Below are 55826 nucleotides of genomic sequence, written 5' to 3'. Positions count from 1 at the left end.
GCGCCAGCCGCCCATCGGGCTCACCACGACCCCGCGGGACACGGTGTCCTGCAGGGACGCGACGACGGTGAACTCGCCCCGGTCGTTGAACACGCGCACCGGCGCACCCTCGGCGATGCCGCGGGCGGCGGCGTCGTCCGGGTGGATGATCAGCGTGTGCTCGTTCGCGACGCGGCGGTGGAACTCGTGGCTGCCGAAGCTCGAGTTCAGGAACGCGTGCGACTTGGGCGTGAGCAGGTTGAGCGGGTAGCGGGCGGCGAGCTCCGGGTCGGCCGCGGCGGACTCGCGCGGCGGGATGTAGTGCGGCAGCGGGTCGACCGGCTGGCCGGGCTGGTGGTCGTTGGAACCCTGCCGGAACAGCGGGACGACGAAGTTGCCGCCCGCCGCCGCGGCGGAGACGAACTCGGCCTTGCCCGACGGCGTCGGGAAGTTCCCCTCGGCGTGCGGGGCGTAGGCCTCCGGCGGGGCCACGTTGAGCCGCTGCCAGCCCTGCTCCTTCAGCGACTCGACGGTGATCCCCTCCATGTGCGGGTGGGACCAGTCGAACGCCTCGGCGATCATCTCGGAGTCGGTGCGCCGGAAGACCGGGTCGTCGAAGCCCATCGCGGCAGCGAGCCTGCGGAACATCTCGGTGTTCGGGACGGCCTCGCCCAGCGGCTCGATGGACCGGTGGTTGTAGGTCACGAAGAGGTGACCCCAGGAGAACATGATGTCGTCCTGCTCGAGCTGCGTCGTGGCCGGCAGGACGATGTCGGCGTACTCCGCGGTGTCGGTCATGAACTGCTCCGACACGACGGTGAACAGGTCCTCGCGCTCCAGGCCCGTGATCAGCCGGTCCTGGTCGGGCGTGGTGACGACCGGGTTCGAGTTGTAGACCATCAGGCCCTTGATCGGCGGGCCGGCCGGCAGGTCACCGGCCAGGGCGGCGCCGAGCCGGTACTGGTTGACGACCCGGGTGCCGGGGGTGAGCATCTCCGGGTGCATGAAGGCGCCCCAGTTGACGGGGAACGCCCACAGCGGCAGCTGCAGGATGCCGCCGCCGGGCCTGCGCCAGGCACCGACGAGGCCGGGCAGGCAGGACAGGGCGCGCACGGTCTGGCCGCCGCCGGCGTGCCGCTCGACGGCGACGCCGATCCGGATGACCGACGGCTGCGCACCGGCGTACTCGCGGGCGAGCACCCGGATGGTCTCGGCGGGCACGCCGGTCTCGGTCTCGGCCCACTCGGGGGTGTAGCGGGAGACGCGCTCGGCGAACTCGTCGTAGCCGACGGTGTGGTTGGCGATGTAGTCGTCGTCGGTGAGGCCCTCGGCGATGATCACGTGTGCCATGGCCAGCGCGAGTGCGCCGTCGGTACCGGGGCGGATCGGGATGTGCTGGTCGGCCGCGGCCGCGGTGCGGGTGCGGACCGGGTCGACGACCACGACCTTCGCGCCGTTCTTCTTCGCCTTCGCGATGTAGGGCCAGAGGTGCAGGTTGGTGCTCATGATGTTGCAGGCCCACACCAGGATGAACGTGGAGTGCACGAGGCTCTCCGGGTCCACCCCGGCGGTGTCGCCGATGGTCATGGCGTAGGCGGTGCAGGAGCCGGAGTCGCAGTAGGTGCGCTCGGCGACGGTGGCGCCCAGCTTCGCGAAGAAGGGGTCGCCGACGTTGAGGCCGTTCAGGATGCCCTGGGTGCCCAGGTAGCTGACCGGCATGATCGCCTCGGGACCGTGCTCGGCGGCGATGGCCGTGAAGCGGGTGGCGATCTCGGTGACGGCGTCGTCCCAGGTGATCCGCTCGAAGCGGCCGCTGCCCTTGGGCCCGGTCCGGCGCATCGGGAACAGCACACGGCCCGGGTCGTACACGCGGTCGAGGTAGTTGTTGACCTTCACGCAGAGGCCGCCGTTGGTGTACGGGTGGTCCGGGTCGCCGACGACCGAGGTCGCCGTCCCCGAGCCGTCGACCGTCACCAGCATCGCGCAGGTGTCCGGGCAGTCCTGGGGACAGGCGGCCTTGACCACCTTCTCGGTCAGCGGCGTGGCCGGGGCCTCGTGCGTCGCGGTCATGGGTGCTCCTCGCCTCGTGGTGGGATGGCGTCACCCACGAGACTGGTCGCCCGCCGCGCGCCGGTCTTGGCACCGGGAGCACTGACGTTGTCCCGGGGAGCACAATCGCGCCCCCCGGGACGCCCGGTCAGGCGTAGGTGTGGAAGCCCCGCCCGGTCTTCTTGCCGAGCAGGCCGGCGTCGACCATGCGGGCCAGCAGCGGCGGCGGCGCGTACAGCGGCTCCTTGAACTCCGCGTACATCGACTCCGCGACGGCCTGCACGGTGTCCAGGCCGATCAGGTCGGACAGCGCGAGCGGGCCCTGCGGGTGCGCACAGCCGCGGACCAGTCCCTCGTCGATGTCCTCGGCGGTGGCGAAGCCGGACTCCATCATCCGGATCGCCGACAGCAGGAACGGCACCAGCAGCGCGTTGACGACGAAGCCGGCGCGGTCCTGGCAGTCGATCGCCTTCTTGCCCAGACCGTCGGAGACGAAGCTCCGCGCCCGGACCAGGGTGTCCTCGGAGGTCATCAGGCTCGGGACGAGCTCGACCAGCGACAGCACCGGCACCGGGTTGAAGAAGTGGATGCCGACGACCTGCTCGGGACGCTTCGTCGCCACCGCGAGCTTCATGATCGGGATGGACGACGTGTTCGACGCCAGCACCGCGCCGGTGTCGGTGACGAGCCGGTCCAGCTCCCGGAAGACGCCGGTCTTGAGCGCCTCGTCCTCGGCGATCGCCTCGACGACGAGCTCCCGGTCCGCCAGCGCGTCCAGCCCCTCGACGACCTCGAGGCGGGCCAGGACCTCCTCGGCGGAGTCGATCCGCCCGCGCTTCTCCGCCCGGGCCAGCGACGACTCCAGGCGGGCCCGGCCCGCCTCCACCGCGGCGGCGGAGGTCTCGACGACCCGCACCCCGTACCCGGCCCGTGCCGCGACCTCCGCGATCCCGGATCCCATCTGACCGCAGCCGACGACGCCTACGCGCTCCATGAGCACCTCAGTTCCCTCTGCGCGTCCCGGGATCTCCGGGACGCGGTCGAACCGTCGAGACTTCCGTCGGCGGGGGGCGGGGCACAACCCGGCGCGACGACGGGTGCCCGGCCTCACTCCGCCGGCGCGGCGGCCGCGCACGCGTGCGGCGGACCCGGACGCCGCCCCGCTCCGGGGCAGGCCGTCGGCTCAGCGACGGTCGGCCGGGTGCCCCACGGCGCGGGGCGCGTCCCCGCGACCGACGGCGGGCAGCTGCACGGTGGCGTCGTCGGGGAGGCGGCGGTGGCCCCCGGTCGCCGCCGGGGCGGCCGCGTCGGCCGGGCGGTCCGGCCTCGGCCCGCGCGGCGCGCCGCCCCCGCGCAGGCTCCGCACCACCGACAGCTCGGCGGCGAAACGGCCGCGCAGCACGACCAGCGTGCCGACCGACGCGACCCCGCCGGCCAGGGCCGCGGCGGCCAGGGTCACCAGGTCGATCCCGAGCGGGCGGACCAGCACCGCCACGCCCCAGGTCGCGGCCACGGTCAGCACCAGCGCCGGGACGTGCTTGACGTACATCCGCAGCACCGCCCCCATCAGGCCGGGCGAGACGCGTGCGGAGAACTGCAGCATCACCAGGAAGTGGACGACGATCGCCAGCGACGCCCCGGCCGCGACGCCGACCAGGCCCCACAGCAGCCCGCCGGTCACGGTGAGCACGACGACGTAGCCGGCGTAGAGCCACTGCCGCCAGGCCGCCCGGTAGACGGCGCCGGTGGCCCGGGTCAGCGAGGTGCTGATCTTGTACGAGGTGCGCGGCAGCAGGACCAGCGCGAACAGCTGCACCAGCGGCACGACGGCGTCCCACTGCGCCCCGAGCAGCACCCGGACGACCTCGGGGGCGAGCACGCAGAGCAGCACCGCGGCCGGCGCGGTGACCAGCGCGACCAGGCTCGCGCTGCGCACGTAGGCGGCGCGCAGGCGGGGGCCGTCGTCGCGGACCCGGGCCATCGCCGGGAACAGTGCCTTGTCGGCGGCGCCGCCGATGATGTTCGCGGGTTCGGAGAGCAGGTTGTAGGCACGGCCGTAGACACCGAGCGGACCGGTGCCCAGGGCGTTGGCGACGACGAGCTTGTCGGCGTTGAGCGCGAACCAGTTGCCGAGCTGGGCGATGGAGAACCCGGCGCCGTAGCCGAGCAGCGGCCGCAGCCGGCCCCAGCTCGCGGTGGGCCCCTCGGGGCGGAACCGCGGCCGGGTCAGCGTGAGGTAGCCCGCGCACTTGGCGACGGCGGCGGCGATCTCGCCGAACGCGAGCGCGGAGGCGCCGAACCCGGCTGCGGCCAGGACGACGCTGACCCCGATCAGCGCGGGGCCCGCCGCGAGCAGGTCGACCGTCGCCATCGAACGGAACCGCAGGTCGCGCTGGAGCAGGCCGAGTGGGGTCGCCGAGGCCCCCGCGAACAGCAGCGCGATCGACAGCAGCGGCAGCAGCGCGGAGTCGGCCGGGAGCCCGACGAGCGGGCTGATCACCGGCGAGCCGAGGGCCAGCACCGCGGCGAACACCGCCGCGACCAGCACCGAGAACCAGAACGCCGCCGTCACGTCGCGGTCGTCGAGGTCCTCGCGGTGCACCAGGGAGGCGGCGACGCCGAGCTGGGTGACCAGCTGGGTCAGCCCGACGATCAGCAGCGCGGCCGCGGCCGCACCGAACTCCTCCGGGGTGAGCAACCGGGCCAGCGCGACGGTGGCGCCGATCTGCAGCACCGCCTGTCCGACGGTGCCGGTGAACGCCCACGCGAACCCGCGCGCGGTCCGCGCGGTCAGCGACGACCCGGACGATGCCGACGGACCCGCCGCACCCGGCGGGCCGGGGGCCGGTGCGGGCTCCGGGGGCACGGGCCGCAGCGGCCGGGTCGGGTCGTCGGGCAGGTCGCCACCGGGTCCGGTCACGCGGGTCCTCCGGTCGTCGGGGCGGGGCGGCGCGTCGGGGGGCGCGCCGTCAGTGCCGCTTCCCGCGGAGTGCGGGATGCAACCGCCCGACGGTACCGAGGGCGCTGAACCAGGCGAGCTGGGTGGCCCCGCTGTGCGCGGCCTCGCCCCGGCGCGGCTCGGCGAGCAGCCGGGCGCGGCGCATCCCGGAGATCGCCGGGTGGAACACCGAGTTGCCGACACCACGGGTCAGGACCAGGTCGGGCAGCCCCTCCACCGACGCCCGGTAGGCAGGCGGCACGCCACGCAGGCTCCAGCAGTCCGACCACGCCGGCGGCTCGCCCGGGTACTCGAGGACGAACTCCAGGTCGAGGACCTTGAGCCCGGCCCGCTCGTCCCACACGAGGTTGTGCGGGGACAGGTCGAGCACGAAGCGGCCGCGCTCGTGCAGGTCGCGGCAGAACCGCAGCAGCGTCCGCACGACCTCAGGGCGCAGCTGGGCGAGCTCGCCGGGCAGCCGGCGCACGACGTGCCGGCCGGTGTCGCCGTAGAACGGGGTGAGCAGCCAGTTCGGGCCGTGCTCGAGCAGCTCCGGGACCTCGGGAAGGTCGCCGAGGTCGAGGCGGGCCCGAAGCTCGCGGTCGTAGGCCTCGTGCGCCCCGGGCCGGAACACCTTGCACACCGACGGCCCGTGCACCGGGTGGTGGACCAGCGCGACGCGGGCACGGAACCCGGGCGAGGTGCCGCCGAGCATCCGCACGACCGGGAAGGGCATCGCGCACCGGCGGCCGAGGTCCCCGACCGGTCCGGCGATGCGGTGCAGGATCCCCGGGTCGCCGAGCGCGTCGAGCAGGGCGAGGGCGTGCTCCGGCGACGACGACGCCTGCACCGGCAGGTAGTGCTCGCGCGGCGGGACGCGGCGCAGGACCCGCTTGTCGGTGTAGTCCAGGACGGCGGCGACCCGGTCGGCGACCGCCCGCACGCCCGACGTCCCGACCGGGGCGACGACGTCGCAGGCCACGATCAGGGCGTACGGCGCACCGGACGGGACCGGGCGCGACGCCGGCGCGGGCAGTGTGCCGCGGACCCGGGCGACCTGCGCGTCGTCCAGGACGACGACGTCGAGGATCTCCAGCCCGCGGGCGACACCGGCGACGGCCTCGTCGAGCAGGGGCGCGGCCGCCGATCGCACGACGAACACGGCCAGACCGCGCCAGCGGTCGGCCGCGGCAGGTACGCCGCGCCGTGTCTCCTCGAGGGTCACCGGCTCGTCCCGAAAGGTTGCGCCATGAGCGAACGATAGGGCCCCCTTGAACAAGGGGTTAACTCGACCGGTCCCGTGGTTGTCCCCGGGATGGCGGATTCACCGGTCCGTGTGACGGCATCGGAGGGACCTCGTCCGGCCCAGCCACCTCCGGCACCTGCCGCCTAGGTGTACCCGGTCATGACGTTGGTGCCAGTCGGCTGGTCGGTGGGAGCCCGCCGAGCGCGCTGTGGCGTCGTCGAGTGTTGTAGTGCTCGATCCAGGGGGCAAGCGCTGCGGTGCGTTCGGCGTTGCTGGTGAAGACCTGCCGGTAGGCCCACTCGGTGGCCAGGGTCCGATTGAGACGTTCGACCTTGCCGTTCTGCCAGGGGCAGTGCGGCTTGATGAACACCTGCCGGGCCCCGAGGTCGGCGACCACTGACCGTAGGGACCACTTGTAGGCCCAGGCGTTGTCGGTCATGACCCGTTCGATCCTGGTGATGCCGTGTCTGGCGAAGTAGCCCGCGGCCCGGGCGAGGAACCCGGCGCAGGTGGTGCCCTTCTCGTCGGTCAGGACCTCGGAGTAGGCCAGCCGGGAGTGGTCATCGACCAGCGAGTGGATGTAGTCGAACCCGACTCTGGTCGAACGGTCGCGAGTGGCGTCGCGGCTGGCGCGGCCGTGCGCGCGCCAGCCGCCGCCGTCGGGGATGCGTCCGATCTTCTTGACGTCCATGTGTACCAGCTCGCCGGGGCGGGCGCGTTCGTAGCGCACCGCGGTGGTCTTGCTGGCGCGGATGCGCTCACCGGTGAGCGGGTCGAGTTCACGCAGGTAGGGGACGTGGTGGCGGCGCAGGATCCGCGACACCGTGCGTGGGGTGAGGCCGAGTTCGGGGCCGATCTCATCGGGCCCACGACGGTCGCGGGCGCGCACGGCCAGCACGCGAGCCTCGGTGTCGGCCGTGGTGCGAGTTGGGCAGCGATGCGGGCGCGAGGACCGGTCGTGCAGGCCGTTCTCGCCTTCGGCGCGGTAGCGGGCGACCCAGCGGCCGGCGCACTGGCGCGAGACCCCCATCTCCGCCGCGACGTGGGCACGAGGACGTCCCTGACGCACGATCCGGTCGACCAGCAGGACCCGGCCGTGGAACGTCAGGCGGGCATTACGGTGGGCCACGAGAGCCTCCAGGTGGTGTGGGTCCTAGACAAGCCACACCCCACCTGGGGGCTCTCCTCACGATCAACGACTCGCGACTGCGTGTCGCGACATCCGCACCGTCACCAACCTCCTGGCCGGGTACACCTAGGTTCACTCGGGTGAGCAGCGCCGAACTCGCCGACCTGTACCGCGACCTGCACCGTCACCCGGAGCTGTCCTTCGCCGAGACCCGCACCGCGGGCATCGCCGCGGCCCGGTTGCGCGACGCCGGCTACGACGTCGCCGAGGGGGTCGGACGCACCGGTGTCGTCGGGGTCCTCCGCAACGGCGACGGCCCGACCGCGCTGCTGCGGGCCGACATGGACGCGCTGCCGGTCGCCGAGGACACCGGCCTGGACTACGCCAGCACCGCCCGCGCCGTCGGCCGCGACGGGGAGGAGACCGCCGTCGCCCACGCCTGCGGGCACGACATGCACGTCACCTGTCTGGTGGGCGCCGCCGCCGAGCTGGCCGCCGCCCGCGACAGCTGGCGGGGCACGCTGCTGGTGGTGTTCCAGCCCGCCGAGGAGTTCGGCGCCGGCGCCGACGCGATGCTCGACGACGGTCTGTTCGCCCGCTTCGGCACCCCCGACGTCGTGCTGGGCCAGCACGTCGCGCCGCTGCCCGCGGGGCTGCTGGCCCTCGCCGCCGGCCCGGCGTTCGCGGGCAGCGACACCGTGCGGGTGACCCTGCACGGCTCGGGCGGGCACGGCTCGCGCCCGGAGACGACGGTCGACCCGGTGCTGCTCGCCGCCGCGACGGTGCTGCGCCTGCACACCGTCGTGCCGCGGGAGGTGGCCGCGACCGAGACCGCCGTGCTCAGCGTCGGCATGCTGCGGGCGGGCACGAAGGAGAACGTCATCCCCGACTCCGCCGAGCTGGGCCTGACCGTGCGGTCCTACACCCCGGGCGTCCGGGACCGGGTGCTTGCCGGGATCGAGCGCACCGTGCGCGGCGAGGCCGCGGCCTCCGGGGCGCCGACCGACCCTGAGATCCGGCTGCTGGAGTCCTTCCCGCCGGTCGTCAACGACGCCGACGCCGCCGAGCGCACCCGGGCCGCACTGGCCGCGGTCACCCCGCTCCCGGTCGTCGACCCGGGGCCGGTCACCGGCAGCGAGGACGTGGGCCGGTTCGCCGTCGCCGCCGGGGTGCCGTGCGTGTACTGGCTGCTCGGCGGGGCCGACCCGGCCGCGTTCGAGGGCGCGGGCACCGTCGCGGAGATCCGGGAGCGGACCGCGTCGCTGCCGTCGAACCACTCCCCCCGCTACGCGCCGGTGGTCGAGCCGACGCTGTCGGTCGGCGTCGCGGCGCTGGTCGCGGCGGCGCGGGAGTGGCTGCCGGTCGGCTGACCGGGGTCAGAGGGCGGGGGCGCGCAGCGCGTGCACCGCGACCCGCGCGGCGGCCCCGATCGCCGCGTCAGCCCGCGGGACGGCGGCATCGCTGCGCGCGGCGTGGGTGTAGACGGCGACGGCGACCGGGTGCTCCCCGGGGTAGGTCACCACGCCGACGTCGTTGCGCACGGCGCCGACGGTGCCGGTCTTGCCCGCCACCCGCGCGGCCGCGGGGAACCCGGCACGCAGCCGGTGCGGCCAGATCTGGGCGCCGAGCACGCGGCGGGCGAAGGCGGTGGACCCGTCCGAGGCGAGCTCGCCGCGCCAGAGCATCCCGAGCAGCGCGGTGGTGTCCGCCGCCGTGGTGGAGGAGCCGTAGACCGGGCTGAGCGCGCGGGTCTCGACGGGGACGTCGTTGTCGGCGAGCACCCCGAAGGCCGCGGCGACGTCGTCGGTGCCGGTGTCGGCGAGCAGGTCGGCGAACACGTCGTCGGTGCCGCCCCGGATCCGCGTGCCGCCCAGGCCCAGCTCGGCGGGCAGCGCGGCCACCCGATCGCGCCCCACCCGGGTGTGGACGACGTCGGCCGCGGCGTTGTCCGAGGCCGTCACCATCGAGGTGACCAGGTCCCGCCAGCTCATCGTCACCGGGTCGGCCAGCGCGGAGATCCCGGTGATCCCGGGTGTGCGCCGCACCGGGACGACGACGGGCTCGCGCGGGTCGATCGTGCCGGCGTCGACCGCCCGGCAGTACGCGACCAGCACGAACACCTTGTAGACCGAGGCCATCACGACCGGCACGTGCGCGCCGACGCCGACCTCGCGCGCCGTCGGGCGGGTCCCGTCGCCGGTGACCGGGCGGGCGTGCAGCCAGCCGCGCACCCCGGCGTCGCGGAACACCGCGCGGACCTCCGCGGCCGGGGTCACGCGCCCTCCCGCAGCGCGTCGGCGAGCGCCCCGACCAGGCCGTCCGGGACGCCGTCGCGGTGCACCACCCGGACCCGGTAGGGCACCGGTTCCCCCGCCACCGGCCTGCGGACCACACCGTCGCCGGCGAGGCCGGGGTCGGCGGTGAGGAGGAACGCGGCGCCGGTCGCGACCAGCGCCAGCGCCTCCGCCGGGGACGCCGCGTCGGCCGGGCCGGCCGGGCACCCGCGGGCGTCGAGGGTGTCGAGCAGCAGGTCGTGGGCGGCCGGGGCGTGCGCCCGCGGCGCCGTGGCCGGCGCCGTCCCGCGCAGGGTGCGCAGCACCACCGGCCCCGGCCCGGCCGCAGCGGGGTGGCCTGCGGACAGCAGGACCTCGGTCGGCAGCGCGACGACCGGCCCGGCCCGCGCCGACTCCAGCACCGTCGGGTGCGCGACGACGGCGACGTCCACCGTCCCGTCCGACACCGCGTCGACCAGCGCGACGGTGGTCGCCACGGTCGGCGCGACCCGCAGGCCGGTCGCGGCGGCGGCGCGGACCGCCAGCCGGGCGGTGGCGGCCGGGCCGAGGTCGGCGACGACGCCGAGCCGCAGCACCCGGGCCGCCTCCGCGTGCCGGGCGGCGGCGCGGCCGAGCGCCGCGGCGTCCTCGATCAGGGCACGGGCGCGGGGCAGCAGGTCGCGACCGGCCGCCGTCGGGGAGACGCCGCCGGGTCCGCGGTCGAACAGCGGGGTGCCGAGCCGGGCTTCCAGCCGTCGCAGGCCCTGGGACAGCGGCGGCTGCGTCATCCCGAGCCGGGCGGCGGCCCGCCCGAAGTGCCGCTCCTCGGCGACGGCGACGAAGAACGTCAGGTGCCGCAGCAGGTCCACCGGCCTCGCCCCATATCGAACGGCTATCACACGCGAAGCACGATTGTATTCGCGCTATCGGTGCGGATGCGACACGGTGCGACCATGACGATCACCCGCCGCTCCCTGCTCCTGGCCGGTGCCGCACTGGGCGGCGCCGCGCTGACCGGCTGCGCGCCGGCGGCACCGGCCGCACCCGCGGCGCCCGCCCCGGCCGGCCCGGGCGCCGGGAGCGCGCCGATCCCCGCGCTGGCCGACGTCGAACGCGAGTACGCCCGCACGATCGGGGTGCACGTGCTCGACACCGGTACCGGCGCGGCGGCCGGGCACCGCGACGGCGACCGCTTCCTGATGTGCTCGGTGGTCAAGGCGCTGATGGCCGGTTTCGTGCTGCACCGCTCGCTGTCCGAGCCCGGCCTGCTCGACCGCCCGGTCCGCTACGGGCGCGCCGACCTGCTGGAGTACGCGCCCGTCACCACCCGGAACCTGGCGACGGGGATGACGGTGGGCCGGCTGTGCGAGGCCGCCGTCACCGTCTCGGACAACACCGCGCACAACCTGCTGCTGCGCGAGGTCGGATCCCCCGCCGAGCTGACCGCGTGGCTGCGCACGACCGGGGACGGCGTCACCCGCGCCGACCGGTCCGAGACCGCGCTGAACGACCGCGACGGCGAGCGCGACACCTCGACCCCGGCCGCACTGGCCGCCACGCTGCGCACCCTGGTCCTCGGCGACGCCCTGCCGCCCGCGCAGCGCGACCGGCTGACCGGCTGGCTGCGGGCGAGCACCACCGGCGACCGGCAGATCCGCGCGGCGGTCCCGGCCGGCTGGACCGTCGGCGACAAGACCGGCTCCGGGCCGCTCGGGGAGCGCAACGACTCCGGGGTGCTCCACCCGCCGGACGGCGCACCGCTGGTCCTGACGGTTTTCACCGTCCCGGCCGACCCGGCCGACCCGGCCGACACGGCGCGCGGGGAGGCCGCGGTCGCCGCCGCGGCCCGGGCGGCGATCGCCGCGCTGCGCGGCTGAGCGTGCCGGGTCAGATCCGGGCCAGGACCGCCCGCAGGATCGCGACCTGCCCGATCGGGCTGGGGTGCAGGCCGTCGTCCTCCCAGAAGTCGGGCCGGATCGGCATCCGGGACAGGTCGACCGCGTCCGGGTCGACCTCCCGGACCGTCGCGACGAGCCCGGGGACGTCGGCCGGGTCCCACCACTCGCCGGTGAGCTCGCGGGTGGCGGCCACCCGTCCGGGGTCGACCGGCGGCGGGACGACGAACCGCACCCGGGCGCCGCTCTCGGTCTCCAGCAGCAGGCGCAGCGCCCGCAGGTTCCGGGCCGTCTCGCTGATCGACACCATCCGGATCCCGGTGGTCGCGCCCTCCCGGCGGATGTCGTTGGTGCCCAGCATGACCAGCACCCGGGTCGGCACCCGGGAGACCAGGACCGGGCCCAGTGCGAGTGCCTCGGAGCTGGTCCGCCCGGACAGCGCGAGCACCTCGACCGAGGCCTCCGGTTCGACCATCGGGACCAGCTCGGCGAACAGCCGCGCCCAGCTCAGCCGGTCGGCGGACAGGGAGTCGCCGACGACCACGATCCGCTCGCCCGGACGCAGCGCCATCCGGTGCAGGCCGTCCGCGACCGGCGGCTCGTTCCGCAGCGCCCGCGCCGCGGCGCGGACCCGTCCGGCGAGCCCGGCCCGCACCCCGGCGACGGCCGACGGGTCCAGGCCCGCGGTCGTCGCGAGCAGCCGGTCGATCGACTCCTCCTGCACCCCGAACGCCGCGAACGCCGGCCAGGCGGTCAGGTCGGCGAACCGGATGAGCCGGCCCATCAGGTCCTCGTCCACGTCGCCCCCCTCTCCGGCCCGGTCCAGCGGGTCCGGCGGGGGGATCATCGCCCACCGCGGGTCGGCGGCCACGCACGGCTCCGGCACCGTCGTCGCACCGGGCGGGACCGTGCGACGGACGGCCGCCGCCACCGGGCGACCGCACGGTCGGGTGTCGTCGCCGGCCGGTCACCTCCGTGACCGAAACGGATCACCCGTCCGGCGGGCGTGCAATGTGATTCACGCCACACAGGTGCCGCGCTTGCCGCACCGATCGCCCAGGTGGAGGGCGCAAATGAGGCGCCCCGCACCGCCGGTCAGGCGAGCCTCTGTTGCCTGGCGCGCACCGCACGACCCCGACAACCTGAGCGTCATGACCACGGCCCAGGACATGCCCCAGGTTCAGCAGTGCTCCGCCACCAGCTGCTCCTACAACTCCGACTCCAGCTGCGGCGCGGGGGCGATCACGATCTCCGGTGAGCACGCCCACTGCGGCACCTTCGTCGAGATCTCGTTCCGCGGCGGCAGCGGCAACGGCCTCGTCGGTGCCTGCCACCGTTCGGACTGCCGGTTCAACGAGAAGCTCGAGTGCACGGCGTCGTCGGTGAACATCGGCGCGGGCGCCGACGCCGCCGACTGCCTCACCTACGAGGCCAAGTAGGCCAGCTCCTCCGCCCGGACCTCGCCACGCTCGTCGACGCGCAACGCGCCGTCGGCGACGGCGAGGGCCGCGACGGGGTCGATGTCGTCGACGAGGACGGCGACCCCGTCCGCAGCAACGGCCCGCAGCGCGGACAGCACCGTGCTGCGGTCGTGTGCGTCGAGACCGTCGGTCAGGCGGTCGGCGAGGACCATCGCGGTGGGGCCCCGGCGGGCCGCGTCGACGGTGGCCAGCCGGTCCGCCGCCGACTCGGTCGCGCGGGCCCCCAGCCTGCGGACCACGGCGTCGTGCCCGTCGGCACACCGGCCGCTCGCGTCGTCCAGCCGGTTCATCATGCGGCGACGCTGCACCGACGGCCCGAGCAGCACCGTGATGCCGCCGGTCGGCAGACGCAGAGACATGGAAGCCCTCCCTCACCGGTACTGAGGCGAGGCTAACCGACGATTGCGGTCAGGTGAAGGCCCTGCGGTAGGTCTCACGCAGCTCGCGCTTGAGGATCTTGCCGCTCGGGTTGCGCGGGAGCGCCTCCACGACGACGAGGCCCCCGCGGGTGCGCTGTTCCCGCGCGAGGCGTCGATGGCCAAGCTCAAGGCCACCGAACTCGCCAAGCACCTGTCCCTGGAGGGGATGCAGATGCTCGGCGGCTACGGCTACGCCACCGAGTACGGCATGGAGCGGCTGCTCCGCCAGAGCGTCGTCTCGACGGTGTACGGCGGGACCAGCGAGATCCAGCGCGACATCATCGGGAAGTCCTACGGGCTGTAGCGGCTCAGGCCGCGGAGTTCCGGGCGAGCTCGGCGGCCCCGCGGTCGTCGCCGGCCTCGGCCTCGGCCTGCCGGTCGGGACGCGGAGCCGGGACGGCCGTCGGGCCGACGTGGGCGCCGGCCCCGGTCCGGACCCGCGCGGCCTCGGCGGCGCGCCGGATGTGCGCCGGGACGAGCGCCGAGCGCGCGGGCAGCAGCATCGGCGGGACCGCGCCACCGTTGCGCCGCACCTCGCGGGACCGCTGCAGGTAGGCCCAGCCGCCGCGGGCGATCCGGCCGCCGCGCTCCAGCAGTCCGCTGTCGGGCATCGCGTCGCCGGCGCCTGCCTCGCGGTCGGAGATGTGGCGCAGCCGGGCGACCGCCGCCGGGAGCCGGCGCAGCGCGACCGACCGGCCCTGCGGCGACAGCGCCACCTTCGCCAGGAAACTGCCCAACCCGATCGCGTAGCCCTCGAGCTGGGTGTTCAGCGCGGCCTGGTCGGGGCGGTGGTGGTGCCACAGGTAGGCGCCCGGGGCGTAGCCGAGGACGTTGCCGGCCAGGATCATGCGGACCAGGAACTCGCAGTCCTCGCCGCCGTGGGTGGGGGTGCCCGGGCCCATGGCCTCGTCGAAGCCGCCGACGGCGCGGGCGGCCCCGGCCCGCACGGCGAGGTTGGCGCCGATGCCGAACAGGCCGGGTGCGAACGGGAAGATCGGGGAGTCCGCGGGGGGCTCGGCGAGGGTGAACCGGCGCGGGGTGAAGCCCTTGTTCCAGGCCAGGGCGACGTCGGCGGCGCGCTCCTCGGGGCTGCCCAGGCGGGCGGCCAGTACCGGGCCGGAGACGCAGGCGAGCTCGGGGTCCGCGGCGAAGGCGCCGGCGATGCGCGAGGCCCAGGCGGGGTCGACCTCGGTGTCGTCGTCGGTGAAGGCGACGATCTCGGTGCGGGCCTCGGCCAGGCCCCGGTTGCGCCCGATGGACGCACCGCGCCGCGGCTCGCGGACGTAGCGGACGCGGTCGGAACCCGCGGCCCGCACGGCCACCTCGGTCCGCTCGTCGTCCGGGTCGTTGTCCACGACGACGACCGACAGCGCCGGGTGGTCGGAGGCGAGGACCGCGCGCAGGCAGCGGGCCAGCGACTCGGGCCGGTTGCGGGTCGCGACGACCACGGTGACCGGGTCGGCCGCGGACGGCGCGACGGCGACGGTGCCGGCCGCGGGCAGCGCGGCGACGGCGAGCGAGAGCTCCGCGGCGGTCGCGCGCCCGGCGCGCAGCGGCACGGTGACCTGACCCTGCGGGGTGCCACCGACGGTGACCAGCAGCCGGGCGGCGGCGAACCGCCGGTCGACCTCGAGGTCGCGGGCCGGGGCGAGCCGGTCGAGCTCACCCACCCAGGTCGGTACGTCGGGAGTCATGGCCATGGACCCCATCGTGCTCACCGTCGCTGTGACGACGCTGAGATCGGCCTGTGGGACAACGGAGTGTGGGGCGCGCCACCCCGGACGGGATCCGGGCACCGCACCGCAGACCCTCCCCCCGCGTGAGAGTACGGTCGGGCCGTTCGCGCGCTCCCGCCGCCGTGGCCCGCGGCCCCGCCCCTCCCCCGACGTGAAAGCGACCGTCGTATCGTGCCCCGCTCCGCCCTGCCCGACCTCGCCACGCTGCGTGCGCGCTGGACGCCCCGCCTGGTGCGCACCGAGGTGCTCGCCGGACTCGTCGTCGCGCTCGCCCTGATCCCCGAGGCCATCGCGTTCTCGATCATCGCCGGGGTGGACCCCCGGGTCGGCCTGTACGCCTCGTTCACCATGGCCGTGGTCATCGCGGTCTGCGGCGGGCGACCGGCGATGATCTCGGCCGCCACCGGCGCGATCGCGCTGGTCGTGGCCCCGCTGTCGCGGGAGTACGGCGTCGAGTACCTGTTCGCCGCGGTCGTGCTCGGCGGGGTGCTGCAGATCGCGCTGGCCGCCGCGGGCGTCGCGCGGCTGATGCGCTTCCTGCCACGCAGCGTGATGGTCGGCTTCGTCAACGCACTCGCGATCCTGATCTTCACCTCGCAGGTGCCCCAGCTGGTCGGCGTGCCCTGGGCGGTCTACCCGCTGGTCGCCGTCGGCCTGGTGGTCATCGTCGGGCTGCCGCGGCTGACCCGCGTCGTCCCGGCACCGCTGGTCGCCATCGTCGGGCTGACCGTGGTCACGGTGACGGCCGCGGTCGCCGTGCCGACCGTCGGCGACCAGGGCGCGCTGCCGGACACGGTGCCGCTCCCGCACCTTCCCGCGGTGCCGCTGACGTGGGAGACGCTGCGGATCGTCGCGCCCTACGCGCTCGGCGTCGCGCTGGTCGGGCTGATCGAGTCGCTGATGACCGCACGCCTGGTCGACGACATCACGCAGACCGGCTCGGACAAGACCCGCGAGTCGTGGGGCCAGGGCGTCGCGAACATCGTCACCGGCTTCACCGGCGGCATGGGCGGCTGCGCGATGATCGGCCAGACGATGATCAACGTGAAGGCGTCCGGGGCCAGGACGCGGCTGTCCACGTTCCTGGCGGGGGTGTTCCTGCTGGTCCTCGTGGTCGCACTCGGCGACGTCGTCGCACTGATCCCGATGGCCGCCCTGGTCGCGGTGATGGTCATGGTGTCGGTCGGGACGTTCGACTGGCACAGCATCCGTCCGGCGACGCTGCGCCGGATGCCGCGCAGCGAGACGGCGGTGATGCTGACGACCGTCGTGGTCACCGTCGGCACCCACAACCTCGCCTTCGGCGTGGGCGCCGGCGTGCTCGTCGCTCGGTGCTGTTCGCGAACCGGGTGTCACGGCTGGTCGGGGTGGACCGCACCGTCGACGACGGCGGGGCGGTCGTCTACCGCGTCACCGGCCAGCTGTTCTTCGCCTCCAGCAGCGAGCTGAGCACGGCGTTCGCCCCCGACGGGGACCCCGACGAGGTGACCGTCGACCTGTCCGGCGCGCACGTGTGGGACGCCTCGACCGTCGCCGTCCTCGACGACCTGCGGCGCCGCTACGCGCGGTCCGGCCGCACGCTCGTCGTCACCGGGATGAACGACGACAGCCGCGACCGCCACGAGCGGCTCGCCGGGCACCTGGGCGGCGGGCACTGACCACCGGGACCTAGGCCCGCTCGCGTGCCGCCAGCACCTCGGGGATCCGGTCCTCGATCCAGCCGACGAGGCCGGCGAGGTGGCCGGTCACGCCGTGGCCGAGCTCGGTCAGGCCGTAGCTGACCTGCGGCGGGGTGGTCGCGGCGACCTCGCGGTGCACGAAGCCGTCGCCCTCCAGGGTGCGCAGGGTCTGGGCCAGCATCTTCTCGCTGATCCCGCCGACGGCGCGCCGCAGCGCGGAGAAGCGGTGGTCCTCGCGGGACAGGACGACGAGCACGAGGACCGCCCACTTCGACGTCACGTGGTCGAGGACCGACCGCGAGGGGCAGCTGCTGTCGAACGCGTCACCCGAGAACAGGCCCGTGGGCCGTTCCACCTGCGTGCTCACCGTCCACCCACCTACTTACCAGAAGGTACGTACTTACCGAACGTAAGTCTATCCGGCAGTGTCGGCACCGTCCACGACGAGATGGGGAGACAGCGATGATCATCGTGACCGGGGCGAGCGGGAAGCTGGGCGGCGCGGCCGTGCGGGCGCTGCTGGAGACCGTGCCGGCGGAGCAGGTGGGCGTCCTCGCCCGGTCCGCGGAGAAGGTGGCCGACCTGGCCGCGGCCGGGGTCCGGGTGCACGTCGGCGACTACGAGGACCCGGCCTCGCTGAAGGCGGCGTTCACCGGCGCCGACGGGCTGCTGTTCGTGTCCGGCTCCGACGTGACCCCCGGGGTGCGCGAGCGCCAGCACGGCAACGTGGTCCGCGCCGCCGCCGACGCGGGCGTCGGCCACGTCGTCTACACCAGCGCCATCGGCGCGGACCGGCCCGGCGCGCCCGCGTTCCTCGCCGACCACACCTTCACCGAGGAACTGCTGCGCGACTCCGGACTGCCGGCGACGCCGCTGCGCAACACCTTCTACTCGGACATGTTCGTCAACCCGGGCGTGGTCGCCACCGCGCTGGAGGCCGGGGAGACGGTCGCCGCGGACGGCGGCCGGGCGCTCAACACCGCCACGATCGCGGACCTCGCGCGGGCCGCCGCCGTCGTCGTGGCCGGGGGGCCGCAGGAGCACGCCGGGCGCGCCTACGAGCTGCGCGGACCGCTGTGGACCTACGACGAGCTGGCAGCGACGATCGCCGCGGAGTCCGGCCGGCCGGTGTCGCACCGCCGGGTACCGCTCGACCAGGGCCCGGCGCCGGCCTTCATCGGCGAGTTCGTCTCGTCGGGGATGTTCGCCGAGCCGTCGGAGGACCTCGCGACGCTGCTCGGCCGCCCGGCGACCGGGATGCCCGAACTGGTCCGCGCCGCCCTGGCCTGAGCCGGGAACAGAACACCCGGCGCCGCGGTTGTGGTTGACGTATCAACCGAACGGGCCGGAAGGAGGCCGCACCGATGAGGATCGACGCGCTGTCCTGGATGACCGGGACGGAGGCAGGGCCTGCCGACCGGTGGGAGCACGCCGGGTTCCTGTTCGACTCCGGCGACCCCGCGGGGGCCGCGACGGTGCTCGCCGAGCTCGTCGCCGAGCAGCCCGAGGCCGCCGCGGTCCGGCTGCTGCTGGCCCGCGCGTACTACCACTCCGCGCAGCTGGGCCGGGCCGAGACCGAGCTCCGCGAGCTGGTGCGCCGCGAGCCGGCCGACGGGTACGCCCACCTGCTCCTCGGGCGCACCCTGCAGCGCCGTTCGCGCCACGACGAGGCCGCGCCGCACCTGCGGCTGGCCGAGGCGATGGGCGTCAGCGCCGGGTGACTGTGCTCGGCAGCGCCGGTTCCGACCGGCGCTGCCGGGGCACCACCACCGCGCCGGGGACCGGGACGCGGTCCGCGAACAGCAGGTAGCCACCGCAGGTGAGGGTGGCGAACAGCCCGAGCTCGACCGCGGCGTGCAGCCCGTCGGAGAGCATCGCGATCATGCCGAGGTGCAGCCCGGTCCCGGCGACGACGGCGACCGGCCGCAGCCGCGAGGACCACAGCCCGAACGCGACGAACAGCTCGGTGAGCACCGCGCCGAACGCCATCGGCACCAGGAACACCGGCGTCAGCATCCCCGCCGGGACCAGCACCGAGTCCCACGTCCAGGACGCCAGCCCGTTGCCGGACAGGAAGTCCGGACGGATCTTCGAGATCGCGGCGTAGAAGTAGACGATCGTGATCTGCGCCCGCAGCACCAGCACCGGCGCCGCCCACACCCGGTCGGCGCCGTGTCCGCGCCGGGACCGGAGCGACCAGGCCGCGTCGCAGTCGGAGAACGACAGCAGCACCGCCGCGGTGAACAGCAGGTAGGTGTGGTTGGAGTAGTAGCCCGCACCCCAGACGAAGCCGGCGGTGCACAGCCCGACCAGCAGGGCCGCCGCCCGCGCGTTCCACCCCACGACGACGGCCAGCGCCGCCAGGCCCATCACCGCGCCGAGCGCGAGCCAGACCGGGGCGGGCAGCACCGGGCCGACCCCGAACAGCGGCCCGGCCCGGGTCCCGAGCAGCGGGCTCGCGCCGAGCTCGACGGCCTTCAGCCCGGCGACGAGCCCGACCAGGATCCGGTACCCGGCCAGCGGGCGGGCGGGGAGCGTGTCGGGGAGCCTCAGCACGGCTGCTCCCACTCCGGGGCGCCGTCCCGGGTCCGTGACACCGAGACGAGGTCCGGGATCGCCGCGCACAGCAGCCCCGGGACCGTGGCTCCGTAGTGGACGGTCCGCTGCGGCCACGGCAGGGCCCCGGTGTCGAGGGCGCGGGACGCGCCGTCAGGGGTCCGTCCGGTGTAGGCGTACTCCGTCGACGACGCGACGAACATGCTCCAGGAGTAGCGACGCGGCGGCTCGGTGGTGGCCAGGCCGACCGCGGGGATCGCGACCTCCAGGGCCACGACGCCCGCGAGCAGCCACCCCGCGGTCCTGCGTGTAAGAAGCGGCACGTCCACTCATCGCCCCGCAACGGTCCGGCGTTAGCCGGTCACTTCCCGTCGAGGGAGTAGATCCGGACCCAGTCCACCTCGTACGTCGCCGGCTGCATGTTGCCGCCGAAGAAGTTGTCGAGCTGGATCGTCAGGTGCCCGCTGGGCATGTCCTGGATGTTCTTGCGGCCGGGCCGGGCACCGCCGGAGAAGGAGAACCACTCCTTGCCGTCGATGAAGCCCTTCACGTGGTCGGGCGTCCACTCGACGGCGACGTTGTGCCACTCGCTCAGCGGTGCGCCGCAGTTCTTCTCCTTGGCGTACTCCTGCTGGACCGCGCCGCGGCCGTGCGGGTAGTGGATGAACGCCTCGGCGCACTGCTCGCCGGGCGCGCCGTTCTCGAGGAAGTCGTACTCGCCGTCCTGGGGCCAGCGGTCCGACTGCGGCCAGATGATCAGCAGCGGGTGGTACTGCCTGCCGTTGTCCGGGCCGGTGGCCTCGGAGCGGACGCGGGCCTCCCAGCGGCCGTACTGCTGATTGAACTTCGACGAGATCCACGCCGAGTCGCCGTTGCGCAGCCCGGTCTGGACCAGCTTGCCGTCCTTCACCGTGGACCGGCTGGCACAGCGGCCGCCGTTGCCCGCGTGACCGGGCCAGCACTCGCCCGCCTGGTTCCACTTCGCCGGGTCGGGCGGTCCGGTGTAGTCGAACTCGTCCGACGCCGGCAGCGGCGCGCCCCAGCCGTAGCGCTCGCCCGCGCTGGTGGCGCCGGGGCGGGGCGTGCTCTGGTCGGCCGGTCGGGCCGAGGGGTCGGCGGGCGCGGCGGGCGCGGCCGCGGGGTCGGTCGGCGTCTCGACGGGGGTGTCCGCGGGGTCGACGGGTTTCTCCTCCGGGTCGGTGGGCTTCTCGGGAGCGGCAGGGTCCGTCCCCGTGCCGGCGGGCTCCGTCCCGGCGTCGGCGGGTGCGGGCGCCGGGTCGGCCGGGGTCTCCCCAGTATCCGCCGGCTTCTCGGCAGGCCCGCCCGGTGTCCCCGCGGGAGCAGCGGGCTCGTCCGCGGGAGCGGCGGGGCCTCCTGCGGGACCGGCGGGCTTCTCCGCGGGAGCGGCCGGTCCGGCCGCGGGACCGCCGGGCTCGTCCACGGGCGGCGCCGGGTCGGCTGCGGGACCGGCGGGCTTCTCGGCGGGGGCGACCGGTGTCGTGGGTCCGTCCGCGGGGCCGGACGGCCCGGTGGCGGCCGGGCGGGCCGGTCCGGCGTCACCGGAGCCCTCGGCCCCGCGGACGGCGTCCGTCCCCGTCTCCGCGGGCCGGGCGGCCGGGGCGGCACCAGAGCCCCCGGCGGCCTCCGACGACGACCGCAGAGCGGAGTCGGTCGGGAACGCCGCGGCGCCCGACGGGGTGGTCGCCGGCCCGGCGAGCACGCTCGGTGCCTCCGGGGCCGCGGCCTGCGCGACGGCGCCGGGCACCGTGGGTGCCGCGGCCGCGGACACGGCCGCACCGTCGGCGAGAGCCAGGACCCCTCCGGTGAACATGACAGCACTCACCGTCACCACCGCCGCCGCGCTCATCACCGTACGTCGTGCCAGTCCGCGCCTCATGGCTTCGTTCCCGTCCCCATCCGTGTCCGGCTTGTCCGATATCCACGACGCTAGAAGCACCCTGTGCACACCAGCCACACCCGCCACCCGTCGGTGGGGTGAGGTCACCCCGGAGGAGGTCACCCGAACCGGCGGCCCGCTATAACGGGTGGGATCCGGGTGACGATCGGGACCAGCGGGACGGAGCGACCGGCCCTCGTGTCACCCCGGCGGGCGACGCCCCAGGTCAGGACCGGGACGGGAGGGTCTCCGGCGCCCGCCACCAGACGAGCGCCGCGACCAGCGACAGCACCCCGGTCACGGCGAACGCCGGCCCGTACCCCCAGACCTCGGCGAGCGCACCGGCCACCAGCGGCCCGGCGATCGCACCGAGATCGGCCGCCATCTGGAAGCCCGCCAGCACCGAGCCGCCCCGGGCGCGCTCCCCGATGACGTCGGCGACGGCCGCGTTGAGCGGCGGGTTCACCAGTCCGCTGCCGAGCCCCGCGACGAGCGAGAGCACCAGGAACGCCCAGGGGTCGAGCACCCAGCCGAGGACGGCCGTCGACGCGCCCGACACCGCGAGGCCGGCGATCAGCGGGAGCCTGCGACCGGAGCGGTCGGCGAGACGTCCGGCCAGCAGCAGGGTCGCCGCGTTCCCGGCCGCGAACACCGACAACGCGATGCCGCCGAACGCGTCCTCGCGCCCCAGCGCCTCGACCACCACCAGCGGGACCAGCGCGATGCGGACGCCGAACACCGCCCAGCCGTTCGCGAAGTTCCCCACCAGCGACGCCCGGTAGGCACGGTGGCGCACGGCGTCGCGGAACCGGGTGCGCGGCGGGGGCGCCTCGTCGGCCGGGCCCTCCGGCCGGCGCAGCAGCGGGCCGCCCACGACGATCACCAGCACCAGCAGCGCCGCGTAGATCAGGAACGGGGCGCGTACGTCGATCGCGGCGAGGGTGCCGCCGAGCAGCGGCCCGGCGATGTTGCCGAGCAGGAACCCGGTCGCCCACAGGCTCGTCGCGCGGCCCCGCAGGTGCGGCGGGGACAGCCGCACGAGCAGCGACACCGCCGAGATCGTGAACATCGTCGAGCCGACGCCCGCGACCAGGCGCAACGCGATCAGCTGCCAGTACGCCGTCGCGAAGGCCAGACCGGCCGTCGTCACGGCGACGACGGCGAGCCCGGCGACGAACACCCGCAGCTCCCCCAACCGGCCGACGACCGTGCCGGAGAGCGGGGCGAACACCAGCCGCGAGAAGGCGAACACGCTGATCACGGCGGCGGCCGCGGTCACCCCGACGTCGAACGAGCGCGCGAACGCCGGCAGCACCGGCGCGACCAGCCCGAACCCGATGGCGATCGCGAACGCCGACCCGACCAGCACGCCGATCTCGCGGGGCAGCGCCGTCGCACCCAGCACCGTGGGGGGCGCGGGCACCGGTGCGCCGGGTACGGCAGGGTCGCGGCCGTCGTGCTCGACCACGTGGCCCTCCGCTCCGCTGTCCCGGCCGACGACCGTACGCCCGCCGGTCCGCGGCGGCCGACGCCGGTGCGGGCGCACGACGGTGCCGGGGACGGCGCCGTGGACACTGTCGTCGTGGACGACGATCCGATCGCCCGGCTGGAGCGGCTCGCCGGGCCGGAGGGGACGGCGCTGCTGGAGCGGCTCGCCGTCGCCGACCGGGACGGTGACGCCGCGCTCCGGCTGGGGACCGCGCTGCGCCGTGAGCACGACGCCGGGCTGGTCGCCGACGCGATGGCCCAGGCCGGGCTGCGGGATCGGGCTGCCCGCAAGTTCGCACGGGCCGCGCGGATGTGGTTCACGCGCGACGGGCTGGAGCAGGCGTCGTCGGAGGTGATCGCGCGACACCGGGCCGCCCGATTCGCCGGGCGCGCGGTCGTCGACCTGTGCTGCGGGATCGGCGGCGACCTGGTCTCGCTGGTCGCGGCGGGCCACGAGGTCACCGGCGTCGACCTGGATCCGGTGCACCTGTGGATGGCCGACCGCAACGCGGCCGTGCACGGCGGCTCGGCCCGGACGGTGCGGTGCGACGTGCGCGACGCCGACCTGTCCGGCACCGACGGCGTGTTCGTCGACCCGGCCCGGCGCACCGGCGGTGGCCGGATGCGGACCGGCGAGTCCGAGCCGCCGTTGGGCTGGTGCCTGGAGCTGGAGCGGCGGGCCGGCGCGGTCGGGATCAAGGCGGCACCGGGGATCGGCCACGACACCGTCCCGCCGGGCTGGGAGATCGAGTTCCTCGCGCTCGGACGCGAGCTGAAGGAGGCCTGCGCCTGGTCCCCCGCGCTGGCCCGCGCCCGCACGCGCGCCACCGTCGTCGACGACGACGGCGTGCACGAACTGCAGGGCGAGCCGGACCCGCCGGACGGGGACACCGGGATCGCGGTCGGCGAACCGGGCGTCTGGCTGCTCGACCCGAACCCGGCCGTCACCCGGGCCGGACTGGTCTCCGCGCTGGCCCGGGCCACCGGCACCGCCCGGATCGACCCGCGGATCGCCTTCCTCACCGGCGACGACGAGCCCCCGGCCACGCCGTTCGCGCGGCCGCTGCGGGTGCTCGACTCCCGTCCGTGGGACCAGAAGCGGCTACCCCGGCTGCTGCGCGAGCTCGACGTCGGCGCGGTCGACGTGCGGCGCCGCGGCCTGGCCGGTGACGTCGAGGCGATCGCCCGGAAGCTGCGCGGCCGCGGGTCGCGGCACGCCACCGTGGTGATGACCCGGGTCGACGACCGGCCGTGGGGCCTGGTCTGCGTGGACCCCCGCCGGGGCAGCTCCTAACCGCGGCCGGGGAAGTGGATGAACTCCAGCGCGATGCCGTCCGGGTCGCGGAACTCCAGCGTCGCGTAGCCGGTCGGGTCGGTCCGGTCGACGACACCGCCGTGCGGCACCGTGAGGCTGTCCAGCCAGGCGGCCCAGGCGTCGAGGGTCGCGCGGTCGGCGACGCCGAACGCCAGGTGGTCGAGCGCGCCGCGGGGGCCGCCGCCGTCGCCGTCGGCCGGGGCGTGCAGCTCGATCATCACTCCGGTCACGACGTCGAGGAGCAGCGCCGCCTTCTCCGACGAGCCGTCGGCGGCGTCGTGGTGCGGGAAGGTCATCGGCAGCCGTTGCAGCCCGAGGACGCGCTGGTACCAGAGCGCACTGGACTCCACGTCGGTCACGGCCGCCGCCACGTGGTGGAAGCCGGTGACCGCCGGTCGTTCGATGGCCGAGCCCATGGGCGTCCTTCTCGTCGCCGGCCGCCCGCGGGGCGGCCGGTCCTCCCTCTCGTCGCGGAGCAGTACACCACCGGCGGACCTCCCGGGGGCGGACGACGTCCGCCGGAATGATCGACCGTGCGCGCACCGGTACGTCCGGCGCGGTCGGCGCACCGCGTTGCCCGGCCCGGCCGCGCGTGCCACCGTCGTGCCCGTGACGACGATCGCCGAGGTGCCGGAGTCGATGCGGTGCAGCGTGCTGCGTGCCGCCGGTGAGCTGGAGGTGCAGCAGCGACCCGTCCCCCGGCCCGGCCCCCGGGAGGTGCTGGTGCGGGTGGCGGCGGTCGGCACCTGCGGCTCCGACGTGCACTACTTCCGGCACGGCCGGATCGGCGACTTCGTGCTGCGCGAGCCGATGGTCCTCGGGCACGAGCCGTCGGGGCTGATCGTGGGTGTCGGGGAGGGCGTCGACGCGGGGCGGATCGGCGAGCGCGTCTCGCTGGAGCCGGGAGTGCCCTGCCGTCGCTGCCGGTACTGCCACACCGGCGCCTACAACCTGTGCCCGGACATGGTGTTCTTCGCGACCCCGCCGGTCGACGGCGCGTTCGCCGAGTACGTGACGATCGCCGACGACTTCGCCCACCCCGTCCCCGAGCACGTCTCCGACGACGCCGCCGCGCTGCTCGAACCGCTGTCGGTCGCGCTGTGGGCGAACCACAGGGCGGGCACCGGGGTCGGGTCGCGGGTGCTCGTCGCCGGGGCGGGGCCGATCGGGCTGCTCGTCGCGCAGGTGGCGGCGGTGCAGGGTGCCGCCGAGATCGTCGTCAGCGATCCGGACCCGGCGCGGGCAGCGCTGGCCCGCGACTTCGGCGCGACCGACGTCGTCGCGCCGGGCGCCGATGTGTCCGGTGTGGACGCCTTCGTCGACTGCTCCGGGGTGCCGGCCGCGGTGCTGGGCGGGCTGCCCGCGGTCCGGCCGGGAGGCGCCGCGGTGCTGGTCGGGATGGGTGCCGACGAGATGACGCTGCCGGTGTCGATGCTGCAGTCGCGCGAGATCACCCTGACCGGCACCTTCCGGTACGCCAACACCTGGCCGACGGCGGTGCGCCTGGCCGCGACGGGCGCGGTGGACCTGGACCGGCTGGTGACCGGGCACGTCGACCTCGACCACGTCGGCGACGCCCTGTCCCCCGACGCGTCGCAGGTCAAGGTGGTCGTCCGGCCGTGAGGACGGTCGCGGACCGGGACTGGACCGACACGGTCGCCCGGCTCGTGCACGCCGCCCCCGCCGGGCCCGCCGGGAACCGGCTGGTCACCGTGGACGGGTTCTCCGGGGCCGGGAAGTCCACCCGGGCCCGCGCGCTCGCCGACCGGCTCGGGGCCCCGCTGCTCGAGATCGAGGACCTCTGCCCCGGCTGGGACGGACTGCCCCGGGTCCCGGCGCTGGCCCGGCGCGGGATCGGTGACCCGCTGGCGGCCGGTACGACCCTGCGCTGGACGTCGTGGGACTGGGTGCGCGAACGGCCGGGACCGGAACGCACGCTGGCGCCGTCGGCCGTCGTCGTGCTGGAGGGGTGCGGGAGCGGCGCGGCCGAGCTGGCGCCGGTGACCTCGCTGGCGATCTGGGTGGAGGCGTCGGCGGACGAGCGGGAGCGGCGGCTGCACGGGCGGGCGGACTGGCCGGGCTACGCCCCGTACCGCGACGGCTGGCGGCGCGCCGAACAGGAGCTGGCCCGCTCCGGTGGTGCACCGGAACGGGCCGATCTCGTACTGGACGGCTGAGGGCCCGGCACCACCCCCCACGAGGGTGCCGGGCCCCGCCGGGTCCTCCGTCAGGGAGTCGCGCGGCGCAGCACCAGGTACCCGGCCCCCGCCGCGACCGCGGCGAGGATCAGCGGGTAGCCGGCGAGCAGCGCCCACGTCGGCGTCTCGACGAAGAACCGGCCGAACGCCCCCCAGGCGTCCTGCCAGGTCAGGAGCACGACACCGGCGGCGACCACCAGCACGGGCACCAGGGCCGCGCCCCAGACCCCGAGCTGTCCCCAGCGCCGGAACACCGCACCGAACAGCACGAACACCAGTCCGATCGTCAGCAGCGGCACCCAGTACACGAGCACCTGGGTGACCGGGTTCGACTGGCCCATGAAGCCCATCTCGAAGAACTGGACCCGCAGGCCCCAGCCGTCGGTGGCCCGTTCGACGGCCAGCAGCACGCTGAGCCCGATCGCGCTGACCAGGGTCTCGGCGGCCACCAGCAGGACGGTGCCGAGGTAGAAGTGCCGTCGCGTGATGCCCAGGCTCAGCGCGAACGGCATCACCTGGGTCATCAGCGCGAGGTAGGTGCTGCCGAGGATGAAGAAGAACGACGTCAGCGCGCCGGTGTACCCGGTCTCCACATCTCCGCCGTTGCTCCTCACGACCCACCAGATGGTCTGGTGCAGCACGAAGACGACGGCCAGGATCAGCCAGGCCATCCCGAACCGGCGGCCCCAGTTGACCGTGCCCATCCGGATCGCGGCACGCACCCGGGCGGATGTGCTCTCGACCGGGCTGCGGTCGGCGGTGACGGCGGTCATGACAGGACCTCCTGGGCGACGCCGACGCCCGGCGCCGCGTTCATCTGGGTCGTACGGACGACGAGCTGCTGCAGCGAGACCGGCTCGAACTGCAGGTTCGGCTCGGAGGTGCGGGCCGGCGCGACCCCGGCGAGGGTGACGCGCAGGAAGCCGCCGAGGCGCTCCCGGTGCAGCTCGGTGTGGCCGCGGGCGAACCGCTCGACCGACTCGGTCGGCCCGGAGACGGTGACGGCGCGGCCGCGCAACGCCTCGGCCTCCTCGTCGATGAGCACGCGGCCCCGGTCGATCAGGACGACGTGCTCGATCAGGTCGGAGACCTCGTCGATCAGGTGCGTCGAGAGCACGACGGTGCGCGGGTGCTCGGCGAAGTCGGCGAGCAGGTGGTCGTAGAACATCTGCCGGGCGACGGCGTCGAGGCCCAGGTAGGGCTCGTCGAAGAAGGTCAGCGGGGCCCGCGAGGCCAGCCCGATGACCACCCCGACCGCGGACTGCTGACCGCGGGAGAGCTTCTTGCAGCTCCGGGACGCCGGCAGCGAGAACTCCCCGACGAGCCGGTCGGCGAAGGCCTGGTCCCACTGCGGGTACACGCTCGCGGCGGCCCGGAGCGCGTGGTGGACCCGGTACTCGTCCGGGTACTTCAGCGACTCGCGGATGAAGCAGGTGCGGGCGAGCATCCGGGCGTTCTCGTAGGGCTGCTCGCCGAAGATCTCGGCGCGCCCGGAGGTCGCGAAGTTCTGTGCGGTGAGGATCTGCATCGCGGTGGTCTTGCCGGCGCCGTTGCGACCGAGCAGCCCGTGGATGCGGTTCTCCTCCAGCGCGAACGTCACGTCGTCGAGCGCGGTCACGTCGCCGTAGCGCTTCGTGACGCCGTGCATGGCGATCACGTCGGTGCTCATCGGTCGTCCCCCCAGACGTCGATCATCTTCTTGAGCTGCTCGGGGTCGATACCGAGCTTGCGGGCCTCGGTGACCAGCGGAGCGATGTACTGCCGGGCGAAGTCCTCGCGGCGGCTGTCCAGCAGCCGGGACCGTGCCCCCTCGGCGACGAACATGCCGATCCCCCGTCTCTTGTAGAGCACGCCCTGCGTGACCAGCTGGTTGAGGCCCTTCGCCGCGGTGGCCGGGTTGATCCGGTGGAAAGCGGCGAGCTCGTTGCTGGACGGCACCTGGGTCTCCTCCGGATAGGTCCCGTCCACCACCGCGGACGCGATGTCCTCCGCGATCTGCGCGAACAGCGGGCGTCCGTCGTCGATCACGGCGACCTCCCGGTGCCGTAGTGCAGTGGTTCATTAGTCATGTAATGAACCATAGCGGCGAGGAACCGATCCGTCCAGCGGACTACTATTTTCGGTCCGGGTTATATAAACTCCGAGTTGTGGAAGCGTTCGACGTGCTGGGCGACCCCGTCCGGCGGCGCATCCTCGAGCTCCTCGCCGGGGGCGAGCGGACGGCAGGGCGGGTGACCGAGGTCGTCCGCGCCGAGTTCGGGATATCGCAGCCGGCCGTCTCCCGGCACCTGCGCGTGTTGCGGGACAACGGGTTCGCCACCGTCCGGGCGGAGGGGACCCGGCGGCTCTACGCGGTCGACCCGTCCGGGCCTGCCGCGGCCGAGCAGTGGCTGGCCGGGCTGCGCGGCTTCTGGGCGCAGCAGCTCGACGCGCTCGACACCGAACTGGCCCGTGGATCGAGGAGGAACCCGTGACCGATACCGGAAGCCGTGCCGGGGAGGTGGTCCGCGGCGCCGACGGGCGTGCCGTGCTGCGGTTCCGCCGCGTCCACGACGAACCCGTCGCCGACGTCTGGTCGGCGGTCACCGACCCGGACCGCTGCGCGCGGTGGTTCGGGCGGTGGAGCGGCGACGGGCGTCCCGGCGGCACCGTCGAGCTCGTCCTGACCAGCGACGAGGACGGCGGCGGCGCCCCGTCCACCGTGCTCGTCCGGGACTGCGAGCCCCCGCACCGGCTGGTCGTCGACATCCGGGAGGGCGGCGAGCCGTGGGAGCTGTCGGTGACGCTCACCCCGGACGGCGGGGGCACCGTGCTCGTGTTCGAGCAGGTGCTGCCCGACGGGTTCTCCCCGGCCGACGCCGGCCCGGGCTGGCACTGGTACCTCGACCGGCTCGCCGCAGTCCTGGCCGGGGCGCCGATGCCGGACTGGGAGGCGACCCTCGCGGCGACTGCACCGTACTACCGGGGCTGAATTCGGTGCGGGCCGAAACGTCGGGCGCCTAGCGTCGTCGCCGTGACGGGAACAGGGATGCGGGTCGCCGCGGCGGCCGGGGTGACCGTGCTGGCGTGGGCGTCGGCGTTCGTGGCGATCCGGGCCGTGGGGCCGGCGTTCGGCGCCGGTGCCCTCGCGCTCGGACGACTGGCGGTCGGCGGGGCCGCGCTCACACTCGCGGTGCTGGCATCGCGGTCCTGGGTGCGGCCGACCGTGCGGGAGTGGCTGCTGATGGTGGTGTGCGGGGTGAGCTGGTTCGCGGTGTACAACGTCGCGCTGAACGCGGCCGAGGAACGCCTCGACGCCGGGACCGCGGCGATGCTGGTGAACGTCGGACCGATCCTCATCGCGCTCTCCGCCGGCGTCGTGCTGCGGGAGGGCTTCCCGCGCCCGCTGCTGGCGGGCGCCGGGATCGGGTTCGCGGGGGCCGTGCTGATCGGGTTCGCCACCTCGGGCGACGGCTCGGCCGGCGCCGGGGGCCCGGTGGGCGCGCTGCTGTGCCTGCTGGCCGCCGCGACCTGGACGATCGGGGTGCTCGCCCAGAAACCCGTGCTCCGGCGCCTGCCCGCGGTGCAGGTCACCCAGGTCGCCTGTGTGGTCGGAGCGGTCGCCACGCTGCCGTGGGCCGGCGACCTGGTCGACGCTCTCGGCACGGCGTCCGCACCGGAGATCGCCGGGATGGTCTACCTCGGGCTCGTCCCGACGGCGCTCGCGTTCGGGACCTGGGCGTACGCGCTGTCGCGGATCGACGCGGGACAGCTCGGCGTCACCACCTACCTCGTCCCGACCCTGGTGGTGCTCATGGCGTGGCCGGTACTCGGGGAGCTGCCGCCGCCGCTGGCGCTGCTCGGCGGCGTGCTCGCACTGACGGGGGTGGCGCTGTCCCGCTACCGGGGGCGGACGGCGCGGGAGAGCCGGGTCGCGGCGGGCGGGGTGCCGGGGCCCGGCGGGGACCGGGGCCCGCGGTGACCGGCGGTCCCGGCACGGACGGCGTCCGCGGCTCGGGGGGCCCGCTCGACCCGGCCGCCCTCGCCGTCCCGCAGCCCCGACGCTGCGGGCCTCGCGCGCCGCAGCCAGGCTCGCCTCCGCCCGGATCTGCTACGACCACCTTGCGGGCGCCCTGGGTGTCGCGCTCTTCGAAGGGCTCGTCGCCGACGACCTGCTCGCGACCGGGGACGGTCTCGCCCTCACCCCCGCCGGCCGGCTGTGGTTCGCCGGGCTCGCCGGGCCGGACGCGCTCGCCCGCCGCGGCCGCCCGGTGGTGCGGGCGTGCCTGGACTGGACCGAGCGCCGCCACCACCTCGCGGGCACGGCGGGCGCGGTGCTGTGCCGGACCCTGTTCGACCGCGGCTGGGTCGAGCGCGGCCGCGACCGGCGGTCCGTGCGCCTCACGGCGTCCGGTCGCAGCGCCCTGCCGGCGCTGGTCGGGGTGGCGCTGCCGGACTGACGGTCGCGGAGACCGACCGGGACGACGTCGACAGAACGAGATCACCGCTCGTGGATCAGCACAGCGCTCGGGGAACAGACCGATGCTCTACCGTGGCCAGGTGAACGCCTCCCGCACCGCCCGCGAGCGGGCCCGCGCCGAGCTCGTCGCCGAGATCACCGCGGCGGCCCGGCGGCAGCTGGCCGAGACCGGCGCGGCCGCGCTGTCCATGCGCGCGGTGTCCCGCGAGATCGGGATGGTGTCCTCGGCGCTGCACCGCTACTTCCCCACCCGCGACGACCTGCTCACGGCCCTGATCGTGCAGAGCTACGACGGGCTCGCCGACGCCCTCTGCGTGGCCGACCCCGGCACCGGCCCGGCGGAGCACTGGCGGGGCATCGCGCGGGCCCTGCGCGGCTGGGCGCTGGCCCATCCGCACGAGTACGCACTGATCTACGGCTCCCCCGTACCCGGCTACCGCGCGCCGACCGACACCGTCCCCGTCGCGGCCCGGGTCCTGGAGCCGCTGGCCCGTGCCCTGGCCGCCGCGCACGCCGCGGGCACGCTCGCCGAGGCACCCGAACCGGACCCCGCACTCGCCGCCGACGCCGACCGCGTCCGCGCCGCGCTGGACCTGCCGGACCTGTCCGACGGGGCCGTGCTCGCCGCCCTCACCGCCTGGACCGGGCTGTTCGGGCACCTGTCCTTCGAGCTGTTCGGCCAGTTCGAGAACGCCGTCGACGCCCGCGACGCCCTGTTCGCGGGCACCGTCGAACGCCTCGGCCGGGTCGCGGGCCTGATCTGAGGACGGACCCGGGGCGGTGCAGGGCGGAGCAGCAGGTCAGCGGCGCAGACGGCCGACCCGCCGGCCGAGACGTGCGCCCAGCTCGCGCAGCCCGCCGTCCTGCTCGACCCGGACCACCAGCGCCGTCGCCGCCACCGCCACCAGCAGCGCGACGACCAGGTCGCCGAACGGGCCCACCCCGAGCCGCCCGCTCCCCAGGGCCGCGGCCGCGGTCCCGACCGGCGGCAGCCACGACTGCGTCCCGGTCACCACGAGCACGACCAGCGCACCGATCAGCGCGACGCCCTCGTTGCGGACCACCGGCCGGGAGAACACCGACCCCACCGCGGCGCCGGTGATCCCGCAGGCCAGGTGCGCGAGCAGCCCGTCGAGCAGGCTCCCGGTCGTCGCCGTGCCCCAGGCCGCGACCACGCCCCACACCACGGCGAGCAGCCCGAGCACCGCCACGCCCGCCGTGGCGGCGATCAGCACGCCGGCCGCGACCGGCCAGGGGCCGCCCGCGGCGGACAGGGTGACGGTGCGGGCGTCGTCGTCCTCGGACTCGGCCAGCGCGTGCGCCAGCCAGGCCCCGACCGGGTAGAGCAGCAGCGCGCTGGCCGCCCACGGCGCGGGCAACGGGCCGGGCGCGCCGCCGAACAGCACGGCGAGGGCGCCGGCGTAGAGCACCAGCGGGGCGACGAAGCGTTCGGTGCGGCCGACGTCCTCGCCCAACAGCATCGCCACGGCGAACGCCGAGCGCACCCGCCGCCTCACCGGCCGCCCTCCGGAGGACCCGGGCGGACCGGCCGCACCGAACGGACCGCGCAGCCCGCGGCGAGCGCGGCCGCCAACCAGGCGTCGCTCTCGGGGGCGGGGACCCGCACGGTGAACCGGCCCGGCGCCGCACCCTCGACGCGGGCGGGCGGCAGCACCCGTTCCAGCAGCGGGCGGGGGTCTCCCGCACAGGCCATGTCCAGGCGCATCATCGCCCCGGGCGGCGGCGCGGTCGGCAACGGCACGGAGTCCGGGTCGGAGGCGGTCGCGATCCGGCCCTCGCGCAGCCGGTGCAGGCGGGCGCCGGGCAGACCGGCCGCGGTACCGGTGTGGTCGGTCAGCAGGGTCGGGGCGGCGCGGGCGGTGAGCAGCCGGGTCAGGGCGTCCGCGGCGTCGTCGTCGAGACCGTTCCAGGGTTCGTCGAGCACGAGCACGCCGGGCTCGCAGGCCAGCGCCTGCACCAGCCCGACCTTGCGGGCGTTGCCGGTCGACAGGTCGGCCATCGGCTCGTCGTCGTCGCCGTCGTACCCGAGCTCGGTCAGCAGCACCTCGGCGCGGTCGGCGGCGTCGTCGACGTCGACGCCGCGCACCCGGGCGATGTGGTCGAGCCAGCGTCGCGGGGTCAGCTTGCGGGCGGCCGGGAACCGGTCGGGCAGGTAGCCGACGACCTCGGGGACGTCCTCCACCTCGCCCGCGGTCGGGGCGAGTGCACCGGCGGCGACCCGCAGCAGCGTGGACTTGCCCGCCCCGTTGCCTCCCCGCACGACGGTCGGCACGGCAGGGTCGACGTCGAGGTCGGCACCGCGCAGGGCGACCGTCCCCGACGGGTGGGTGTGGTGGATCCCGACCAGGCGCACCCGACCACCTCCACCGCTCGTCGCCGCCCGTGCGTGACGATCAGGTTCGCACAGCGGCGCGGGCCCGAGGCCCGGCGGTGGCCCGGCGGTGGCCCGGCGGTGGCCCGGCGGTACGGCCCGTGGCGGGACCGGTACGCAGGGTTGTCGTGATCACCCGTCCGGCGCAGCCGGACGTCGGCTCGGCGCGTTCAGCCGGTCCCGGTCGACACCCCGGCGTCGCGGTGGCGACGCTGCCGGAGTTTCCGCACGACCAGCCACACGATCGCCGCCGCGCCGAGCACGGCGACGACCTTGCTGATCGGCGACACGTAGACCTCGATGACCTCCCAGCGCTCGCCGAGCACGTATCCGAGGGAGACGAACAGCGCGTTCCAGACACCGCTGCCGAGCGCGGACAGCGCGGTGAACCGCAGCAGCGGCATCCGGGCGATCCCGGCCGGGATCGAGATCAGGCTGCGCACGATCGGGATGCAGCGCCCCCCGAGGACGAACCAGTTCCCCCACCGCTCGAACAGCGCGAGCCCCTTCTCCAGGTCCTTCTGGCTGGAGACGACGAACCAGCGACGCCCGCAGAGCCGGTGCACCCGCTCGAACCCGAGCCAGTGGCCCAGCGCGTAGAGGACCAGCGCCCCGGCGACGGCTCCCATCGTGGCCGCCGCCCAGACCGCGACCGGGTCCATCGCGCCGGTCGAGGCGCGGAAGCCACCCAGCGGGAGGATCACCTCCGACGGGATCGGCGGGACCACGTTCTCCAGGAAGATCAGCAACCCGATGCCGGCGGCGCCGAGCCGGTCCACGATGTCGAACACCCACTGCGTCACGCACACCATGGTGCCCGAGGATCAGGTCATCCGGTTGGTCCGGTTCGACCGGTCAGGGCAGGCGGAACTGGATCCGCTCGATCGACGAGCAGAGCGGGGCGAACAACTCGCGACGGATCCGGTTGTGCTCGTCGTCGGCGTCGTAGACGCGGTAGGACTCCTCGTCGGGCAGGTCGAGGGTGAGCACGAAGTGCGCGTTGCCCTCGCGCAGCCCCAGGTCCAGGCCGGCCTTCAGGTCGAGGTCGAGGCCCTCGACGCGCAGGTCGCGCAGCGCCTGGAGGCCCTTCTTCGATCCCGGCCGGGTCCACGCCGTCCTTCAGCCGGCCGACCACCACGTTGCGGATCATGTACCGGGCTCCTTCCGTCGTCGTCGGGTACCGCCCCCGGAGATCGACCCTAGACTCGGCCGATGGCAGTGAACCCGTCCGGCGCGGACATGAAGGCCTTCCTCGCCGAGGACCCCGACCAGCCGGTCGTGATGCTGAACCTGCTGCGCTTCGCCGAGGGCGGCGAGGCCCGCTACGACGACTACGTCACCCACTTCCGGGCCACCGCCGCCCGGTTCGGCGCCGAGGTCGTCTACTTCGGGCGCGGGCTGGCACCGGTCGTCGCCGAGCCGGGCCAGGAGTGGGACGCGGTGCTCCTGGTGTCCTACCCGAGCCGGCGGGCCTTCTCCGAGATGGTCCGCGACCCCGGCTACCAGGAGGGGACCCACATCCGGACCGAGGCACTGGTCGAGGCGACGCTGCAGCCCACCGTGCCCCGCTGAGCGGGCCCGGAACGCACCGACCCCCGCCGGCGGAGGTGCCGGCGGGGGTCGGTGTCGGGCGGGATCAGGCGGCCGCAGTGGCCGACTCCCCCTTCGCCGCGCGGTCACGCAGCGACTGCGGGACCTCGAAGCGCTCGCCGTACTTCGCCTTCAGCTCGTCGGCGCGGGCCACGAAGCCGGCCGGGCCGCCGGGGTAGCCCTCGATGTACTGCAGCACGCCGCCGGTCCAGGCCGGGAAGCCGATGCCGAAGATCGAGCCGATGTTGGCGTCGGCGACGGTGGTCAGCACGCCCTCGTCGACGCACTTCACGGTCTCGATCGACTCGATGATGAGCATCCGCTCGGACAGCTCGTGCAGGTCGACGTCGTGGTTCGTCGCGCCGAAGTGCTCGCGCAGACCGGGCCAGAGGCCGGTGCGCTTGCCGTCGGAGTACTCGTAGAACCCGGCGCCGCTGCTCTTGCCCTTGCGGTCGAACTCGTCGACCAGCCGGTCGATCACCGGGTCGGACGGGTGCGGGGTCCAGGTGCCGCCGGCGGCCTCGACGCCCTTCTTCGTCTCCTCGCGGATCTTGCGCGGCAGCGTGAGGGTCAGCTCGTCCATCAGCTGCAGCACCGGGGCCGGGTACCCGGCCTGCGACGACGCCTGCTCGATCGTCTGCGGGTCGATGCCCTCGGCGATCATCGCGACGCCCTCGTTGATGAAGGTGCCGATCACGCGACTGGTGAAGAAGCCGCGGGAGTCGTTGACGACGATCGGGGTCTTCCTGATCCCCAGCGTCAGGTCGAACGCCTTGGCCAGGGCCTCGTCGTTCGTGCGCTCACCCTTGATGATCTCGACCAGCGGCATCTTGTCGACCGGCGAGAAGAAGTGCAGACCGATGAAGTCGTCCGGGCGGTCGACGCCCTTGGCCAGCTCGGTGATGGGCAGCGTCGAGGTGTTCGAGCACAGCAGCGCGTCGGAGTTGATGTACTTCGCGGCCTCGCGGAACACCTCCTGCTTCAGCTCGACGGACTCGAAGACGGCCTCGATGACGACGTCGCAGCCGGCGAGGTCGGCGTAGTCGTCGGTCGGCAGGATGCGGCCGAGCAGCGCGTCGCCCTTCTCCTGCGTGGTCTTCCCGCGCTTGACGCCCTTCTCGACGAGACCCTGCGAGTAGGCCTTGCCCTTCTCGGCGGCCTCCTTCGAGACGTCCTTGAGCACGACGTCCCAGCCGGCGAGAGAGCAGACGTAGGCGATGCCCGCGCCCATCATCCCGGCGCCGAGCACGGCGACCTTGGTCGGCTGCCACTTGGCGGGGCCGTCCGGGCGGGACTTGCCGCCGTTGATGGCGTTGAGGTCGAAGAAGAACGCCTTGGTCATGTTCTTCGAGACCTGGCCGGTCACGAGCTCCGCGAAGTAGCGGCCCTCGATCTTCTGCGCGGTCTCGAAGTCGACCTGGCTGCCCTCGACGGCAGCCGCGAGGATGTTGCGCGGGGCCGGCATCGGCGCACCCTTGAGCTGCTTGCGCAGGTTCGCCGGGAACGCCGGGAGGATCGAGGCCAGCGAGGGGCTCGACGGCGTGCCGCCGGGGATCCGGTACTTCGGCTGGTCCCAGGGCTGGGTGGTGTGCTCGGGGTTGGCGAGCACCCACGCGCGGGCCTTGTCGAAGGCCTCCTCGCGGGTGGCCGCGAGCTCGTCGATCAGGCCCAGCTCCAGCGCCTTGGCCGGCTTGTGCCGCTGGCCCTGCGCGAGGACGTTCATGAAGCCGTTCGCGATGCCCAGCATGCGGGTGACGCGGGTGACGCCGCCGCCACCGGGCAGCAGGCCCAGGCTCACCTCGGGCAGGCCGTAGACGACGCCCTTCGCGTCGACGCCGACCCGGTGGTGGGTCGCCAGCGCGATCTCCAGGCCACCGCCCAGGGCGGTGCCGACGAGCGCGGACGCGACCGGGCGGCCGAAGGTCTCCAGCTTGCGCAGCTGGGCCTTGACCTCGGTCACCAGCTCGAAGATCTTCTCGGCGTCGTCGGGACCGGCCGCGCTGAGCTGCTCGAGGTTCCCGCCGGCGAAGAAGGTCTTCTTGGCCGAGGTGACGACGACACCGACGATGTCGTCCTTGTGCTTCTCCAGGTCGTCGACGACCTCCCGCATGGCCTCGCGGTAGGCGTCGTTCATGGTGTTGGCGCTGCTGGCCGGGTCGTCGAGGGTGACGACGGCGACGCCGTCGGCGTCGGACTCCCAGCGGACGGCCTTCTGCTCAGTCACTGATCCAGTCCCTTTCAGACGCGCTCGACGATGGTGGCGATGCCCATGCCGCCGCCCACGCACAGCGTGGCCAGGCCGCGGCGCAGGTCACGGCGCTCCAGCTCGTCGACGAGGGTGCCGAGGATCATCGCGCCGGTGGCCCCCAGCGGGTGGCCCATCGCGATGGCCCCACCGTTGACGTTGGTGATCTCGTGGGAGATGTCCATGTCGCGCATGAAGCGCAGGGCCACGGCCGCGAACGCCTCGTTGATCTCGAAGAGGTCGATGTCGCCGACCGACAGCCCGGCCTTGGCCAGCGCCTTGCGCGCGGCGGGCGCCGGACCGGTCAGCATGATCGTCGGGTCGGCGCCGGACAGCGCGGTGGCGACGATGCGCGCACGCGGGGTCAGGCCGTTGGCCTTCCCGGCGGCCTCGGTGCCGATGAGGGTGAGCGCCGCACCGTCGACGATGCCGGAGCTGTTGCCCGCGTGGTGGACGTGGTCGATCTTCTCGACCCAGTGGTACTTCTGCAGCGCCACCGCGTCGAACCCGCCGTCGCGGCCCATCATCTCGAAGGACGGCTTGAGCCCGCCCAGCGCCTCGACGGTCGCGCCGGCGCGGATGTGCTCGTCGCGGTCGAGGATGGTCAGGCCGTTGCGGTCCTTGACCGGGATGACCGAGTTCGCGAAGCGACCGTCGGCCCACGCCTTGGCGGCCCGGGTCTGCGACTCGACGGCGAAGGTGTCGACGTCGGTGCGGGACCAGCCCTCGACGGTCGCGATGAGGTCGGCGCCGATGCCCTGCGGCACGAAGCCGGTGGCGTAGGCGGTGTCGGGGTCCATCGCCCAGGCGCCGCCGTCTGAGCCCATCGGCACCCGGCTCATGCCCTCGACGCCACCGGCGAGGACGAGCTCCTCCATACCGGAGCGGACCTTCTGCGCGGCGGTGTTCACGGCCTCCAGGCCGGAGGCGCAGAAGCGGTTGAGCTGCACACCGGCGACGGTGTCGGGCAGCCCGGACGCGATCGCGGCGGTCTTGGCGATGTCGCCGCCCTGGTCGCCGATCGGCGAGACGACGCCGAGCACGAGGTCGTCGATCGTGTTGGTGTCCAGGTCCGGGTGACGCTCGCGGACCGCGTCGATCAGCCCGGTCACCAGCGAGATCGGCTTGACCTCGTGCAGCGAACCGGAGGCCTTGCCCCGTCCGCGCGGTGTACGGATCGCGTCGTAGATGTAGGCCTCGGGAATCTCGCTCATCCGAACCTCTCGTGGGGTGGTCGGCACGGGGGCGGTACAGGCGGCACTGCCCCTACTTACTGGTAGCTTTTGTTACAGCAGCACTGTCACATGGGTCAAGACGGACCGGCGTGCATGTGACACGGATGATGTCACACCAGCACTGTCATATCGAGCGGCCGACCCGTAACCTGCTCGCCATGTCCGCCGCCATCGACGGCTCCGCGCTGAGCCCGACCCCCGACGACGGGGATCTCCTCACCGTCGACCAGCTCGCCGAGCGGACCGGGATGTCGGTGCGCACCATCCGCTTCTACGCGAGCAAGGGACTCATCCCCGCGCCCCGGCTGCGCGGCCGCACGGGCCTCTACGACGCCGCGCACCGCGCCCGGCTGGAGCTGATCGGCGAGCTCACCGGGCTGGGCTTCACCCTCGCCGCGATCGAACGGCAGCTGGAACGGGTACCGCTGGAGACCGCGCCGGAGGAGCTGGCCCTGCAGCGCGCGCTGCTCACGCCCTGGCTGCCCGAGGTCGACGAGGAGCTGGACCGGGCCGGGCTCGACCGGCGCGCGGGTCGCCGTCTGTCCGACGACGACGTCACCACCCTCGAACGGCTCGGTGCCCTGACCCGGCTGCCCGGCGACGGCCCGGCGACCGTCCGGCTGCACGGCGCGGTCGCGCTCGGCTCCGCACTGGAGGCACTGGACTCCGGCCTGCCCCCCGAGCTGTGGAAGCGTTCGCACGACCTCATCGAGCGGCACACCGCCGCGCTCGCGGAGGACCTGATGACGCTGTTCCAGGACGAGGTCCTGCAGCCCTACCGGGACCGCGGCCGCCCCGCCGACGAGCGGCGACGGCTCGCCGCCGCCTTCTCCCGGCTCAAGCCGATCACCCTGCAGGGCGTCGTCGCAGCGTTCGGGCGGGCGGTCAACCGGGCCATCCGGGAGCGCGTCGACTCCTCCGGGGGCTCCGACCGGCACGAGGGGTGAGCCCGGCCGGTGAGTCGTAACATCGGCCCATGGCGAGCTTCGAGTTCCCGGTCCGGGTGCGCTACCACGAGGTCGACGCCCAGGGGGTCGTCTTCAACGCCTGGTACCTGGCCTGGTTCGACGAGGCGATGACCGAGTTCCTCGAGTCCCGCGGTCTCACCTACCGGGCGATGCTCGACGCCGGATACGACGTCCAGCTCGTCCACACCGAGCTCGACTGGCGGGCCGGGGTCGGGTGGGGCGAGGACGTCGCCGTCGCGGTGTCGACGGCGCGGATCGGCCGGACCAGCTTCGCGCTCGACTTCCAGGTCCGCGCCCTCGACGACGCGGGCGAGCGCATCGTCACCTGCGACTGCCGCACCGTCTACGTGGTCATCGCCGTCGACGGCACCGGCAAGCAGGAGGTGCCGGCGCTGATCCTGAACGCGCTCGGGGACCCCGAGCCGCTGATGCCGCTGCGCCCCTGAGCACCCCCGGCCGGGGGTCTCCCCCGGCCGGCTGCGGCGGTCAGGCGCCGCGGATCCGGCCGCGGACCTCGCCGAGGGCGACCCGGCCGCCGTCGCGGGCGGGCGCGGTCGCGGTCATCACGACCTCGTCGCCGTCCTCCAGCCAGGTGCGCGAGGCGCCACCGGCGAGCACGACCGGGTCGCGGCCGTTCCAGGACAGCTCCAGCATCGAGCCGAACCCGCTGCGCTCCGGGCCGGAGACGGTGCCCGAGCCGAGCAGGTCGCCGGCGCGCAGCCCGGCGCCGCCCGAGGTGAGGTGGGCCACCATCTGCTCCGGGGACCAGTACAGGTCCCTCGCGGGCGGGGACGCGACCAGCTCGCCGTTGACGTGCACGGCGAGGTCGATGTCGAGGCCGAGCGCGGGCTCGCCCGGGGTGAGGTAGGGCAGCGGCGCGGGGTCGTGAGCGGGCAGCGGGACCCGGGCCGCGGACAGCTCGTCGAGCGGTGTCACCCACGCCGAGATCGACGTCGCGAAGGACTTGCCCAGGTGCGGGCCGAGCGGGCGGGACTCGAAGAACTGGATGTCGCGGGCAGACCAGTCGTTGAGCAGCACGACGCCTAGGACGTGGTCGGCGGCGTCGTCGATCCCGACCGGCCCCGGGACCGGCCCGCCGAGGACGAAGCCGAGCTCGGCCTCGAAGTCGAGCTTGGCACACGGACCGAAGTCCTCGGGCCCGCGCTGCCCCGACGGGCGTGCGACCGGGGTGCCGGTGACCCGGACCGTGCCGGATCGGCCGTGGTACCCGAGCGGAATCCGCCGCCAGTTCGGGGTGAGCGGGTCCTCGGCGTCCGGACGGAAGATCAGTCCGGCGTTCCGGGCGTGCTGCTCGCAGGCGTAGAAGTCGACGTAGTCGGCGACGGCGAAGGGCAGCACCGGGACCAGTCCCTCGTCGGGCAGGCGGTACGCGGCGGCCCGCTCGTGGTCCTCGCGCCAGCCGCGCAGCCACTGGACGACCTCGCGCCAGGCCGGGGCACCGGCGTCGAGCAGCCGGGTCAGGTCGGGCGCCGCCAGCAGGTCGGGGTACGGGCCGCGCTGCGCGGTGGCCAGCGAGCCGACGTCGAGCAGGCCACCGTCCGGCAGCGGGCAGGCGATGCGCGAGCTCCCGGGGCGCCCCTTCCCCGCGACGGCGCCGAGCGCGAGGGCGGGGGCGGTCGTCGGCGGTGGCGCAGTCGTCACGGTCCCCGACCGTAGGCGATCCGGCGACGGCGTGGGTGGGAACTCGCCGCGGTTGTCACACGTTCGACCGGTGCGTCCGATCCGTCCGGATCGGACACGTACCGACACACCACCGGGAACTCACCCGGAACGCAGGAGGACACCCGCAGATGGGTCTGCTCGACAAGCTCAAGGAGCGCCTCACCGGAGGCGCGCAGACACAGCCGCAGCAGGGCTTCGGGGGCGCGCCCCACCAGGGCTCCGGCCGGGCGCAGCAGCAGGATCCCGACCAGCAGGCGATCGAGCGCTACCGCTACATGCTCCGCACCGCCCCGCCGGAGCAGGTGGAGCAGGCACACGCGGAGGCCTTCGCGAAGCTGACCCCCGAACAGCGGCAGGCGGTGCTGACCGACGTCGGCGCTCAGGTCCCCGAGGCCGAGCGGGCGCGGTCGACCGACCCGCAGGAGCTGGCGCGGATGGCGACCCGCGCCGAGATGCGCAACCCAGGGACGATGGAGCGCTCGCTCGCCGGCGGCCGTGGCCCGGGCATGGGCGGGATGATCGCCGGGTCGCTGCTCGCGGGGGTCGCGGGTGCGTTCATCGGCACGGCGATCGCCGGCGCGATGTTCGACGACGCCGGTGCCGGTGAGGACGTGGCCGCGGCCGAGGACCCCCCGGCCGAGGACCCCGGCTTCGACGACGGCGGCATGGACATGGGTGGCGACTTCGACTTCTGAGGTCGCCCGGCCCGGCCCCGGCCCCGGCCCGCGTCCCGCGGGCCGGGGCCTTTCCGGTACAACACCTGTTGCAGGGCCGGATCCGACCTGGCACCGTCCGGACACCCATGCCAGAGTCGCCATCCGAGCATCCGTCCCGAGCGGGCGGCATCGAGGACGAGTGGAGTACGAGCAATGGCACAGCAGGTACGTGGCGTCGTGGCCCGCGCCAAGGGTGAGCCGGTCACCGTCGAGACGATCAATGTCCCCGATCCCGGTCCCGGTGAGGCCGTGGTGAAGATCCAGGCCTGCGGGGTCTGCCACACCGACCTGCACTACAAACTCGGCGGCATCAACGACGAGTTCCCCTTCCTGCTCGGCCACGAGGCCGCCGGAATCGTCGAGTCCGTCGGCGACGGCGTCACCGACGTCGCACCCGGCGACTACGTCGTCCTCAACTGGCGCGCCGTCTGCGGCCAGTGCCGGGCCTGCAAGAAGGGCAAGCCCCAGTACTGCTTCGACACCCACAACGCCACCCAGAAGATGACCCTCGAGGACGGCACCGAGCTCTCCCCCGCACTCGGGATCGGCGCGTTCATCGAGAAGACCCTCGTCCACTCCGGACAGTGCACCAAGGTCAACCCCGACGCCCCCGCCAAGGTCGCGGGCCTGCTCGGCTGCGGCGTCATGGCCGGGCTGGGCGCCGCGGTCAACACCGGCCAGATCGGCCGCGGCGACTCCATGGCCGTCATCGGCTGCGGCGGCGTCGGTGACGCCGCCATCGCCGGGGCGAAGCTCGCCGGCGCGACGACGATCATCGCCGTCGACACCGATCCGCGGAAGCTGAAGTGGGCCGAGGAGTTCGGCGCGACCCACACCGTCAACGCCAAGGAGACCGACCCGGTCGAGTTCATCCAGAGCGTGACCGACGGCAACGGCGCCGACGTCGTCATCGAGGCCGTCGGCCGCCCCGAGACCTACAAGCAGGCCTTCTACGCCCGCGACCTCGCCGGCACCGTGGTCCTGGTCGGCGTCCCGACCCCGGACCTGCAGGCACCGGAGATCCCGCTCATCGACTACTTCGGCCGCGGCGGGGCGCTGAAGTCCTCCTGGTACGGCGACTGCCTGCCCAGCCGCGACTTCCCGATGTACGTGGACCTGTTCCTGCAGGGCCGCTTCCCGCTCGACAAGTTCGTCACCGAGGAGATCGGGATCGACGGCGTCGAGCAGGCCTTCGAGAAGATGCACGCCGGTGAGGTCCTCCGCTCGGTGGTGATCCTCTGATGGCCCCGGTCGACCACGTCGTCACCTCCGGCACCTTCAACCTCGACGGCGGCTCCTTCGACGTCGACAACAACGTGTGGATCGTCGGCGACGACCGCGAGGTCATCGTCATCGACGCCGCCCACGACGCCGACGCCATCGCCGCCGCCGTCGGCGACCGCACCGTCACAGCCGTCGTGTGCACCCACGCCCACGACGACCACGTCAACCAGGCACCCGCCCTCGCCGACCGGTTCTCCGCGCCGATCCTGCTCAACCCGGCCGAGATGGTCCTCTGGGACATGACCTGGCCCGACCGCAAGCCCGACCAGGAACTCGCCGACGGCCAGGTCCTCACCGCGGGCGGGATCGACCTGCGGGTGCTGCAGACCCCCGGCCACTCGCCCGGCTCGTCCTGCCTCTACGCCCCCGAGCTCGGCATCGTCTTCACCGGCGACACCCTGTTCCAGGGCGGACCCGGCGCCACCGGACGCTCCTACTCCAGCTTCGACACGATCATCGAGTCCATCCGCACCACCCTGCTCCCGCTGCCGGCCGACACCCGGGTCCGCACCGGACACGGCGACTCCACCCGCATCGGCGACGAGGCACCCCACCTGGAGGAATGGATCCGCAACGGATCCTGACCCCCGCACACGACGCGGCCCGGCCCCTCACCCCGAGAGGCCGGGCCGCGGCCGTTTCCCCGCCGAGATGCACCCCAGCGGGCCGGGGAGATCCACAAACGGGTCCCGGATCCGGGGAGGGGCGGGCCGGGACCGGTGCGGTCTGACACGGTGGGGCGTGCCCCGGTCGCTGTCGTCGCTCCCGTTCCGCCTGCTCCTCGCCGCGACCGCGCTGGCGTTCGGCGGGTACGCCCTGCTCCTGCCGGTCGTGCCGCTGTGGGTGTCCCGGGGCGGCTCCGGCGAGTTCGGTGCGGGGCTGAGCACCGGCGTGCTGATGGCGGCCACCGTGGCCACCCAGCTGCTGGTGCCCGCGATGCTGCGCCGGGTCGGGCACCGTCCGGTGCTGGTCGTGGGGTCGCTGCTGCTCGGCCTCCCGACGCCGTTGCTCGCGCTGACCGCCGACCTCGGGCCCGTGCTGGCGATCTCCGCGGTCCGCGGGATCGGGTTCGGGCTGGCGACGGTCGCCGGGAGCGCGCTCGTCGCGGAGCTGGTCGAGCCCTCCGCACACGGTCGCGCGTCGGCGCGCTACGGCTACGCCGTCGGACTGCCCCAGCTGGTGTTCCTGCCGGCAGGTGTCGCGGTCGTCGACGCGCTGGGGTTCACCGGGGTGTTCCTGCTGGCGGGGATCACCCCGGTCGCCGGAGCCCTGGTGGTGGCGTTCGTGCGGGGCCCCCGGCGGGCCCCGGCACCCCGCCGCGACGACGCCGTCCCGCACCCCCGCGAGACCCGCAGGCGGCTCCCCGCCGCGCCGGTCCTGGCGATGCTGGGCTGCTCCACCGCGCAGGGCGGTGTGATCACCTTCGCCCCGCTCGTCGCCCCCGGGGCGACGGTCTCGGTGCCCGCCGCGCTGTTCGCCACCGCACTCGGCGCGCTGCTCGGCCGCGGCGTCGCGGGCACCCTCACCGACCGCAGCGGACGTCCCGGGGCACTGCTCCCGGTCGGGACGGCGTGCGCCACGGTCGGGCTGCTCGGGGTGCTCGCCGCGCCGTACGCGTCGGTCCTGCTGGTGGTGGGGGCGGCCGTCGTCGGCGCCGGGTTCGGGCTGGTGCAGAACGACGCGATGGTCGCCCTGTTCGCCGCCGCCGGGCCGCTGCACTACGGCGCGGCCAGCGCCGCCTGGAACATCGCCTACGACGCCGGGACGGGCCTGGGGGCGACCGGGCTCGGCGCGATCGCCGAGCCCTTCGGGTTCGCCGCCGCCTTCGGCACGACGGCCGCGGTGCTGCTCCTGCTCACCCCGGCCGTCCGGCGTCGTCGTGCCTGACCACCACCACGGCAACCCCCGGAACGGCGGTCGGGCCGGCGGGTCAGGTCCTCGGAATCGCCCGCTGCAGCTGGGGGACGACCGCGTCGAGCACGGACGGGAGGCTGAGCACGGTCTGCCAGGCGAAGGCCAGCTCGGTGGCCCCCTCCAGGAACACGGTGCGCCCGTCGCGCATCGCGGGCAACCGCGACAGCAGCGGGTCCCCGACGACCGTCGCCTTCCCGCCGGGGGTGAACGACAGCTGGTCCCAGACGATGAGGTCGTGGTCGAGCTCGCTCGCCTGCTCGAAGCTGAACTCGGTGTAGAACCTGCCTGCGGCCAGCTGGTCGATCCGGGGCGGCACCGTGAACCCCAGCTGGGTGAAGAACCGCGAGCGGGGGTCCTGCGAGGAGAACACGCTGATCGTGTCCGCGCTGCGGCTCGCGACGACGACCGAGCGCCCCTTCCACTGCGGGTCGGCGTCGCGGGCGGCGACGAACCTGGCCTCCAGATCGGCGACCAGCTTCTCGGCCTCGGCCTCCTTGCCCAGCGCCCGGCCGGTCTCGCGGGTGTACTCCTGCCACGGTGCGCCGTAGTCGTCGAACCCCCGGGGCGGTCCGACGGTCGGCGCGACGGCGCTCACCACCGGATAGCTCTGGGCGTCGAGGTCGGAGTAGAGGCCGATCACCAGGTCGGGACGCTGTGCGGCGATCTTCTCCGGCTCGATGGAGGACATGTTCAGCACCGCAGGTGCCGCGCCCACCGCCTGCGCGGCCGCCCGGGCCCACGGCTGCACGACGACCTTCTCGTCGCCGTACCAGTAGCGCGCCGCCACCGGCGCCACCCCGAGCGCGAGGATCGCGTCGTGGTCGGTGTAGCCCACGGACACCACCCGCTGCGGGGCCTGCGGGATCGTCGCCGCACCGAGCTTGCCCTCGATCGTCACCGGGAACCCGGCACTCCCCGTCGCGGCACCGGTGCCGGTCTCCGACCTGCCGCCCCCGCCACACCCGGCCAGTACGGCGCCACCGGCCGCGGCCAGCGTCGTGAGAAGCATCTGCCGTCGGGTGAGTCCCATGTCCGTTCCCCTTCGCTCGTCCGGCGGAAGGATAGGACACGTTGTGAGGGTTGCCTTTCCTGCATTCAGGTGGGGCTCAACACTCCCCGGCGGCGCGGACGGACGGTGGTGCAGGCCAGGTCGAACCCGTGGACCCGTGCCGCGGTGCCGCCGAGCAGGGCGGCGCGGACGTCGTCGTCGAGTTCGGGGAACCGTCCGCGCAGCTCGTCGGGGTAGCGGAAGGTCATGAGGTCGCGGATCAGGCGCGCCGGGCGCACCAGCGGGTAGCCGCTGCCGAACATCAGCCGGTCCGGGCCGTAGGCGGCCAGCAGCTCGCCGAGCGCCTCGGCGGCGGGCACCCGGTGCCGGCGCAACGCGATCAGCAGGTCGGTGAGCAGTACGTAGACGTTGGGCAGGCGGGCCAGCCGGACCATCGACGCGGTCGGGGCGCAGGCGGCGCCGACCACGAACCGGATCTTGGGCAGGGCCGAGGCCAGCGCGGCGACCTCGGTGACGTCGACGGCACCGGCCGGCAGCGGCCCGGCGCTGCGCACCCGGACCGGGAGCGCGGACCCGGCGCGGACCGGCTCGGCCCACTCCGGCCACCGGGGCCGCGGTACGGCGTCGCCCTCGGCGACGACGCCCGCGTGCGCCCAGTCCGGTGCCGCGCGCGACGGTCGCGCGGTCGGCGCGATCCCGATGTGGACCACCCCGGCGCCGGCCTGCTCGGCCCGGATCAGGGTGCGGCGCAGCCACGGCGCCCGCAGCGACAGCGCGGTCTCCGGACGACGGGCGGGCAGCACGGTCAGCGCGCGCAGACCGTCGCGGCCGACCCGGGCCCCGATGCCGCGGGCGCGGGCCCGGTCGGCGGGGTCGAGCTCACCCGCCAGCGCGAGCCGCCCGGGGTGTTCGGCGGCGAGCTCGGCGTGCCAGGCCGGTGCGGCGAACCCGAGCACGAACAGGTCCTCGAAGCCGGCCGGGACGAGCACCGCGCGGTCCACCGCGGAGAGCACGTGCGCGGCCAGCGCCTGCGGCGTGACCAGCTCGAACGCGTCCGCGGTCAGCGGGCGCGGCGACGGGTCGACCATCCGGTGGCGGTGCAGCAGGTCGGCGACGAACTGCTCCCCCGCCGGGCCCGCCTGGTTGTGCGGCCGACCGTCCCAGCCGTGCACCTGGGCGTCGACGACCGCCGGGAGACCACCACGCCCCTGGGGCGCTCCGCAGCACCGGTCCACGACGACCACCTCTCCACTGTCGCGGAGCGGCCCGGCACACGCAGCGCGTGCCGGGCCGCTCCCCACTGTTCCCCTGACCGGACGGGCCGGTACCTATCCGACCGACGGGCCGAGCCCCATCGACTGGGGCGTGCTCGAGTCCGGGCTGGGCTGCGGGATGCCCTCGTCGAGCTGGCCGAACTCGGTCATGAGCGCCTTGTTCCAGGGCGTGACCTCCTCGGCCACCAGCGAGTTGGTGGTGAGGATCAGCCCGGCGACCGAGGCGCCGTTCTGCAGGGCGGAGCGTACGACCCGCAGCGGGTCGATGATGCCCATCTCGACCATGTCCCCGAAGCGGCCCTCCAGGGCGTCGAAGCCCTCGTCGACGCCCATGGTCGTGACCTGCTTGACCACGTCGTCGCCGTCGTAGCCGGCGTTGGAGGCGATGAGGTGCACGGGCTCGGTGAGCGCGTGCCGGACGATCTCGACGCCGATCCGGTAGTCCCCGGTCACGTCCAGCTCGTCGAGCGCGGGCTCGGCGTGCAGCAGCGCCGAGCCGCCACCGGCGACGATGCCCTCGGCCACCGCGGCCCGGGTCGCCTGCAGCGAGTCGTCCACCCGGTGCCGGATCTCGCGGGCCTCGGCGTTGGTCGGCGCCCCGACCGAGATGATCGCGGCCTTCCCGGAGAGCCGGGCGATGCGGTCGGAGAAGAAGTCCTCGTCGGTGCCGATCGTCGCGCGGGCCAGCTCGGCCCGCAGCTGCGACAGCCGGTACTCCAGCTTCTGCTTGTCGCCGTGCCCGCCGATGATCGTGGTGCCCTCGCTGGTGACCTGCACCTGCACGGCGCGCCCCAGGTGCTCGACGTCGATCTGCTCGAGCGAGAACGAGGAGCTCTTGGAGTGCACCTGCCCGCCGCAGAGCGCGGCCATGTCCTCCAGCAGGTGGATGCGCTTCTCGCCGAAGCCCGGCGCCTTGATCGCGACGGCCTGGAAGTGCCCGTTGACGTGGTTGTGGACCAGCATCTGCAGGGCGGTGCCCTCGACGGTCTCCGCGACGATGACGAGCGGGCGCCGGTCGTTGCGCATGATCCGGTCCAGCACCGGCATGATCTGCTGGACGTCCTTGATCTTGTGCGCGGTGAAGAGGATGTAGGGGTCGTCGACGATCGCCTCGAGCGTGCCGGGGTTGGTCACCATGTAGGGCGAGACGTACCCGTTGTCGAACTCGAAGTCCTCGACGAAGTCCACCGAGACCCCCGGGAGCGGGGTGTCGTCGACGGTGACGACGCCGTCGTCGCCGACGGTGTGCAGCGCCTTCGCGACGACGCGGCCGATCGTGTAGTCGTCGTTGGCCGAGATGGAGGCGACGCGGGCGTAGTCCTCCTCGGTGCTGACCGGGTGCGACACCGTCTGCAGGCGTTCGACGAGCGCGTTGACCGCGATGTCGATCCCCCGCTTGACCAGCACCGGGTTGCCGCCGCGTTCGATGGCGCTCATGCCCTCGCGGACGATGGCCTGGGCGATGACGGTCGCGGTGGTGGTGCCGTCGCCGACCGTGTCGTTGGTCTTGACCGCCGCTTCCTTGACCAGCTGGGCGCCCATGTTCTCGAAGGGGTCGCGCAGGTGGATCTCGCGAGCGATCGTGACGCCGTCGTTCGTGACCTCGGGCGAGCCCGTGATCTTCTCCAGGATGACGTTGCGGCCCTTGGGGCCGAGCGTGCTCTTGACGGCTTCGGCCAGCTGGTCGACGCCGGCCTGCAGCAGATGACGGCCCTCGGCGCCGAAGCGGAGTTCCTTGGCCATGGTGGGTCCTCCCGGAGAAAGAGTCGGTCCAGGTGCGCGGGTGCGGATCAACGTGCGCAGCCGTGGCGCCGTGCGGGCGCGCTGCGCGGGTGGAGCGCACCGCCCGGGCCGTCGCCGGCCGTGGTGGGCCGGGGACGGGTCGTCGTCCCGGGCGGTGCGTTCCGGGTGAGGAGCGGGTCCTTACACCGGCTTCAGGTCGAAGTCGATGTACTCGGCGGCGTCCTCGGGATTGGCGAACATGATCGTCTTGTCGTCGAGGTGCACCATCCGCCCGTAGTGGGTGGACATGTTCTCCTCGAACTGGGCGGCGTCGAACCAGCCGTCCTCCTGGCCGGCCTCCTCGTCCATCGCCTCGTAGTCGAGTTCGAACTTGCCGGTGCCGTCGACGCGGATCATCGAGGGCAGGTGCTGCACGGTCACGTTGTCCTGACGGTCCAGGACGGTCGCGATGACCGCGCCGATCTGGTTGTTCATCAGCGTGAATCCGCACATGTTCGACGCGGTGCTGTCCTGCTTGAAGGGAGAGTCCGTGCTGGTCACTGCTTCAGCTCCTCGGGGACGTCGAGACCGAGATCGCTGCAGATCCCGGCGAACCGGTTCTTGGCGCGGTCGAGGGAGTCCTCGAACGTCGGCGGCTTGGAGTCCGACTGGGACCACATCGGCTGCATCGTCCGGGCGGCCTCCAGCGCCTGCGGCACGTAGGTCCGCAGCCAGCCACCCATGAGCTCCCGGTTGTGGTCGGCGAACTCGCGGTCCTGGGTGAGCGGCGCGAAGCAGGCGACCGACCAGCGCAGGTCGCGCTGGGCGTAGTCGAACTCGCCGGCACCCATGACCGTCGGGGTCACGTAGTCACCGTTGGTGGCGGCGGACTGCATGACCAGGTTCGACCGGAACAGCTCACCGACCAGCGGCTCGAAGACGCAGTTGGCCGCGAAGACGGCCTCACCCCAGTCGTCCTGGACCGCGGTGAGGGCCTCGGTGAGCTTGCGGGCGCCCTGCCACTCCGGCGCGTTGTCCCACGCGTCGAGGTGGGCGGCGCCGTCGAACCCGTCGATCTCCTCCGACAGCGTCAGGTTGTAGAGCGCGAGGTCCTGGGCGAAGCGGATCTTGCGGGTGGAGTTCGCCGCGAGCGCCGTGTTGTGCATGTTGGTCGGCGCGGACCGCTCGTTGGACGCGAAGACGTAGAGGCCGAGGATGTGCTCGATGTGCATCCAGGCGCCGACGTTGCGCTCGACGAAGCGCACCCAGTTGGGGTTCCAGAGCTCGAACGCCTTCGCGTTGCGGGCGTTCTCGATGTTCTGGGTGAGCTGACGGACGACGTTCGCGTTGTACCGGAAGAGGCTCTGCTCCCACTCCTCGTTCGGGTCGCGGAACTCGTGCCAGCCGTGGGCCGGCCAGTTCTTCACGTGCATGCCGCCGCTGCCGATGCCGCGCTGCGGCTCCGGCTCGTCGACGCCCCAGGCCTTGAGCTTGGTCCAGTGCAGCGGGTAGCCGCCCTCGCCGTTGGCGAAGCCGTAGATCCAGCCCTGCGCGAGGTAGTGCCGCGGGTCCGGCTGGACCTCGACGGTGGTGTCCTCGTACAGCGTCTGCTTGCGCTTGGCGGGCGCGTAGTAGTTGTAGCGGCGCGCGCTCGAGCTCGAGTCGGGGAACTCCCGCGCCCCGGCCTCCGCGTCGGTGAAGACGGGCTTGGGAACGCTGCGCTGCGAACCGGACGACGTGTCCTGCGTGGTGGGGGACTGAGTCATTGCTGTCCGTCCTCGCCTTCTTGCTCACCGGTCGTGGTGAACTTGTCGTAGAAGATGTTGGTCTCACTCACACCCAGCTGGGTCAGCGTCGCGATCGCCGCGTCGACCATCGGCGGGGGACCGCAGACGTAGGCATCCGCTCCCTTCAGATCGGATTCGTTCCGCCTGACCACCTCCGTGATCAGGCCGGTCTCGCCGGCCCAGTCCCCGCCGTCGCCGTCGGACAGGGCGGGGACGTACCGGAAACCGTTGAGCTGGGGCGCCAGTTCGGCGATCTCCTTCTCGAAGCAGAGATCGGCCGCGGTGCGCGCGCCGTAGTAGAAGGTGGCCCGTCGTTCGACGCCGCCCTCGGCCATCGCCCGCAGCAGGCCCATTACCGGCGCCATGCCGGCGCCACCGCCGACGAAGACGATCGGCGAGCTGCGGTTCTGGCGGAGGGTGAAGGTGCCGAAGGGCGCCTCGACGTCGAGCCGGTCACCGGGAGCGGCCTTCTCGTCGAGCCAGGTCCCGAACAGCCCACCCGGGTAGACCTTGATGACGAACTCGTACAGGCCGTCCCGGTTGGGGGTGTTGGCCATGGAGAACGAACGGCTCTCCTCGGTCCCGGGGCAGACGAGGTCCATGTACTGCCCGGGAAAGAACTTGATCTCCGACGGCTCGACCAGCTTGACGGTCAGGTGCCGCATGTCGTGGGTGACGGCCTCGACCGACACGACCTCGACCACGCCCTTGGTGAGGGGCAGGCCGGACCGGATGATCTCCTCGTCGTAGTTGGTCAGCTCGATGACCAGGTCCTCGTAGGCATGCGCCCGGCACAGGAGGGTGTGGCCCTCCTCCTTCTCGTAGTCCGGGAGCGCGAAGGTCGAGTAGCTGTCGTACTCGATGTCCTCGCCCTCGAGCACGAAGGACTTGCAGGCCGAGCACTGGCCCTCCTTGCAGCCGTGCATGAGCTGGACGCCCTGCTCGGCCGCGGCGCGGAGGATGTTCTGGTCCTCGTCGACCTCGATCTCGATGCCGACGGGCTCGAACCGCACGACGTGTTTGTCGCCCACGAGCGCAGACCACCTCTCTTGGCGTGACGAATGGCGTGAGAAAAAAGACCAATCGGACAGATGTGGGCAGGCGTCGCCCCGGGCCCCGCCCGGCGGACGGGAGTCCCGGGGTGACCCGGCCGGGGAAGACGACCCCCCGGCCGGGCCGCGGGAAGAGGGCCCCGTCATGGCGTGACGGGAACCCCCTCCCCTCGCCTGACCCGCGCTCAGGCGTCGGTGGGCGCGGGCCGGCCTGCCGGCCCCTGGCGGTTGTAGTCGGCCACGAACGCCTCGCGCTCGGCGTCGCTCATCTCGTTGAGGATGACGTTGGGGCTGGCCAGGTGCGGCATGCGCCGCATGTGGTCCAGCGTCCACATCTTCTTCGGGTCGAGATCGAGGTGCGGCTGAGCGGTCAGCGTCTTGCCGTCGTCACGGACGAAGCCCATGTCCTGGACGACGTCGGCCCAGTTCCAGCCGTGGTAGAGCGTCTCCCACTCGCGGTGACCCACGAGCTTGCCCATGTTCGGGGTCTCGCGACCCTGGTACACGGGCCGGAAGGCCTCGGCGTCGGTCCAGCGGCAGACCTCGTGGCAGTACGTGCGCCACTGGCCGTCCACCTTGTCGACGACCATGTCCTCGCGCACCAGACACGGGACCATGCAGGTCCAGCAGCGGTGCGGGTACACGTAGTCGACGTCCTCGGCCACGATGGCGTGGTGACCGTTGGGCTTGGCGAGGCGGTTGTAGTTCTCCCACCACTTGCCGTACCGGTCGTACCAGCCCGGGTACTTGTACTCGAACCACTCGAAGTCGGTGTCGGTCATGCCGTCGATCCGCCAGTAGTTGGCGCACCAGCCGGTGGCGAAGAACTGCGCGACCTCGTGCACGTAGCCCTTGTTCCAGATCTGGTTCCAGGACTCCTCGACCAGGTCGTGCGGGATCACCAGGCCGTACTTCTCGAGCGGCAGCAGGTAGCTGCGGTAGTAGTCGTCGTAGATCCAGCGGCGCCACATCTCCGCGTAGGACTCGCGGTCCTTGCGGCGGTCCTTCGTGCCGTACTCGATGAAGGTACCGATGGCGGCGTCGACGACGCGGTGGTTGTTCCACCAGGCGTAGCGCAGGTCGCGCTCGAGCAGCTGGCGGTTGTCCTCGTCCGACAGCGCCATCAGGAGCGTGGCGTAGCCGTTGGAGATGTGCCGCGACTCGTCGGACTGCACCGAGTGGAACACCGTCGGCAGCAGGTAGTCGCCGTTGGCGGCCGCCTCCGCCGGCATCGCCACGAACAGGGTGTTCGTGAACGCGGTCTCCGCGACGATGGTCAGGTAGATCGACGCGGCGGTGATGGCGTCACCGGTGATGAACCCCTCCGCGAACTGGCGGCCGATGGTGCCGCAGTAGTCCGACTGGAAGCTCCGCAGCGAGTTGTTGAAGCCCGCCGGGTCGATGTAGTTGTTCATGTACAGGCGCTTGAGGTTCTGCTGGATCGTGCTGTGCCGAACCTCGTCGATCATCTGGATCGCCTGGCCGTTGTGCAGCTCCGGGTTCGGAACCACGTGGAACAGCATCGGCATCGAGCGCGCCGCCGAGATCTCCGGCAACGGGATGATCGACAGGAAGAGCTTCTGCCACTCCAGCCAGCGCTCCTGCACCTGCCGGAACATGTTGCCGCGGATGGCACCGTCCTGGGCGCCGTAGACGCGGTGGTCCTTCTCCTCCTCCATCGGGAAGTACGAGCGCAGGACCTGCTTGAGCGGGTCCTTCTTCGCCGCCTTCTTGAAGGTGTAGTCGGTTCCGTACTTCATGTACGGCTCGTGGTACTGCGGCTCCCAGGAAAGCTCCTGGATCTTCTGGTGAGCCTTCGCCAAACTCTGCCGACTCACGTCGTCTCCTCACGGTGGTGGGTTGTGGTCGGATCAGCGGGCGAGCGCGGGTAGCCCGATGTCGTGGTCGAACGCGGAGGTCGGACGGCCCGGCGACGTGGGTGGATGCCGCGGCGCCGGTGCCGTCTGTCTTCCGTGCTGCGAATCACACATGGTCCGGCAGGCATTCGAGGTCTCAATATGAGACTCTTCCGCCCCGCCACCTGTGGTGATCTTGCTCTCACGGCGCGTACCGTCGCCGTGACCACGGGATCCGGGCAGGTCACCGCTGTTGCACGCGGGTCCCCGGTGGTCGTGTCCCGAGCTCGACACAGGCGAGGAGGCCGTGTGTGAGACCCCTGCCCGACGGCGCGCAGGGCGCCACCCGGGCGGGCCGGCCGACGCCGCGCCCGCGACACGGACATGACTCCCCCGTCACCGGCTCGGCGCCCACACCCGCCACCAGGACCAGCACCAGCACCAGCGCCGCGGCCGAACGCATCGCGGCGGCCCGCGACGCGTTCCTGCACCACGAGCAGATGCGTGAGGACTCGGTCCGCCCGCCGATCCTGGCGTCCTGGATCCGGTCGCGGGACAGCGACGTCGCGCCCGACTCCATCGACCTGCCCGAGATCGGCCGCGAGACCGACAGCCCGCTGGTGCGGGCGGCCACGCCGATCGTCTCCGAGCTGTGCGACCAGTTCGCCACCGAGCCGGTCAGCCTCATCCTCTGCGACGGCGACGGTGTCGTCCTCGACCGCCGGACCGGTGACTCCGCGCTGCGTCAGCACCTGGACCGGGTGTGGCTCGTCCCCGGTTTCTCCTACGCCGAGCAGCACGTCGGCACCAACGGCATCGGCACCGCGCTGGAGGGCAGGCGCCCGACCGAGGTGTTCGGGCACGAGCACTTCGTCGAGCACCTGGAGGACCTGGCCTGTGCCGGCGCCCCGATCCGGCACCCGGTGACCGGCAAGATCCTCGGCGTCGTCGACCTGACCTGCTGGCGGAGCGAGGCCAACGCGCTGATGGTCGCCACCGCCGCGACGACGGCCCGCCGCATCGAGGAGGCGCTGCTCGCCGCGTCCGGGCGGCACGAGCTGACGCTGCTGCACGACTACCTGACCGCGGTCCAGCGCGGGGGCGACTCCGCGGTGCTCGCCGTCGGCGACGACCTCGTGATGATGAACGACCGCGCCCGCGAGCTCATCGCACCCGGTGACCAGGTCCCGCTGCTCGCCGGGGCGACCGACGCGCTGCGGGCCGGACGCAACCGCCAGCTCGTCGTCGACCTGCCGAGCGGGGCAACCGCGCGCGTGCAGTGCCGGCCGAGCTGGAACGAGGCGGGCTCGGCGGGCGGCATCCTGCAGGTGAGCCTGACCCACCGCGACACCGTCGGCCGCGGCTCCGCGACCCCGACGATCACCACCGCGCTGCCGACCGCCGTCGGCTCGGGGGCGCTGTGGACCAAGTGCGCCCAGGCGGTGGACCGGCACTTCCGCACCAACGAGTGGCTGGTGCTGCAGGGCGAGCACGGCTCCGGCCGGACCACGCTGGCCCGCGCCACTCACCACCTCCACTCCCCCGCCGGGCACGTGCGTGTGCTCGACGCCGGCGACGTGGGCCCGCGATGGCTCTCCGAGGTGTCCGACGAGCTCGAGGGCGGCAGTGGGACGCTGGTGCTGCGCGAGGTCGACCGGCTCCCCCCGGCCGCCGCGGCGGCGCTCGCCGACGTGCTCGAGCCGCACCGCGAGTCGACCGACCCGGAGCGGGCCTGGGTCGTCGCGACCCGCGGCAGCTCCCGGACGACCGACTCACCCGAGCTCGCGTCGCTGCTGGACTGCTTCCCGCGCACCATCGAGGTCCCGCCGCTGCGCCACCACGTGGAGGACGTCGCCGAGCTGGTGCCGTACCTGCTCGCCCGGCTGACGCGCGGCGCCGACCTGACCTGTGCGCCGGAGGCCCTGCGGGTGCTCATGCGGCACCGGTGGCCGGGCAACGTCGAGCAGCTCTACCAGGTGCTGCGCAAGGTCGTGAGCCGTCGCCGGACCGGGGTGATCCGGCTGGAGGACCTGCCGCCGGAGACGCGGGTGCTGGCCCGGCGGGTGCTGACCCCGCTGGAGTCGATCGAGTGCGACGCCATCGTCGACGCCCTGCTCGACGCCGACGGCAACAAGGCCGAGGCCGCGCGCCGGCTCGGGATGAGCCGGGCCACGATCTACCGCAAGATCCGCGGCTACGGCATCGCGACGCCGGAGGGGGCGGGGATGTCCCGGTAGCCTGCGCGGCGTGGGTCGCCGCAGCCGGATCGTCCGCGCGTTCTCCTTCCCGGAGGGCACGCCGCCCCCGCTGCTGGTGATGATCCTGCTGAGCAGCTCGATGGCCGGGGTGTTCGTCGTGGCGA

Annotated in this window: 58 protein-coding genes (2 of these 58 cut by a window edge); 25 read left to right on the top strand and 33 right to left on the bottom strand. The window is 73.7% G+C overall.

Annotated elements, in window-relative coordinates:
• From MTO91_RS03430 to MTO91_RS03410, 5 genes are all read right to left on the bottom strand, one after another.
• A protein-coding gene (locus tag MTO91_RS03430) for a molybdopterin-containing oxidoreductase family protein (protein ID WP_476653776.1) crosses the window boundary here: on the bottom strand, nucleotides 1-2049 show its 5' portion. Its footprint begins 111 nt before the window's first position; the window shows 2049 of its 2160 coding nt (coding positions 1-2049); its start codon is at nucleotides 2047-2049; its stop codon lies beyond the left edge, outside the window.
• A 127-nt stretch (nucleotides 2050-2176) separates the two neighbouring features.
• Nucleotides 2177-3022 carry a 3-hydroxybutyryl-CoA dehydrogenase gene (locus MTO91_RS03425; RefSeq protein ID WP_476653775.1) on the bottom strand — a complete coding sequence of 282 codons (846 nt, stop codon included), beginning with the start codon at nucleotides 3020-3022 and terminating at the stop codon, nucleotides 2177-2179.
• A gap of 189 nt (nucleotides 3023-3211) precedes the next feature.
• Nucleotides 3212-4948 carry a lipopolysaccharide biosynthesis protein gene (locus MTO91_RS03420; protein ID WP_476653773.1) on the bottom strand — a complete coding sequence of 579 codons (1737 nt, stop codon included), beginning with the start codon at nucleotides 4946-4948 and terminating at the stop codon, nucleotides 3212-3214.
• 49 nt (nucleotides 4949-4997) lie between these two features.
• On the bottom strand, nucleotides 4998-6191 hold the full coding sequence (locus MTO91_RS03415; protein ID WP_476653771.1) for a hypothetical protein: 1194 nt from the start codon (nucleotides 6189-6191) through the stop codon (nucleotides 4998-5000).
• 178 nt (nucleotides 6192-6369) lie between these two features.
• On the bottom strand, nucleotides 6370-7341 hold the full coding sequence (locus MTO91_RS03410) for an IS481 family transposase (protein ID WP_476651756.1): 972 nt from the start codon (nucleotides 7339-7341) through the stop codon (nucleotides 6370-6372).
• 140 nt (nucleotides 7342-7481) lie between these two features.
• Between MTO91_RS03410 and MTO91_RS03405 the strand changes: the two genes are divergently transcribed.
• On the top strand, nucleotides 7482-8711 hold the full coding sequence (locus tag MTO91_RS03405; RefSeq protein WP_476653770.1) for an amidohydrolase: 1230 nt from the start codon (nucleotides 7482-7484) through the stop codon (nucleotides 8709-8711).
• Between the two features lie 6 nt (nucleotides 8712-8717).
• Here the strand turns inward: MTO91_RS03405 and MTO91_RS03400 are convergent, their stop codons facing one another.
• Both MTO91_RS03400 and MTO91_RS03395 read right to left on the bottom strand, forming a co-directional pair.
• The gene (locus MTO91_RS03400; RefSeq protein WP_405419645.1) at nucleotides 8718-9617 is read right to left on the bottom strand and encodes a serine hydrolase; all 900 of its coding nucleotides are present in this window, start codon (nucleotides 9615-9617) and stop codon (nucleotides 8718-8720) included.
• The gene (locus MTO91_RS03395; RefSeq protein WP_062399970.1) at nucleotides 9614-10483 is read right to left on the bottom strand and encodes a LysR family transcriptional regulator; all 870 of its coding nucleotides are present in this window, start codon (nucleotides 10481-10483) and stop codon (nucleotides 9614-9616) included. Before MTO91_RS03395 ends, MTO91_RS03400 begins: the two co-directional genes overlap by 4 nt.
• 84 nt (nucleotides 10484-10567) lie before the next feature.
• Here MTO91_RS03395 and bla point away from each other — a divergent pair, with 84 nt between their 5' ends.
• Nucleotides 10568-11491, top strand: coding sequence for a class A beta-lactamase (gene bla, locus MTO91_RS03390; RefSeq protein ID WP_476653768.1), 924 nt, complete (start codon nucleotides 10568-10570; stop codon nucleotides 11489-11491).
• 10 nt (nucleotides 11492-11501) lie between these two features.
• Here the strand turns inward: bla and MTO91_RS03385 are convergent, their stop codons facing one another.
• On the bottom strand, nucleotides 11502-12440 hold the full coding sequence (locus tag MTO91_RS03385; protein ID WP_346864657.1) for an SGNH/GDSL hydrolase family protein: 939 nt from the start codon (nucleotides 12438-12440) through the stop codon (nucleotides 11502-11504).
• 220 nt (nucleotides 12441-12660) lie between these two features.
• Between MTO91_RS03385 and MTO91_RS03380 the strand changes: the two genes are divergently transcribed.
• The gene (locus MTO91_RS03380; RefSeq protein WP_062399966.1) at nucleotides 12661-12948 is read left to right on the top strand and encodes a DUF1540 domain-containing protein; all 288 of its coding nucleotides are present in this window, start codon (nucleotides 12661-12663) and stop codon (nucleotides 12946-12948) included.
• On the opposite strand, the gene MTO91_RS03375 is transcribed toward MTO91_RS03380, so the two are convergent.
• Nucleotides 12933-13349 carry a hypothetical protein gene (locus tag MTO91_RS03375; RefSeq protein ID WP_476653766.1) on the bottom strand — a complete coding sequence of 139 codons (417 nt, stop codon included), beginning with the start codon at nucleotides 13347-13349 and terminating at the stop codon, nucleotides 12933-12935. The two genes, MTO91_RS03380 and MTO91_RS03375, sit on opposite strands and share 16 nt — an antisense overlap.
• Before the next feature lie 43 nt (nucleotides 13350-13392).
• Here MTO91_RS03375 and MTO91_RS03370 point away from each other — a divergent pair, with 43 nt between their 5' ends.
• Nucleotides 13393-13713, top strand: a complete 321-nt coding sequence (locus MTO91_RS03370) for an acyl-CoA dehydrogenase family protein (protein WP_476653764.1) — start codon at nucleotides 13393-13395, stop codon at nucleotides 13711-13713.
• 4 nt (nucleotides 13714-13717) lie between these two features.
• Here the strand turns inward: MTO91_RS03370 and MTO91_RS03365 are convergent, their stop codons facing one another.
• Nucleotides 13718-15109, bottom strand: a complete 1392-nt coding sequence (locus tag MTO91_RS03365) for a glycosyltransferase family 2 protein (protein ID WP_476653763.1) — start codon at nucleotides 15107-15109, stop codon at nucleotides 13718-13720.
• A gap of 207 nt (nucleotides 15110-15316) precedes the next feature.
• Here MTO91_RS03365 and MTO91_RS03360 point away from each other — a divergent pair, with 207 nt between their 5' ends.
• Nucleotides 15317-16594 (top strand): SulP family inorganic anion transporter, encoded by a 1278-nt coding sequence (locus MTO91_RS03360; protein WP_476653761.1) that lies wholly within the window; start codon nucleotides 15317-15319, stop codon nucleotides 16592-16594.
• On the top strand, nucleotides 16513-16803 hold the full coding sequence (locus MTO91_RS03355) for an STAS domain-containing protein (RefSeq protein ID WP_476653759.1): 291 nt from the start codon (nucleotides 16513-16515) through the stop codon (nucleotides 16801-16803). The genes MTO91_RS03360 and MTO91_RS03355 overlap by 82 nt, the downstream gene beginning before the upstream one ends.
• 10 nt (nucleotides 16804-16813) lie before the next feature.
• On the opposite strand, the gene MTO91_RS03350 is transcribed toward MTO91_RS03355, so the two are convergent.
• The gene (locus MTO91_RS03350) at nucleotides 16814-17191 is read right to left on the bottom strand and encodes a winged helix-turn-helix transcriptional regulator (RefSeq protein WP_062399957.1); all 378 of its coding nucleotides are present in this window, start codon (nucleotides 17189-17191) and stop codon (nucleotides 16814-16816) included.
• Nucleotides 17192-17286: 95 nt separating this feature from the next.
• On the opposite strand from MTO91_RS03350, the gene MTO91_RS03345 reads away from it, so the two are divergent.
• Both MTO91_RS03345 and MTO91_RS03340 read left to right on the top strand, forming a co-directional pair.
• Nucleotides 17287-18114 carry an NmrA family NAD(P)-binding protein gene (locus tag MTO91_RS03345; protein WP_346102855.1) on the top strand — a complete coding sequence of 276 codons (828 nt, stop codon included), beginning with the start codon at nucleotides 17287-17289 and terminating at the stop codon, nucleotides 18112-18114.
• A 74-nt stretch (nucleotides 18115-18188) separates the two neighbouring features.
• A complete protein-coding gene (locus MTO91_RS03340) occupies nucleotides 18189-18545 on the top strand; it encodes a tetratricopeptide repeat protein (protein ID WP_476653758.1) in 357 nt (118 codons plus the stop codon).
• Here the strand turns inward: MTO91_RS03340 and MTO91_RS03335 are convergent.
• The 4 genes from MTO91_RS03335 to MTO91_RS03320 all read right to left on the bottom strand — a co-directional run bounded on the left by MTO91_RS03335 (nucleotide 18532) and on the right by MTO91_RS03320 (nucleotide 22745).
• Nucleotides 18532-19380 carry an HTTM domain-containing protein gene (locus tag MTO91_RS03335; protein WP_405419668.1) on the bottom strand — a complete coding sequence of 283 codons (849 nt, stop codon included), beginning with the start codon at nucleotides 19378-19380 and terminating at the stop codon, nucleotides 18532-18534. The two genes, MTO91_RS03340 and MTO91_RS03335, sit on opposite strands and share 14 nt — an antisense overlap.
• Nucleotides 19374-19703: a hypothetical protein gene (locus MTO91_RS03330; protein WP_476653756.1), complete on the bottom strand. Its 330-nt coding sequence runs from the start codon at nucleotides 19701-19703 to the stop codon at nucleotides 19374-19376. The genes MTO91_RS03335 and MTO91_RS03330 overlap by 7 nt, the downstream gene beginning before the upstream one ends.
• Before the next feature lie 38 nt (nucleotides 19704-19741).
• Nucleotides 19742-21211 (bottom strand): glycoside hydrolase family 16 protein, encoded by a 1470-nt coding sequence (locus MTO91_RS03325; protein WP_476653755.1) that lies wholly within the window; start codon nucleotides 21209-21211, stop codon nucleotides 19742-19744.
• 292 nt (nucleotides 21212-21503) lie between these two features.
• A complete protein-coding gene (locus MTO91_RS03320; protein ID WP_476653754.1) occupies nucleotides 21504-22745 on the bottom strand; it encodes an MFS transporter in 1242 nt (413 codons plus the stop codon).
• A gap of 114 nt (nucleotides 22746-22859) precedes the next feature.
• Here MTO91_RS03320 and MTO91_RS03315 point away from each other — a divergent pair, with 114 nt between their 5' ends.
• Nucleotides 22860-24059, top strand: a complete 1200-nt coding sequence (locus MTO91_RS03315; protein ID WP_476653752.1) for a class I SAM-dependent methyltransferase — start codon at nucleotides 22860-22862, stop codon at nucleotides 24057-24059.
• Here MTO91_RS03315 and MTO91_RS03310 read toward each other — a convergent pair.
• Nucleotides 24056-24496 (bottom strand): VOC family protein, encoded by a 441-nt coding sequence (locus tag MTO91_RS03310; protein WP_073577832.1) that lies wholly within the window; start codon nucleotides 24494-24496, stop codon nucleotides 24056-24058. The two genes, MTO91_RS03315 and MTO91_RS03310, sit on opposite strands and share 4 nt — an antisense overlap.
• A gap of 193 nt (nucleotides 24497-24689) precedes the next feature.
• Here MTO91_RS03310 and MTO91_RS03305 point away from each other — a divergent pair, with 193 nt between their 5' ends.
• Both MTO91_RS03305 and MTO91_RS03300 read left to right on the top strand, forming a co-directional pair.
• The gene (locus tag MTO91_RS03305; protein WP_476653750.1) at nucleotides 24690-25703 is read left to right on the top strand and encodes an NAD(P)-dependent alcohol dehydrogenase; all 1014 of its coding nucleotides are present in this window, start codon (nucleotides 24690-24692) and stop codon (nucleotides 25701-25703) included.
• Nucleotides 25700-26257, top strand: coding sequence for a nucleoside/nucleotide kinase family protein (locus MTO91_RS03300; RefSeq protein WP_476653748.1), 558 nt, complete (start codon nucleotides 25700-25702; stop codon nucleotides 26255-26257). Before MTO91_RS03305 ends, MTO91_RS03300 begins: the two co-directional genes overlap by 4 nt.
• Nucleotides 26258-26307: 50 nt before the next feature.
• On the opposite strand, the gene MTO91_RS03295 is transcribed toward MTO91_RS03300, so the two are convergent.
• The 3 genes from MTO91_RS03295 to MTO91_RS03285 are packed head-to-tail and all read right to left on the bottom strand — an operon-like array spanning nucleotide 26308 to nucleotide 28303.
• Nucleotides 26308-27051: a hypothetical protein gene (locus MTO91_RS03295; protein ID WP_178374660.1), complete on the bottom strand. Its 744-nt coding sequence runs from the start codon at nucleotides 27049-27051 to the stop codon at nucleotides 26308-26310.
• Nucleotides 27048-27947 (bottom strand): ABC transporter ATP-binding protein, encoded by a 900-nt coding sequence (locus tag MTO91_RS03290; protein WP_476653746.1) that lies wholly within the window; start codon nucleotides 27945-27947, stop codon nucleotides 27048-27050. Before MTO91_RS03290 ends, MTO91_RS03295 begins: the two co-directional genes overlap by 4 nt.
• Complete coding sequence (locus MTO91_RS03285) at nucleotides 27944-28303, bottom strand: GntR family transcriptional regulator (protein ID WP_208822236.1); 360 nt, start codon at nucleotides 28301-28303, stop codon at nucleotides 27944-27946. Before MTO91_RS03285 ends, MTO91_RS03290 begins: the two co-directional genes overlap by 4 nt.
• Before the next feature lie 122 nt (nucleotides 28304-28425).
• Between MTO91_RS03285 and MTO91_RS03280 the strand changes: the two genes are divergently transcribed.
• The 5 genes from MTO91_RS03280 (at nucleotide 28426) to MTO91_RS03260 (ending at nucleotide 31501) form a co-directional block, all read left to right on the top strand.
• Nucleotides 28426-28752 carry an ArsR/SmtB family transcription factor gene (locus MTO91_RS03280; protein WP_476653744.1) on the top strand — a complete coding sequence of 109 codons (327 nt, stop codon included), beginning with the start codon at nucleotides 28426-28428 and terminating at the stop codon, nucleotides 28750-28752.
• Entirely contained in the window at nucleotides 28749-29249 is a 501-nt protein-coding gene (locus MTO91_RS03275) for an SRPBCC family protein (protein ID WP_405419690.1), read from the top strand. The genes MTO91_RS03280 and MTO91_RS03275 overlap by 4 nt, the downstream gene beginning before the upstream one ends.
• A 42-nt stretch (nucleotides 29250-29291) precedes the next feature.
• Nucleotides 29292-30239 carry a DMT family transporter gene (locus tag MTO91_RS03270; protein ID WP_476653743.1) on the top strand — a complete coding sequence of 316 codons (948 nt, stop codon included), beginning with the start codon at nucleotides 29292-29294 and terminating at the stop codon, nucleotides 30237-30239.
• A gap of 289 nt (nucleotides 30240-30528) precedes the next feature.
• Nucleotides 30529-30717 (top strand): hypothetical protein, encoded by a 189-nt coding sequence (locus MTO91_RS03265; RefSeq protein WP_073577837.1) that lies wholly within the window; start codon nucleotides 30529-30531, stop codon nucleotides 30715-30717.
• Between the two features lie 100 nt (nucleotides 30718-30817).
• Nucleotides 30818-31501: a TetR/AcrR family transcriptional regulator gene (locus tag MTO91_RS03260; RefSeq protein WP_476653741.1), complete on the top strand. Its 684-nt coding sequence runs from the start codon at nucleotides 30818-30820 to the stop codon at nucleotides 31499-31501.
• 36 nt (nucleotides 31502-31537) lie between these two features.
• Here the strand turns inward: MTO91_RS03260 and MTO91_RS03255 are convergent, their stop codons facing one another.
• From MTO91_RS03255 to MTO91_RS03240, 4 genes are all read right to left on the bottom strand, one after another.
• Entirely contained in the window at nucleotides 31538-32254 is a 717-nt protein-coding gene (locus MTO91_RS03255; RefSeq protein WP_476653739.1) for a hypothetical protein, read from the bottom strand.
• Nucleotides 32251-33111: an ATP-binding cassette domain-containing protein gene (locus MTO91_RS03250; protein ID WP_476653737.1), complete on the bottom strand. Its 861-nt coding sequence runs from the start codon at nucleotides 33109-33111 to the stop codon at nucleotides 32251-32253. The genes MTO91_RS03255 and MTO91_RS03250 overlap by 4 nt, the downstream gene beginning before the upstream one ends.
• 188 nt (nucleotides 33112-33299) lie before the next feature.
• On the bottom strand, nucleotides 33300-33932 hold the full coding sequence (locus MTO91_RS03245) for a DedA family protein (RefSeq protein WP_346102827.1): 633 nt from the start codon (nucleotides 33930-33932) through the stop codon (nucleotides 33300-33302).
• A 52-nt stretch (nucleotides 33933-33984) separates the two neighbouring features.
• Nucleotides 33985-34119: a hypothetical protein gene (locus MTO91_RS03240; RefSeq protein WP_476653735.1), complete on the bottom strand. Its 135-nt coding sequence runs from the start codon at nucleotides 34117-34119 to the stop codon at nucleotides 33985-33987.
• Between the two features lie 222 nt (nucleotides 34120-34341).
• On the opposite strand from MTO91_RS03240, the gene MTO91_RS03235 reads away from it, so the two are divergent.
• On the top strand, nucleotides 34342-34701 hold the full coding sequence (locus tag MTO91_RS03235) for a DUF1330 domain-containing protein (protein ID WP_208824631.1): 360 nt from the start codon (nucleotides 34342-34344) through the stop codon (nucleotides 34699-34701).
• A gap of 64 nt (nucleotides 34702-34765) precedes the next feature.
• On the opposite strand, the gene MTO91_RS03230 is transcribed toward MTO91_RS03235, so the two are convergent.
• Nucleotides 34766-36943 (bottom strand): 3-hydroxyacyl-CoA dehydrogenase NAD-binding domain-containing protein, encoded by a 2178-nt coding sequence (locus MTO91_RS03230; RefSeq protein ID WP_208824629.1) that lies wholly within the window; start codon nucleotides 36941-36943, stop codon nucleotides 34766-34768.
• Nucleotides 36944-36957: 14 nt separating this feature from the next.
• Complete coding sequence (locus MTO91_RS03225) at nucleotides 36958-38178, bottom strand: acetyl-CoA C-acetyltransferase (RefSeq protein WP_202968078.1); 1221 nt, start codon at nucleotides 38176-38178, stop codon at nucleotides 36958-36960.
• Nucleotides 38179-38357: 179 nt separating this feature from the next.
• Between MTO91_RS03225 and MTO91_RS03220 the strand changes: the two genes are divergently transcribed.
• Entirely contained in the window at nucleotides 38358-39146 is a 789-nt protein-coding gene (locus MTO91_RS03220; protein WP_346102822.1) for a MerR family transcriptional regulator, read from the top strand.
• Between the two features lie 29 nt (nucleotides 39147-39175).
• Nucleotides 39176-39613: an acyl-CoA thioesterase gene (locus tag MTO91_RS03215; protein ID WP_476653733.1), complete on the top strand. Its 438-nt coding sequence runs from the start codon at nucleotides 39176-39178 to the stop codon at nucleotides 39611-39613.
• A 40-nt stretch (nucleotides 39614-39653) separates the two neighbouring features.
• Here MTO91_RS03215 and MTO91_RS03210 read toward each other — a convergent pair whose 3' ends face one another.
• Nucleotides 39654-40829: a fumarylacetoacetate hydrolase family protein gene (locus MTO91_RS03210; RefSeq protein ID WP_405419708.1), complete on the bottom strand. Its 1176-nt coding sequence runs from the start codon at nucleotides 40827-40829 to the stop codon at nucleotides 39654-39656.
• Nucleotides 40830-40978: 149 nt separating this feature from the next.
• Between MTO91_RS03210 and MTO91_RS03205 the strand changes: the two genes are divergently transcribed.
• From MTO91_RS03205 to MTO91_RS03190, 4 genes are all read left to right on the top strand, one after another.
• Complete coding sequence (locus MTO91_RS03205; RefSeq protein ID WP_476653731.1) at nucleotides 40979-41545, top strand: hypothetical protein; 567 nt, start codon at nucleotides 40979-40981, stop codon at nucleotides 41543-41545.
• A gap of 174 nt (nucleotides 41546-41719) precedes the next feature.
• On the top strand, nucleotides 41720-42808 hold the full coding sequence (locus tag MTO91_RS03200; RefSeq protein WP_476653729.1) for an S-(hydroxymethyl)mycothiol dehydrogenase: 1089 nt from the start codon (nucleotides 41720-41722) through the stop codon (nucleotides 42806-42808).
• Nucleotides 42808-43434 (top strand): MBL fold metallo-hydrolase, encoded by a 627-nt coding sequence (locus MTO91_RS03195; RefSeq protein WP_346102812.1) that lies wholly within the window; start codon nucleotides 42808-42810, stop codon nucleotides 43432-43434. Before MTO91_RS03200 ends, MTO91_RS03195 begins: the two co-directional genes overlap by 1 nt.
• A gap of 157 nt (nucleotides 43435-43591) precedes the next feature.
• Nucleotides 43592-44737, top strand: a complete 1146-nt coding sequence (locus MTO91_RS03190; protein ID WP_476653727.1) for an MFS transporter — start codon at nucleotides 43592-43594, stop codon at nucleotides 44735-44737.
• Between the two features lie 43 nt (nucleotides 44738-44780).
• Here the strand turns inward: MTO91_RS03190 and MTO91_RS03185 are convergent, their stop codons facing one another.
• The 7 genes from MTO91_RS03185 to MTO91_RS03155 form a co-directional block, all read right to left on the bottom strand.
• Nucleotides 44781-45794 (bottom strand): iron-siderophore ABC transporter substrate-binding protein, encoded by a 1014-nt coding sequence (locus tag MTO91_RS03185; protein WP_476653725.1) that lies wholly within the window; start codon nucleotides 45792-45794, stop codon nucleotides 44781-44783.
• Between the two features lie 65 nt (nucleotides 45795-45859).
• Nucleotides 45860-47017, bottom strand: a complete 1158-nt coding sequence (locus MTO91_RS03180; RefSeq protein WP_476653724.1) for an amidohydrolase family protein — start codon at nucleotides 47015-47017, stop codon at nucleotides 45860-45862.
• Nucleotides 47018-47101: 84 nt separating this feature from the next.
• Entirely contained in the window at nucleotides 47102-48790 is a 1689-nt protein-coding gene (gene groL, locus MTO91_RS03175; RefSeq protein WP_405419720.1) for a chaperonin GroEL, read from the bottom strand.
• 180 nt (nucleotides 48791-48970) lie between these two features.
• Nucleotides 48971-49330 carry a propane 2-monooxygenase effector subunit MimD gene (gene mimD, locus MTO91_RS03170; protein ID WP_368858477.1) on the bottom strand — a complete coding sequence of 120 codons (360 nt, stop codon included), beginning with the start codon at nucleotides 49328-49330 and terminating at the stop codon, nucleotides 48971-48973.
• Nucleotides 49327-50535 (bottom strand): ferritin family protein, encoded by a 1209-nt coding sequence (locus tag MTO91_RS03165; RefSeq protein WP_476653722.1) that lies wholly within the window; start codon nucleotides 50533-50535, stop codon nucleotides 49327-49329. Before MTO91_RS03165 ends, mimD begins: the two co-directional genes overlap by 4 nt.
• Entirely contained in the window at nucleotides 50532-51587 is a 1056-nt protein-coding gene (locus tag MTO91_RS03160; RefSeq protein ID WP_476653720.1) for an FAD-binding oxidoreductase, read from the bottom strand. Before MTO91_RS03160 ends, MTO91_RS03165 begins: the two co-directional genes overlap by 4 nt.
• Nucleotides 51588-51793: 206 nt before the next feature.
• Nucleotides 51794-53431, bottom strand: coding sequence for a ferritin family protein (locus MTO91_RS03155; RefSeq protein WP_405421612.1), 1638 nt, complete (start codon nucleotides 53429-53431; stop codon nucleotides 51794-51796).
• Between the two features lie 344 nt (nucleotides 53432-53775).
• Between MTO91_RS03155 and MTO91_RS03150 the strand changes: the two genes are divergently transcribed.
• The gene (locus MTO91_RS03150; RefSeq protein WP_476653719.1) at nucleotides 53776-55701 is read left to right on the top strand and encodes a sigma-54-dependent Fis family transcriptional regulator; all 1926 of its coding nucleotides are present in this window, start codon (nucleotides 53776-53778) and stop codon (nucleotides 55699-55701) included.
• 10 nt (nucleotides 55702-55711) lie between these two features.
• Nucleotides 55712-55826: the 5' portion of a hypothetical protein gene (locus MTO91_RS03145; RefSeq protein WP_405419728.1), read on the top strand. Its footprint extends 134 nt past the window's final position; the window shows 115 of its 249 coding nt (coding positions 1-115); the start codon lies at nucleotides 55712-55714; its stop codon lies beyond the right edge, outside the window.

The sequence above is a fragment of the Pseudonocardia sp. 2-7 genome (genome assembly GCF_056341085.1).
Note: the sequence above shows the minus strand (reverse complement) of the source record. Positions and strands in the feature narration are given on the sequence as shown.

Bases quoted from the DNA above. Each gene is read 5' to 3' on its own strand.
- MTO91_RS03425 (WP_476653775.1), bottom strand. From the start codon at position 3,022: ATGGAGCGCGTAGGCGTCGTCGGCTGCGGTCAGATGGGATCCGGGATC.
- bla (WP_476653768.1), top strand. From the start codon at position 10,568: ATGACGATCACCCGCCGCTCCCTGCTCCTGGCCGGTGCCGCACTGGGC.
- MTO91_RS03380 (WP_062399966.1), top strand. From the start codon at position 12,661: ATGACCACGGCCCAGGACATGCCCCAGGTTCAGCAGTGCTCCGCCACC.
- MTO91_RS03375 (WP_476653766.1), bottom strand. From the start codon at position 13,349: ATGTCTCTGCGTCTGCCGACCGGCGGCATCACGGTGCTGCTCGGGCCG.
- MTO91_RS03365 (WP_476653763.1), bottom strand. From the start codon at position 15,109: ATGGCCATGACTCCCGACGTACCGACCTGGGTGGGTGAGCTCGACCGG.
- MTO91_RS03345 (WP_346102855.1), top strand. From the start codon at position 17,287: ATGATCATCGTGACCGGGGCGAGCGGGAAGCTGGGCGGCGCGGCCGTG.
- MTO91_RS03340 (WP_476653758.1), top strand. From the start codon at position 18,189: ATGAGGATCGACGCGCTGTCCTGGATGACCGGGACGGAGGCAGGGCCT.
- MTO91_RS03325 (WP_476653755.1), bottom strand. From the start codon at position 21,211: ATGTTCACCGGAGGGGTCCTGGCTCTCGCCGACGGTGCGGCCGTGTCC.
- MTO91_RS03310 (WP_073577832.1), bottom strand. From the start codon at position 24,496: ATGGGCTCGGCCATCGAACGACCGGCGGTCACCGGCTTCCACCACGTG.
- MTO91_RS03295 (WP_178374660.1), bottom strand. From the start codon at position 27,051: ATGACCGCCGTCACCGCCGACCGCAGCCCGGTCGAGAGCACATCCGCC.
- MTO91_RS03290 (WP_476653746.1), bottom strand. From the start codon at position 27,947: ATGAGCACCGACGTGATCGCCATGCACGGCGTCACGAAGCGCTACGGC.
- MTO91_RS03235 (WP_208824631.1), top strand. From the start codon at position 34,342: ATGGCAGTGAACCCGTCCGGCGCGGACATGAAGGCCTTCCTCGCCGAG.
- MTO91_RS03225 (WP_202968078.1), bottom strand. From the start codon at position 38,178: ATGAGCGAGATTCCCGAGGCCTACATCTACGACGCGATCCGTACACCG.
- MTO91_RS03220 (WP_346102822.1), top strand. From the start codon at position 38,358: ATGTCCGCCGCCATCGACGGCTCCGCGCTGAGCCCGACCCCCGACGAC.
- MTO91_RS03215 (WP_476653733.1), top strand. From the start codon at position 39,176: ATGGCGAGCTTCGAGTTCCCGGTCCGGGTGCGCTACCACGAGGTCGAC.
- MTO91_RS03205 (WP_476653731.1), top strand. From the start codon at position 40,979: ATGGGTCTGCTCGACAAGCTCAAGGAGCGCCTCACCGGAGGCGCGCAG.
- MTO91_RS03200 (WP_476653729.1), top strand. From the start codon at position 41,720: ATGGCACAGCAGGTACGTGGCGTCGTGGCCCGCGCCAAGGGTGAGCCG.
- MTO91_RS03195 (WP_346102812.1), top strand. From the start codon at position 42,808: ATGGCCCCGGTCGACCACGTCGTCACCTCCGGCACCTTCAACCTCGAC.
- MTO91_RS03185 (WP_476653725.1), bottom strand. From the start codon at position 45,794: ATGGGACTCACCCGACGGCAGATGCTTCTCACGACGCTGGCCGCGGCC.
- groL (WP_405419720.1), bottom strand. From the start codon at position 48,790: ATGGCCAAGGAACTCCGCTTCGGCGCCGAGGGCCGTCATCTGCTGCAG.
- MTO91_RS03165 (WP_476653722.1), bottom strand. From the start codon at position 50,535: ATGACTCAGTCCCCCACCACGCAGGACACGTCGTCCGGTTCGCAGCGC.